This is a genomic window from Mesorhizobium sp. M0802 (assembly GCF_040320115.1).
Lineage (GTDB): Bacteria > Pseudomonadota > Alphaproteobacteria > Rhizobiales > Rhizobiaceae > Mesorhizobium.
Genome location: NZ_JAMYOY010000004.1, coordinates 1 through 57,421, shown reverse-complemented (window position 1 = coordinate 57,421; position 57,421 = coordinate 1). Strand labels below are relative to the sequence as shown.

The window sequence follows — 57,421 nt, the reverse complement described above, 5'->3', positions numbered from 1 at the left end:
CGGATGGTCCGGCTGGAAAGTCTGCAGCAGGCCGAGGCTCTTCTTGCCGGTGCGGCCGGCGCGTCCAGTCACCTGGCTGAGCAATTGGAAGGTCCGTTCGGCGGCGCGCGGATCGCCATTGGCGAGGCCGAGATCGGCATCGACGACACCGACCAGCGTCATGTTGGGAAAGTTATGGCCCTTGGCGACCAGCTGCGTGCCGATGACGATGTCGGCCTCGCCATTGGCAATGGCCTCGAGCTCCAGACGCAGCCGGCGCACTCCACCCATCAAATCGGACGACAGGACGATCGTGCGCGCGTCGGGGAAATGCGCCACGACTTCTTCAGCTATCCGCTCGACGCCAGGCCCGCAGGCGACCAGATGGTCGAGCGTGCCGCATTCCGGACAAGCCTCCGGCCGCTTCTCATTGTGCCCGCAATGATGGCAGACGAGTTGGCCGCGAAAGCGGTGCTCGACCAGCCAGGCCGAACAAACCGGGCAGCCGAAGCGGTGGCCGCAGACACGGCACAGCGTCAGCGGCGCGTAGCCGCGCCGGTTGAGGAACAGCAGCGACTGTTCCTTCTTCTCCAGCGTACGTTGCATCTCACCGATCAGCAGCGGCGACAGAAACCCCCCGCGCGCCGGCGGCGCGCGGCGCATGTCGATCGATTTGAGATGCGGAAGCGCCGCCTCCGCGAAGCGGGCAGAGAGAACCGCTCTATCGTATTTACCTTGGCTCGCATTGACCCGGCTTTCGACCGACGGCGTCGCCGACGCCAGCACCACCGGGAAGCCGCTGATATGGCCGCGCACCACCGCCATGTCGCGGGCATTGTAGAAGACACGGTCCTCCTGCTTGTAGGCGGGGTCGTGTTCCTCGTCGACGACGATCAGCCCGAGCTCGCGGAACGGCAGGAACAGCGCCGAGCGTGCGCCGGCGACGACGCGCACGCCGCCTTCCGCCACCTGTCGCCAGACCTTTTCGCGCATTCGGGGCGGCAGGTCGGAATGCCATTCCGCCGGCTTGGCGCCGAAGCGCTGCTGAAAGCGTTCGAGGAAGGCATGCGTCAGCGCGATCTCCGGCAAAAGGATCAACACCTGCTTGCCCCGGTCGAGGGCTGCCGCCACCGCCTCGAAATAAACTTCCGTCTTGCCCGAGCCGGTGACGCCGTCGAGCAGCGTGACGTTGAAAGCAGCGGCCGCGACATTGGCGCGCAGCATGGCGGCCGCGTCTGCCTGGTCCGGCATCAGCTCCGGCATGGCGTAGGAGGGATCGGGCGCGGCGACCACCGGTCGAGGCGGGATCATCACCGTCTCGAACACGCCTTGCGCCTTGAGCCCCTCGACCACCGTCGACGACACGCCCGCCGCGTGCGCCAGGCCGGATCGCGTCCAGGCAAGCCCCCCTTCCGCCGTCTCCAGCACGCGCGTCCTGGCATCCGTCATCCGGTCGGGCGTGACGAGGGTCCGCTGCAGGCCCTCGATCCATAGTTCGGGATCGAACGCCTCCGGCGCACGCAACAGCATGCGCGCCACCATGCCGGGCGGCGACAGCGTGTACTGCGCCAGCCAGTCGACAAAGCGGCGCATGCCGCGGTCGATCGGCGGGCAGTCGAAGACCTGTTCGATCGGGCGCAGCTTTTTGGCGTCGATATTCTCGACCGCACCATCCCAGACGATGCCGGCAACCTGGCGCGGACCGAGCGGCACGCGCACGATCGAGCCCGGCACCACGCGCACGCCGGCGGGCACAGCGTAGGTGTAGGGCCGTTCGGCGGGCATCGGCACCAGCACCGGCGCGGCTGCGACAAAGGGCGAATCTTCGATCATCGGGCGTGACCTTGCCCCGACTTTGGTCTAGATCAAAGGGCAACCCCGAATGTGCATGGTATGCACATGGAAATCTTTCAGGAGACCCCCATGAAATTTTTTGTCGACACCGCTGACATCAAGGACATCAAGGAACTGAACGACCTGGGGCTGCTCGACGGCGTGACCACCAATCCCTCGCTGATCCTGAAATCCGGCGGCAAGATCGCCGAGGTCACCAAGCAAATCTGCGACATCGTCAAGGGCCCGGTTTCGGCCGAGGTTGTTGCGGTCGAATACAAGGACATGATGGCCGAGGCCAACATCCTGGCCAAGATCGCCGACAATGTCTGCATCAAGGTGCCGCTGACGCTCGACGGCCTGCGCGCCTGCAAGACGATCCGCACCGAGATGAACCGCATGGTCAATGTAACGCTGTGCTTCTCGGCCAACCAGGCGCTGCTGGCGGCCAAGGCCGGCGCCTCGTTCATCTCGCCCTTCGTCGGCCGCGTCGACGATACCGGCGCGGACGGCATGGAACTGATCCAGGAGATCCGGCAGATCTACGACAATTACGATTTCGACACCGAGATCCTCGTCGCTTCGGTTCGCACCGTGAACCACGTCAAGCAGGCAGCCCTGATCGGCGCCGATGTCGTTACCGCGCCGGCCGCGACGCTGAAGGCGCTGGTCAAGCACCCGTTGACCGACAAGGGCCTGGATCAGTTCGCTGCCGACTGGGCCAAGACCGGCCAGAAGATCGGCTGAGATCGGGTTCGATACAAAAAGGCCGGGAAACCGGCCTTTTTATTGCGGACTGCTAAAGTCGAGTTGGCAAGGCTAGGAAACGCTCAGGCTTTCTTGCCGTGCCTGACCAAGTCCTGGGCGACGGACAGGCTCACCATTTCAGCCAGTTCACGCGCGGCGCGGTTCTCAGCGTCGAGCTGCGCCCGGTAGGAAGCGAACTCCTGCGTCGGCTTGTCGAAGGATGATGGGATCGACCGCTTGCCGGTGGCGATCACCACGCCGGTCCTGGCATCGGTCAGCACATAGTTTGCGGTCAGCGTCACCGTGCCTGCCGTCGGTTCGTCTTCGTCGGTCTGGATCTGCACCACCGCGGCCGATTCGACCAGTTCGGTGACACCGAGATCGAGCATGTAGACCGGTGCCGTCGTTTCGCCGGCACCCTGGCCGAAGGCGAAGATCAGATTGTTGCGGACCTGCTGGGCATAGCGGGTCTTGACCGGCTTGACCGCGATCGAGGCGAGCTCCGCCGACGCGCTGACAGTCGAGCCTGCCGTCAGCGGCGCGCTCGAATAGAGCGGCCTGACCGTGCAGGCCGAAATCAGCGTCATCGAGGCCACCAGCCCGCAGAGCGCGGTGCGGCGCAGCAAGCGCGTCGTCTTTTCCAGATCGGGCCCCATCCTTCTGAAGTCAAGCAACGACATTGACGATCCTCTGCGGCACGATGATCACCTTGCGGGGCGCCTTACCTTCCAGCGCTTTCTGCACGAAGTCGAGAGCCAGAACCGCTTTTTCGACCGCACCTTGGTCCGCGTCGCGGGCAATTGTCAAATCGCCGCGCTTCTTGCCGTTGACCTGAACCGGCAGCACGATCTCGTTGTCGACCACCAGTGCCGGATCGTAGACCGGCCAAGGCCGTTCGGCGACCAGATCGGTGCCGCCGAGCGTGTGCCAGCACTCTTCAGCCAGATGCGGCATGACCGGCGCGACCACATGCACAAGGATCTCCACCGCCTCGCGGCAGGCGCCTTTCAGCGCCGCGTCGGCCTTGCCCTCGGCGACGTCGTTGAGCGGCGCGGTCAAGGCATTGGCCAGTTCGTAGATGCGGGCGATGGCCCGGTTGAAGCCGAGCTTCTCGATATCCTCGCCGATAGCCTTCAGGATCTTGTGCGCGGCCTTGGAAACGGCCCCCGCCTCGCCCTCCGGCGCCGCCTGCGGCTTGGCGCCGTCAAGCGTCTCGGCGGCAATGGACACCAGGCGCCAGACACGCTGGATGAAGCGATGTGCGCCGGCGGCGCCATCGTCCGTCCATTCGACGTCGCGCTCGGGCGGCGAATCCGACAGCATGAACCAGCGTGCGGTGTCGGCGCCGTAGCCGTCGGTGATGTCTTCCGGGCTTACCGTATTCTTCTTCGACTTCGACATCTTTTCGAGTGAGCCGATCGCCGCCTCTTCGCCGGTGGCGATCTCGATGGCACGGCGCTTGCCGCCGATATCCTCGACCCTGACCTCAACCGGCGACAGCCAGCGCCCATTGTTCGACGCACCGCCGACGCGGTAGGTTTCATGCACCACCATGCCTTGCGTGAACAGACCCTTGAACGGCTCGGCCAGGTCGAGATGACCGGTCGCGCGCATGGCGCGGGTGAAGAAGCGCGAATAGAGCAGATGCAGGATCGCGTGCTCGATGCCGCCAATGTACTGGTCGACGGCCAGCCAGTCATCGGCAGCCTTCGGCTCCGTCGGGTCATTGGCCCAGGGTGCTGTAAAGCGCGCGAAATACCAGGACGAATCGACGAACGTGTCCATCGTGTCTGTCTCGCGCCGCGCATCCTTGCCGCATTGCGGGCACGTCACATGCCGCCAGGTCGGGTGACGATCGAGCGGATTGCCGGGACGGTCGAACTCGATGTCGTCGGGCAGCTTGACCGGCAGGTCGGCCTTCGGCACCGGCACCACGCCGCAATCCTCGCAATGGATCATCGGGATCGGGCAGCCCCAGTAGCGCTGGCGCGAAATGCCCCAGTCGCGCAGGCGGAAGTTCACCTTGCGCTCGGCCATCGGCCTGCCGCCGATGGTCTTCTGCTCCAGGAGCTTTGCGACCTCGTCGAACGCCTGCTCCGGCTTCATGCCGTCGAGGAAGCGCGAATTGATCATCACGCCATCGTCGACATAGGCCTCTTCCGTGACCTGGAAGGTCTTGGCGTCGCCATCTTCGGGCATCACCACCGGGATGACCGGCAGGCCGTATTTGTTGGCGAAGTCGAGGTCGCGCTGATCGCCCGACGGGCAGCCGAATATGGCGCCGGTGCCGTATTCCATCAGCACGAAATTGGCGACATAGACCGGCAGCGTCCACGAGTCGTCGAACGGATGAACGACGCGGATGCCGGTGTCGAAGCCCTTTTTCTCCGCCGTCTCAAGCGCGGCCACCGAGGTGCCCATATGTCTGATTTCGTCAATGAACTTGGCCAGTTCGACATTGGTCTCGGCGGCCTTCCTGGCCAGCGGATGGTCGGCGGCGACAGCCATGAAGGAGGCGCCGAAAATGGTGTCGGGCCTGGTCGTGTAGACTTCCAGCTCGTGCGTGTCCCCAACCGGAGCAGCCAGCGGCCAGCGGACCAGCAGCCCTTCCGAGCGGCCGATCCAGTTCTGCTGCATCAGCTTGACCTTTTCCGGCCATTCGCCGAGGCCGTCCAGCGAGTCCAGCAGGTCCTGCGCAAAATCGGTGATCTTGAAGAACCACTGCGTCAGCTCACGCTGTTCGACCAGCGCGCCCGAGCGCCAGCCGCGCCCGTCGATGACCTGCTCGTTGGCGAGCACCGTCATGTCCTCCGGGTCCCAATTGACCTTGGAGGATTTGCGCGTCACCAGCCCTTTCTCGACGAAATCGAGAAACAGCATCTGCTGGCGGTGGTAATAGTCGACGTCGCAGGTGGCGAACTCACGCGTCCAGTCCAGCGACAGGCCCATCATCTTGAGCTGTTCGCGCATGGCGGCGATGTTGGCGTAGGTCCATTCCTTGGGATGGACCTTGTTCTGCATCGCCGCATTTTCGGCCGGCATGCCGAAAGCGTCCCAGCCCATAGGGTGCAGCACGTTGAAACCCTTGGCCCGCTTGTAGCGCGCCACCACGTCGCCCATCGTGTAGTTGCGGGTGTGGCCGATATGGATCTTCCCCGAGGGATAGGGGAACATCTCCAGCACGTAGTATTTCGGCTTCGGGTCGTCGTTCTGCGCTTCGAACAGCTTCTTTTCGGCCCAGGCCTTCTGCCATTTGGGCTCTGACGCGCGCGGATTGTATCGTTCGGTTGCCATCGGATGATTTTCACTTAAAAGCAGGCGCAGACCGCCGGACAAGGCCCGGTGGCCAAGGTAAATGTCGTGGCGGTGTTCACCATGGATTGCCGGACCCGTCAACTGCGGTGAGCCGGCGAGGGCTAGAAAGACAGGCAGGATATAGGCATGGCGAGCGCCGTCGAACAGTTTTTCGCCGTCAGGACGAGGATCGCTGCCGCCGAGCGCGAGGCCGGCCGCGACGCCGGCTCCGTGACGCTGGTTGCTGTGTCGAAGACTTTTGAGGCCGACGCCATCCGCCCGGTCATCGAGGCCGGCCAGCGCGTCTTTGGCGAAAACCGGGTGCAGGAGGCGCAAGGCAAATGGCCGGCGCTGAAAACTGAATTCCCCGACATCGAGCTGCATCTGATCGGCCCGCTGCAGTCGAACAAGGCGAAGGAAGCCGTCGCGCTCGCCGACGTCATCGAGACCGTCGACCGCGAGAAGATCGCCGCCGAACTCGCCAAGGAGATCGCTAGGCAAGGCCGTGCACCAAAACTCTATGTCCAGGTCAATACCGGCTCGGAGCCGCAAAAGGCCGGCATCGAGCCGCGCGACGCCGTTGCCTTCGTTGCCCGCTGCCGCGATGTCCACGGCCTCGCCATCGAAGGCCTGATGTGCATCCCGCCGGCGGACGAGAATCCCGGCCCGCATTTCGCCCTGCTGGAAAAGCTCGGCAAGGAGGCCGGCGTCGCCAAACTGTCGATGGGCATGTCCGGCGACTACGAGACCGCGATCGCCTTCGGCGCCACCAGCGTCCGGGTCGGCTCGGCGATTTTTGGGAGCCGGTAGTCGTCGGCTTCGCGAGACACCTGTCGATCCCCGATTTTTCGAGCTAATGTATCGAGCACATCCGGCCGAGTTAGCGAGGACTATTCTTCTTGGACTGGCACCTCAGGGACGCACGAAACAATCTTTCGAAGCTTGTGCGACAGGCGCGCGAAGAAGGGCCGCAAACCATCACCTTGCGCGGAAAGCCAGCTGCCGTCGTGTTGTCTCCTGATGACTATGACCAACTGATCGGCGCAAAGCCTTCGCTTGCGGAATATCTCCTCTCCGGTCCCGCATGGGACGACGATTTCGTCGAGGAGGTCAACCGCCGCTCAGAGACGATGATCCGACCCGTGGAATTCTGATAGATTTTCGACACAAACATCGCCTCGCGCATCTCGCCACGGTTGACGAGTTCTATGGGGCCAGATGCATCCGGTCGATTACGCCACCACTGGAAACGAAACGTACCGTTCCTATTTGCTTTGCGTAATCACCAAATCTTCTGGAGCTGCCACCATGCGCTACAATCAACTCGGAAATACGGGGATGTTCGTCTCCGAACTCTGCCTCGGCACAATGACCTTCGGCGCCGCCGGCGAGAATGCCCAATGGGGTCTGATCGCCAGCCTCGACCAGAAGGGCGTCAACGACATCGTTGGCCGTTCGATCGCCGCCGGCGTCAATTTCTTCGACACCGCCGACGTCTACTCCTTCGGCCAGTCCGAGCGCCTGCTCGGCCAGTCGCTCAGGGATCTCGGCGTCAAGCGCTCGGACGTCGTCATTGCCACCAAGGTGCATGGCGCCATGGGCCAGGGCCCGAACGAGCGCGGCTCTTCGCGAGGCCACATCATGGATTCGGTCGAGGGCAGCCTGGAGCGGCTGCAGCTCGACCATATCGACCTCTATCAGTTGCACGGCACCGATACGGTGACGCCGATCGACGAGACGCTACGGGCACTTGATGACCTGGTTGCCAGCGGCAAGGTTCGCTATGTCGGCGTCTCCAACTGGCAGGCATGGCGCATCGCCAAGGCTCTGGGCATTGCCGAGCGCAAGGGGTTCTCCCGCTTCGAGACCATCCAGTCCTATTACTCGATCGCCGGCCGCGATCTCGAGCGTGAGATCGTGCCGCTCATCAACGAGGAGAAGCTCGGCTTGATGGTGTGGTCGCCGATGGCCGGCGGCCTGCTGTCGGGCAAATACGGTCCCGGCGCGCCCGGCAATGGCGAGGGCCGCCGCGCCGCCTTCAACTTCCCGCCGGTCGATGAGGACCGCGCCTGGGCAGCCGTCGCCGTCATGCGCGACATCGCCAAAAAGCACGATGTCAGCGTCGCTACGGTCGCGCTCGGTTATGTCCTGGCCAAACCTTTCGTCATGAGCGTCATCATCGGCGCCAGCCGCATGGAGCAGCTCGAGCAGAACCTAGCCGCGGCCGAGGTGAAGCTCGACGCCGACGATCTCGCCAAACTGGATGAGGTCAGCGCGCTGCCGGCCGAATATCCCGGCTGGATGCTGGAGCGTCAGGGCGCCGGTCGCCGCCCGGCGCCGTTCACCCCGAAGAAATAGTCATCGCTGTCGCCTGATGCTTGGGGGGTCATCTGGCTCCCCAACGTCTTTTCAGCTCATCCGCACGCTCTCGACCAGAAAGTCGAGAAACGCCCGCACCCGTGCGGGCAAATGCCGGCCCTGGCCGACATAGACGGCGTGGGTAGGCTCCTCGTCGCCCGGATTGAAATCCTCCAGCAGCGCCGTCAGCCGCCCCGCCGCGATGTCATCGGCCACATGCCAGTGTGCCAGCCGGGCGATGCCGGCGCCGCCGACCGCCATCAACCGCATCGACTCGCCATCGCCGACCAGCGTGTTTCCGGTGATCGGCACCATGACGGCGTTCCCGGTTGCATCGACAAACGACCAGCCATCGACATGCCGGACAAAGCCGAAAGCCATGCGATTGTGCCGGTCGAGATCTGCTGGAACCAGCGGCGTGCCATGCGTCTTGAGATAGGACGGTGCGGCAACGACTGTCATCCGGCTTTGCCCGAGCTTGCGCGCCACCAGCCGCGACTCGCCGAGCGGCCCGGCGCGGATGGCGACGTCGGCACGCTCAGCCATCAAATCGATGACGCTGTCGGTCAGCACCAGATCGACCGAAATCCCGGGGTAGCGTTCGAGGAAATCAGGCAGCAGCGGGATCAGCCGATGCACCCCGAAGGGCACATAGGAGTTGACGCGCAGCCGTCCGCGCGACGCGGCACCCACGGCCGCCTCGCGCTCGGCCGCCGCCATATCGGCCAGGATGCGCACCCCGCTGTCATAGAACGCCGTCCCTTCCGGCGTCAGCTGCAGCTTGCGCGTCGAGCGCGTGACCAGCCGCGCGCCGAGCCTTGCCTCCAGTCGCGCGATCAGCTTGCTCACCGCCGACGGTGTCATACGCAGCGAACGAGCCGCAGCCGAGAAACTGCCCGCCTCGACGACGCGGACGAACACTTCGATCTCGCCGGAACGGTTGATATCGGGTCTGGCCATTTGTGAATCTATTTCACAGGAAATATGCCCAAGGCAAGTCTGGTTCACAAGGCATGGCAACACGATCTCTGCGGTCGGGGCGCGGGTCTGGTCGCGTTCATCGAGTTCGAACTGGAAACCGCCATGCCTCTTGCTCTCTACGCCCTCGCTGCCGGCGCCTTCGGCATCGGTGTCACCGAATTCGTCATCATGGGGCTGCTGATCGATGTCAGCAAAGATCTCGGAGTCTCGATCTCGGCCGCCGGCCAGTTGATTTCGGGCTACGCGTTGGGCGTCGTCATCGGCGCGCCGCTTTTGACCATCGCCACCGGCAACTGGCCCCGCAAGACCGTCCTTCTGGCCCTTATGGCGATCTTCACGCTCGGCAACCTCGCCTGTGCGATCGCCCCCGACTACTGGACGCTGATGGGCGCCCGCATCATCACCGCCTTTGCCCATGGCACTTTCTTTGGCGTCGGCTCGGTGGTCGCCACCGGCCTGGTCGCGCCCAACAAGAAAGCCTCGGCGATCGCGCTGATGTTCACCGGCCTGACTATCGCCAACATCCTCGGCGTGCCCTTCGGCACTTGGCTCGGCCAGACCTTCGGCTGGCGCGCCACCTTCTGGGCCGTAACCCTGGTCGGCTTGGCAGCCTTTGCCGTCATCCTGCTTCTGGTGCCGCGCAGCAAGGAAGCGCCCGAGAAGACCAATCTGCGCGCCGACCTCGCAGTGCTGCGCCGCACGCCGGTGCTGCTCGGCCTCGCCACCACCGTGCTCGGCTATGCCGGCGTCTTCGCCGTCTTCACCTACATCGCCCCGCTGCTCACCGAGATCACCGGTTTTGGGGAAGCCGCCGTGTCGCCGATCCTGCTCGTCTTCGGTGGCGGTCTTATCGCCGGCAATCTGCTTGGCGGCAAGGTCGCCGACCGCTGGCTGGTGCCGGCGGTGCTCGGCAGCCTCGTGGTGCTGGCGTTGGTGCTGGCCACAATGACCTTCGCCGTCCACAGCCAAATCCTGGCCGTCATCTATGTCGGCCTGCTTGGTGCCGCCGCCTTCGCCACCGTGGCGCCGCTGCAGATGTGGGTGCTGGAAAAGGCGCAAGGCGCGGGCCAGAGCCTCGCCTCGTCCTTCAACATCGCCGCCTTCAACCTCGGCAATGCCGCCGGCGCTTGGCTTGGCGGCGCGGTGATTGCCCATGACCTCGGCCTCGGCTCACTAACCTGGATCGCCGCTTTGCTGCCGGTCGCGGCTCTTGGCGTCGCTGCCCTGGCGCTGCGCCTCGATCGCGCCCCCACAATCGGGGTGCCGGTCTGCGCCCAGTCATGAGCATCACGCGCAATCCTTCTTCGACATCATCAAGGAGCATAAAATGGATTATCGACGTCTCGGCGCATCGGGCCTGAAAGTGCCCGCACTCTCTTTCGGCGCCGGCACTTTCGGCGGCTCCGGGCCGCTGTTCGGGGCCTGGGGCAACAGCGATGCCAAGGAAGCGCGGCGGCTGATCGACATCTGCCTCGAGGCCGGCGTCAATCTGTTCGACACCGCCGATGTCTATTCGAACGGCGCCTCCGAGGAAGTGCTTGGCGAAGCCATCAAAGGCCGCCGCGACGCGGTGCTGATCTCGACCAAGACTTCGCTGCCGATGGGCGACAGACCGGCCGACTACGGCTCGTCGCGCTCGCGGCTGATCAAAGCCGTCGACGCCGCCCTGAAGCGCATGGGCACCGATTACATCGACCTGTTGCAGCTGCACGCCTTCGATGCCGGCACGCCGATCGAGGAGGTGTTGTCGACGCTGGACGACCTCGTGCGCGCCGGCAAGCTGCGCTATGTCGGCGTCTCCAACTTCTCCGGCTGGCAGGTGATGAAATCGCTGGCGGAAGCCGACAAGCATGGCTACCCGCGCTACGCCGCGCATCAGGTCTACTACTCGCTGGTCGGTCGCGACTATGAATGGGAGCTGATGCCGCTCGGTATCGACCAGGGCATCGGCGCGCTGGTGTGGAGCCCGCTCGGCTGGGGCCGCCTGACCGGCGAGATCCGCCGCGGCCAGCCCCTGCCGGAAAAGAGCCGGCTGCACGACACCGCCGATTTCGGCCCGCCGGTCGCGGACGAACATCTCTACCGGGTCATGGATGCGCTTGATGCGATGGCTGAAGAGACCGGCAAGACCGTGCCGCAGATCGCCATCAACTGGCTGTTGCGGCGCCCGACCGTGTCCTCCGTCATCATCGGCGCCCGCAACGAGGAACAGCTGCGCCAGAACCTCGGCGCCGTCGGCTGGGCGTTGACGCCGGAGCAGGTCAAAAAGCTCGACATGGCAAGCGAAGTGACCGCGCCCTACCCGTACTTCCCCTATCTCCGCCAGGAAGGTTTCGCCCGGCTGAACCCGCCTGCGGTGTGATCACACGACGTTGAAGCTGCCAATCTCCCCCCTTGCGGGGGAGATCAGCTATACTGCCGCTCAGTGCAGCACGAACTCCCCATCCACCTTCCGCCATTCGTTCGGCGCGATCAGCTTCTGGTGCGTGTAGCTGATCGAATGCAGCGGCCCGTCGAGCCTGGCCTTCCAGAACTCGATGAACTTGATCAGCACCGGAAACTTCGGCGCCAGATCGTAATCCTGCCAGATGAAGCTCTGCAGCAGATGCGGGTGGTCGGGAAAATGGTACAGAATCTTGGCCGTGGTCAGGCCATACCCCTTGAGCATCAGGTCCATTTCGGAATGATCGCGCATGACAGCCCCTTGGCCTAGTTGATTCTCCATTCCTCCCAACACCGAATTGTGCGCGCCGTTCCTTAACTGTCTATGATTTTCCTGATCCCAGTCGGGTTTTATGCACGAAAACATGCAGTTAGCAGCGACCGCTGCCGAGTGCTGATGCAACCGAAACGGGAGCTGCGGCATCCCGCCACGCGAATCCAACGTCTAATGTTGCCGTCAGCGCGGAACTGTTAATAATGCCGCCGAATTCGCGGCTGCGTCGCCGTGATCCTGGCTGAGGTCAAGCCGGCGGGCTCGTTTGGGAGGAAAGTGAAGACATGTCCGAGGTGAAGATCCACCGCGTCCAGCCGGCGTGGAAGAAGAATGCGCTGATCGACAACGACACCTACCTCAAATGGTATGCCGACAGCGTGAAGAATCCGGACAAGTTCTGGGGCAAGCACGGCAAGCGCATCGACTGGTTCAAGCCGTTCAGCAAGGTCAAGAACACCTCCTTCGAGGGCAAGGTCTCGATCAAATGGTTTGAGGACGGCGAAACCAACGTCTCCTACAACTGCATCGACCGCCATTTGAAGAAGCGCGGCAACCAGACAGCCATCATCTGGGAAGGCGACAATCCCTACGACGACAAGAAGATCACCTATAACGAGCTCTACGAGCATGTCTGCCGGCTCGCCAATGTGATGAAGAAGCACGGCGTCAGGAAGGGCGACCGCGTCACCATCTACATGCCGATGATCCCGGAAGCGGCCTACGCGATGCTGGCTTGCACCCGCATCGGCGCCATCCACTCGATCGTCTTCGGCGGCTTTTCACCGGACGCGCTGGCCGGCCGCATCGATGACTGCAAGTCGACCTTCGTCATCACGGCCGACGAGGGCCTGCGCGGCGGCAAGCCGATCCCGCTGAAGGAAAACACCGACAGAGCGATCGAAATCGCCGCCAAGGCCGGCACCAAGGTCGATAAGGTGGTCGTCGTGCGCCGCACCGGCGGCAAGACCGGCTGGGTTCAGGGACGCGACATCTGGTACCATGACGAGATCGCCACGGTGAAAGGCGACTGCAAGCCGGAGAAGATGAAGGCCGAGGATCCGCTGTTCATCCTCTATACCTCAGGCTCGACCGGCAAGCCGAAGGGCGTGCTGCACACCACCGCCGGCTATCTCGTCTATGTCTCGATGACCCACCAATATGTCTTCGACTACCATGATGGCGATATCTACTGGTGCACCGCCGATGTCGGTTGGGTCACCGGCCACAGCTACATCGTCTATGGCCCGCTCGCCAACGGCGCCACCACGCTGATGTTCGAGGGCGTGCCGAATTACCCCTCGCAGTCGCGCTTCTGGGAAGTCATCGACAAGCACAAGGTCAACATCTTCTACACTGCGCCGACGGCACTGCGCGCGCTGATGGGCGCCGGCGACGAACCGGTGAAGAAGACCTCGCGCAAGTCGCTGCGCGTGCTGGGCTCAGTCGGCGAACCGATCAATCCGGAAGCCTGGGAGTGGTATTTCAACATCGTCGGCAACGGCAAGGTGCCGATCGTCGACACATGGTGGCAGACCGAGACCGGCGGCATCCTGATCACGCCGCTGCCCGGCGCCACCGACCTCAAGGCTGGTTCGGCGACGCGGCCCTTCTTCGGCATCAGGCCGCAGCTGGTCGACGGCGAAGGTAGGGTGCTGGAAGGGGCGGCCGACGGCAATCTCTGCATCGCCGATTCCTGGCCCGGCCAGATGCGCACCGTCTATGGCGATCATGACCGCTTCGTGCAGACCTATTTCTCCACCTACAAGGGCAAATACTTCACCGGTGACGGCTGTCGCCGCGACGCCGATGGCTATTACTGGATCACCGGCCGCGTCGACGACGTCATCAACGTTTCCGGCCACCGCATGGGAACGGCCGAGGTCGAATCGGCGCTCGTCAGCCATGAGAAGGTGTCGGAAGCAGCTGTCGTCGGCTATCCCCACGACATCAAGGGCCAGGGCATCTACAGCTACGTTACCTTGATGAAAGGCGTGGAGCCGAGCGAGGAACTGCGCAAGGAGCTCGTGGCCCATGTCCGCAAGGAGATCGGCGCCATCGCCTCGCCCGACAAGCTGCAGTTCGCACCCGGACTGCCGAAAACCCGCTCCGGCAAGATCATGCGCCGTATCCTGCGCAAGATCGCCGAGGACGATTTTTCCGCGCTCGGCGATACCTCGACACTGGCCGATCCGGCCGTGGTCGATGATCTGATCGCCAACCGCCAGAACAAGAAGGGCTGAGGGGATTTGATGGCTGCACTGGGCGCAGTCACGGAGCTCTGGCGTTACCCCGCAAGTTCGCTTGCCGGCGAACGCCAGGACGCCATTTCGGTCGGCCTTGAAACCATCGACGGCGACCGGCTGTTCGGCCTTGTCGATGTCTCGGACAATGAGATCGCGCGGCCCGACCGCGACGCCAAGTGGCACAAGGTGCCGCGCATCTGCACCCGGCTCACCAACGATCGCGAGCTGGAGATCGCCGTTCCCGACGGCGACTGGCTGGCAGTGCCGGGTGTGGAATGCGACCAAGCCATCTCGGCCTATCTCGGCTTCGCCGCCTCGATCCGGCCGTTCAGCCAGGACAACGCCCCCGGCTACACCGGCCCGCTCACCGCGGCGCGCTACCGCAAAGCGCCGATCCATCTCTTGACCACCGCATCGCTGGCGCGGCTAAAGGCGCTGCACCCCGAAGGCATTCCCGATCCGCGCCGCTTCCGCCCCAACATTGTCGTCGACATGGCGGCGGTCGAGAGCTCGTTTCCCGAGACCGAATGGATTGGCCGCAAGCTTGCCATCGGCGACCTGCTGGTGACCGTCTCGGAGCCGTGCCGCCGCTGCGGCTTCACCATCATCAGCCAGGACGGCTTCGACCACGATCCCGGCATCCTGCGCAATCTGGTCCGCCACAACGCCCATAATCTCGGCGTCTATTGCACTGTGGACAGGCCTGCCGGCGTCGAGATCGGCGCGCCGATGCGGTTCGTGTAGGCCTCTACCGCGAGGCAGCGAATCGCAGACCTTGGAAAGCGTGGGGTTCGGCCCCGAATCCTATCTCTACCGATACAGATCCGCCCGTGTCGGCGGCAGCCCGCTCAGGCCGCGTGCGCGTTTGGTGACGACGGTCTGAAAAATCTGCGCCGAGGCGCGCTCGAAGGTGATCGAGCAGCCGGTGAGATAAAGCAGCCACAGCCGTGCCTTGGCCTCGCCGACTTCGGCGACCGCCTCGTCGAAGCGAGCCTGTAGCCGCTGGGCCCACAGCCGGCAGGTGCGCGCATAGTGCTCGCGCAGATTCTCGACGTCGTAGACCAGGAAGCCATGCGCCTCCAGATTGCCCAGCGTCATGCCGATCGTGTCGAGTTCCCCGCCGGGGAAAATGTATTTGAGCAGCGCCTTGAACTCCGGCCCCTTGCGCAAGGTTTTCTTCAAGTCGCCCTTGCTTCGCCTGGTGATGGCGTGGTGCAGATAGATGCCGCCGGGCTTCAGCAAGCGATGGATGGTCTTGAAATAGCTGGCGTGGTTGGCGAGGCCGAGATGCTCGAACATGCCGATCGAGGATATCTTGTCGAAGGAGCCTTTGAGTTCCGCATAGGATTTGATCTCGATGGTGATGCGGTCCTGCAGCCCTTCGGCGCGGATGCGCTCGCGGGCGAGATCGGTCTGCGCCTGCGACAGCGACACGCCATGGCCGACGACGCCGTAATTTTTGGCCGCATGGATCAGCATGGCGCCCCAGCCGCAGCCGATGTCGAGCAGCTTTTCGCCCGATTTCAGCCTGAGCTTGCGGCAGATATGGTCGAGCTTGTCGGCCTGCGCCTGGTCGATGCCATCGGCGAAATCCTTGAAGTAGCCGCAGCTGTAGACCATGCGCTCGTCGAGGAAGAGCCGGTAAAAGGCATTCGAAATGTCGTAGTGATGCTGGATCGCCTCCTGGCTCGACCCGCTGACATAGGGGTTGCGACCCGACAGATCGGTGCGTGCACTCATCTGCTTGCGTGACAGGAGCACCGCCGGCAGGTCGCGCAGGATCGCCAGCTTCGGCAGCGACTTGAGCTTGGTCCTGAGCTTGCCTTGCGACGGCAGTGCGTAGAAATCGAAAATCGTCCCATTTTCGATGTCTATCGTCTTGGAGATCCACATCTCGATCAGCGTCGACAACGATGGCCGCTTCACCACCTGCCAGACGATGTCCTGGTCGTTGATGGTGAGCACGGGCCCGGTGGCGGGACCGATTCGCTCGCCGGTCCACAGCTTGACCGCAAAACCCGGCTTCAGCGTTTCGATCACCGTTCGCACGATGCGCGCGGCCTTCTCGGCTGCCTCCATGGCAATCCTCCCGAGTCCTGACAATCCACCTTGCATGGATTTTGCCCGCCCTCGCGGCTCTTCGCAACCCGGCGCAAAAGGCGGCTCGCCAGCTATTTCAAATCGGCATCTTGTTTTTTGCTGCAACGCACCCCATCATCTGTACGTGTTCAACAAATCGAAAGGAGGTGATCCGATGTCGAGTGATTTCGTTTTCCAGAACGTGGCCTCAGCGGATTGCACTTTCGGGAAGCAGTCTTCCCGTTAAGGCGCGATAAGCGCGGCGGGTGACCTCGGTCGCCGCCATTGGCCGCGCCACGGACGGAAACACGGAAGGCCGCCGGCTTCGTCAAGAAGCGGCGGCCTTTTCCATTTCCGGATTGTGTGTCGAAGCGGATCAGAATCCGGTCACGCCAGCATCCGCGCGCTGACCGTCTTGTCGACGCCGTGATAGGGCGGATTGAACAGCTTGCCCTCCTGCTCATAGGTCCAGACCTTGAACAGCGAGAGTTGGTGTGGGCCGAAGCTGTGCAGCAGCGGCACATCCGTGGCATCACGACCGCGCGCGATGACGACGCGGCCTATCCTCGGACGATTATGACGGGGGTCGAACGTGTACCATTTGCCGTCGAGGAACACTTCCATCCAGGCCGAAAAGTCCATCGGCGCCGGGTCGGCCGGTACGCCGATGTCGCCGAGATAACCGTTCACATAGCGGGCCGGGATGTTCATGCAGCGGCAGAGCGTGATCGCCAGATGGGCGAAGTCGCGGCATACACCAACCTGCTCCTCATGCGCTTGGGCTGCGGTGCGCGTCGACCGCGCATAGCCATAGCCGAAGGACAGCCGGTTGTGGACATAGTCGACGATCGCCTGCACCCGCGCCCAGCCGGAGGGAACATGGCCGAAAAGCTGCCAGGCCAGACTGCTCAGATGATCGGTCTCGCAATAGCGGCTGCCGAGGAGGTAGCCGAGCACATCGTCCGGCAGTTCCGCCACCGGCACTTCCCTGGCCAGCGTGTTGACCGCGTCAGGCTCGCCGCTGTCCTCGACGGCTGCGTCATAGAGAATGCGGAAACTGCCGGCGGGTACGGTGAAGCGGCGGCAGGTATTGCCGAACAGATCGTGATAGACCTTGCTCGGCACTGAAGGCGACGTCAGCACGCGCGTCTGCCGTTTGATGTCGGCCTGACGATCCCTGTGGATATCAAGCAGCGAGATGACCGGCGTGGCGCCGACGCATTCAATGGCGATTTCGTAGCCGAGCCGGATCAGCACAATGATTGCCCCTTCGATCCCGTGGAAAACAGTATGCTCAAAACGCCAGAGGCGGGACCATGGTTCCCTGGAACTATCGAAAAGGCTCTCCCGCGGCTTCCCAGGCAGGCGTGGCGACGTTACGGTCGCACGACATGTTTTGACCCTCCCGAAACGATCCCTAACCCCGTGGAAAATCTGATGTTTGCAGGCAGAAAATTCGCCGCGTTCCTGTTCGATATGGATGGTACGGTGCTCAATTCGATCGCCTCGGCCGAGCGCGTCTGGGCGGCGTGGGCGCTTAAGCACGGTCTCGACGTCGAAGCCTTCCTGCCGACGATCCATGGCGTGCGGGCGGTCGAGACCATCACCAGGCTGGCGCTTCCCGGCGTCGACCCTGTTCATGAGGCGTTTGTGCTTTTGCAGGCCGAGTCGGACGATGTCGAAGGCGTGCTGCCGATCGCCGGCGCCGTGCCGTTCCTCAACGCTTTGCCGCCAGAGCGCTGGGCGATCGTCACCTCGGCGCCGCGCCCGTTGGCGCTGCTGCGCATGCGGGCCGCCGGCATCCCGGTTCCCGCCTTGGTGGTCGCGGCCGAGGATGTGTCTCACGGCAAACCGGCGCCAGACTGTTTCCTGCTGGCGGCAAAACGGCTCGGCGTCGACATCGGCGATTGCCTGGTCTTCGAGGATGCGCCGGCCGGCATCGCCGCCGCGGAAGCAGCGGGAGCGTCGGTGATGGTGATCAGCGCCACTCACCAACATCCAATGACGACTCAGCACAACTCGATTGGTGGCTATGAAACCGTCTCCATCGCCATCGATGACAGCGGCTGGATGACGCTGGGGGCACAGCGCAGCGCGGCCTGAGAACTGGAGAACTGGAGAACTGGAGAACTGGAGAACTGGAGAACTGGAGAACTGGAGAACTGGAGAACTGGAGAACTGGAGAACGGCTGTGCGCCTTTTTCTTCAACGCTTCAGTTCACCAGTTCCCCAGTTCTTCCGTTCCTGAACCCCTAGAAATCGCTAGCCAGTCCCTTCACTTCCCAGTCGCCGTAGCGGCCGGGTTCCTTGCCGCCGCGGCCGCCGATTTCCTTCGGCAACGCAGCTTCCTTCTGGCGATACGCTTCACGGCGCGCCTCGGCTTCAGCCAGCGCTCGGCTGGCCGCCGGCGTCAGGTCCTTCTCCCGGTCGGCATCAGCTTTGCTGGGTTGGTCGGTCATGCGATAGTCCGGGCGGATTGAAACCAAGGGCGGCGTTTCCCATCATATAGCCATGAGTTCACCCCGATCGACCTTTTTTTGCCACGGCCGCACAGGGAGCAGATGATGAGCACGCTACGCACCACCATGCTTCTGGCCGCGATGACGGCGCTGTTCATGGGCGTCGGTTTTCTGATCGGCGGCACCGGCGGCATGATGATCGCCTTCCTGGTCGCCGCGGGCACCAATCTGTTCAGCTACTGGAATGCCGACAAGATGGTGCTGTCGATGAACCACGCCGTCGAGGTCGATGCCAGGAACGCGCCCGAATTCCACGCCATCGTCGAGGCGTTGGCCAAGCAGGCCGGCCTGCCGATGCCCAAGACCTATCTGATCGACAATCCGCAGCCGAACGCCTTCGCCACCGGCCGCAATCCCGAGAACGCCGCGGTCGCGGCCTCGACCGGGCTGCTGGAGCGCCTGTCGCATGAGGAGGTGGCGGCAGTCATGGCGCATGAGCTGGCCCACATCCAGCATCGAGACACGCTGACCATGACCATTGTCGCGACACTCGCCGGCGCCATCTCGATGCTCGGCAATTTCGCCTTCTTCTTCGGCGGCAGCCGCGACAACAACAACCCGTTCGGCTTTGTCGGCGTGCTGGTGGCGATGCTGGTCGCGCCCTTCGCCGCCATGATCGTGCAGATGGCGGTCAGCCGCACCCGCGAATACGAGGCCGACCGGCGCGGCGCCGAAATCGTTGGAAATCCGCTTTGGCTGGCATCAGCGCTTGACAAGATCGCCCGCGGCGCCGAACGCATCCGCAACCCGGATGCCGAACGCAATCCCGCGACCGCGCATCTCTTCATCATCAATCCTCTTCACGGCGAGCGAATGGACAGCCTGTTTTCGACCCACCCGAACACCGACAACCGCATCGCCGCGCTGCAGGCGATGGCGCGCGACATGGCAGGCCGCCAGCCGGCGCCGCGCCAGGCGCCGACGCCAGAGCCGATCGAAGAATTGCCGGCCGATGCCGAGCAAGGTCCGTGGGGTAAGGCAGCACGCCCCACGCAGCCGACCAAACCGGCCAAGCCGAAAGCCAATCCGTGGGGCCGCAATCCGACCGGACCCAAAGGTCCGTGGTCGTGAGCGGCGCCAGATCCCGGCCCGCACATTCAGGCGATCGCGAAAACAGCTCGGACGAATTCGTCGCCGGCCTCGCCGCGCGCAAGGCCGCGGCGCGGCTGCTGGCCGCCGTTATCGACGCCAAAACGCCGCTCGACGGGCTGACGGACCACGAGAACGGCCACCCGCAATACAAGGTGCTCGACCTGCGCGACCGCGGCCTGGTGCGCGCCATACTGGTGACCGCGCTGCGCTACCGCATGACCATTGCCGGGCTCCTCGCCCGCCGCCTTGAAAAGCCGCTGCCGCCCAACGCCACAGCGCTGTCGCAAATCCTGCATGTTGCGGCGGCGCAGATCCTGTTCCTCGACATCCCCGACAGCGCCGCCGTCGATTTGGCTGTGACCCACGCCAAGTCGGACCCACGCACGCAGCGCTTTTCCGGCCTCGTCAACGGCGTGCTGCGCACTTTGGTGCGCGCCAAGGAAACCGAACTGCCGGCAGCTCTTGCCGCCACCGATGAGGCGCCAAAATGGTTCTCCGATCGCCTGAAAGCTGCCTATGGCCCTGAGATGACCAGACAGATCCTGGCGGCGCATCGCGTTGAGGCGCCGGTGGATTTCACGGTCAAGGCCGATCCCGAACTGTGGGCCGAAAAGCTCGGCGGCATCGTGCTGCCGACCGGCACGGTGCGAGTGGAAAAGCTCAGCGCCTCCGTCACCGAACTGCCGGGCTTCAGCGAAGGCGCATGGTGGGTCCAGGACGCCGCCGCCAGTTTTCCGGCGCGGCTGTTCGGCGATGTCAAAGGATTACGCGTCGCCGACCTCTGCGCCGCCCCCGGCGGCAAGACCGCTCAGCTTATCCTTGCCGGCGCCAAAGTCACCGCCTTGGACACCTCGAAGAACCGGCTGGCGCGGCTGACGCAGAACCTCGAACGGCTTGGGCTGTCCGCCGAGATCGTGCAGGCCGATCTGCTGAAATACCAGCCGGCGGAGCTTTTCGACGCCGTCCTGCTCGACGCGCCCTGCTCTTCCACCGGCACGGTTCGGCGCCACCCGGACGTGCCATGGACCAAGACGGTAGCCGACGTCGAAAAGCTAGCCGATCTGCAAGCAAAGCTGCTCGCCCGCGCCGTCACTTTGGTCAAACCGGGCGGCCGGATTGTTTTTTCCAACTGTTCGCTGGACCCGATCGAAGGCGAGGATCTGTATCGCGCCTTTCTGGCCGGCAACAAGACCGTCGCCGACGATCCGCTGCAGCCCGGCGAAATCGCTGGCATCGACGCCTTCCTGACCCCGCAAGGCACGCTGCGCACCACACCCGCCGATCTTGACCTTGGTTCGCCAGGGGTTTCCGGCCTGGACGGCTTCTTCGCCGCCCGCATGCGACGTCTGGCCTGACTCCGACGCGACGACATGCCTAAAGCATGTCGTTCAGACTCCAGTGCTTCCCCCACCTCGCATCGATCTCATCATCGACATTCTGGTAGCGGATATCGGTGGAGAGCCGGATACGCCCCTCCGCGCTCTGGTTGGTCGTCGAGGCGTGGATCATATAGGGCGAGTGGAGGACGACATCGCCGGCCTCGAAATCCGCGATCAGCCAGCGTGTATCGAACCGCTCCGCCATGTCGGGCAGGTCCTTCGACACCCAGCCGCCCTCGCTCATGTTCCTGTTGTAGGCGCTGATGCGCTCCTGCGGGCTCAGCCCGGCATTTTCCCTGGCGAACCGGGCCTCCATGTCGAGGCCGATGGCGTGCGATCCCTCGAGATAGACCAGGCCGCCCATGTCGACGGGAACGTCGCCGATCGGGATCCAGGCAGTGACGATGCGGCTGGTGCCGCCGCGCAGATAAACGAGGTCGTAATGCGCCGGCGTCGCCACGGTGGTGCCCGGTTGGGTGAAACGCATGATCTTGCGCTTGTGCAAATAGGACAGCCCGCCGACGAACGCATCCATTAGCCGGGCCATCAGGGGCTGTGCGCAGAACCCTTCATAGGCGGTGGAGCGAACCAGCGCCATCAACCGGCGATCGGCGAGCTGACGGTCGAACGTTCCGGCGGCCGCCGCCAGGCCAAGCGCGGGATCGGACCCGGGCTGCAGCAAGCCGGTGTCGGCCAGATACGAAAACACCCAGCCGCGAAAATCGATGACGTCGCGGCGCGGCAGCATACTTTTCAGCCAGACATAGCCTTGCTCGGCAAGGAGGCCGCGAATGGCATCGATGCCGACCCCGGCGTCGGTTGGCACGAGATGACCCAACCGGTTCGGCGCCATCGATAATGTCTTGCCGTTGGCGTTCAGATCGATTGACGCAACAGGAATCCGTCGTTGCGTGCCACCTGTTGAGCTTGACATTTCAGCCACCTGCGATTTTCCATCCTTAGCTGGAAATGCCATACTGTTCGCACGCTCGCCCATGGACGGAACGAAGCCATGGACTTTTCGCTCATGAACGATCACCCTTACGCGCTCTACAGATCCGCACCGGCCGCGGCCGGCGGCCTGTCGGTTACAGGGATTGGTCGGCATCGCGTCACGCAGGCGATCCAAGCGCGCAAATTGCCGGAATTCGCCGTGGTGCTGATTGAGGATGGTCAAGGCTGGCTTGAAACCAGGACAGCCGGCATGCAGACGATCCGAGCGCCGGCCCTGTTCTGGCTGCTTCCCGGGAGGATGCATTCCTACGGGCCGGATGCATCGGGATGGCTCGAACGCTGGGCGCTCTTCGACGGCGCCTTGATACGCGATTTCACCCGGCTGCGGCTGATCGCCGAGGACGCCCCTGTCGTCCCCTTGCGCGACCTCGGCAAAATGCAGCGGCTGTTCGACAGGCTGCATGGTGAGCTGTCGCTCGATACGATGCTGAGCCAGGCAGAAGCCGCCGCCACGATGCATCGCATCGTCGTGCGTGCTGCCCGCCAGGCAATGGATTGGAACAACCGTCAACGAAATCCCGGCTTCCAGCATGCCGACATGCAGCCCATCATCGACGAATTGCGCCGCTGCGCGTGCGACCCGGTCGATCTCGATGCCTTCGCCGCAAAATTCTCGATGTCGCCGGCAACCTTGCGGCGCAGATTTGCGCGGGCAGCCGGCATGTCGCCCAAGGCCTTCCAACTGCGCACGAGGCTCGACCGCGCCAAACAGATGCTGGCCGCCTCCGATTCGCCCATCGAGTCCATTGCGGCCGCCGTCGGCATCCACGACGCCTTCTATTTCTCCCGTCTGTTTCGCGACCGGGAAAACTGTTCGCCCAGCGAATTTCGGTCTCGCCACAACCGCAAGTGAGTGCCGGATTGCCGGGCTTAAACCCGCGAAGCGCTTGACTTTTTTCGGGGCGGGTCGGTGGCCGGCAGCGTGAGGCGCTTCACGTCGGCGGAATTCGACTTCGCACAAGTTCTTGAATCATATAAGCTTGTGCTGGGGTACCGGAACATGATGCCGAAAAGTGTGACGCGGTTTTCGGGCGACAGCATGCTCTATCTCCAGGCGACGAGGAGGGGTTTTGGCACTGGCTGCCGGCAGCACGACACGTCTGTGGACGCTTGTCGCTAAGGAGTTTTGGCGCAAGACGCGCCGGCGCCTTCGCGCAGGGCCAGTCTATCGCTGGCGCTATTCCGGGCGCACGCCCGAACGCGTCCTGATTGCACCGCCCGACCTCAGGCTCGCCGATCCGCAGATCGCGCTCGAGATTTATTATGGCCGCTATCCGCTGTCGGGACATCTGGTCGAGACCGGCGGCAAATCGCCATTCCAGATCGACGTCGCCAACCGCGGCTGGGTGAAGACGCTGCACGGCTTTCGCTGGCTGCGCCATATGCGCGCCGCCGGCACCGAGCTGGCCGCCGCCAATGCACGCGCGCTTGTCTCCGACTGGATCGCCATGCATGGCAACCAGATTTCCGGCATAGCCTGGGAGCCCGGCACCACCGCCAAGCGAGTCATTGCCTGGTTGCAACACTCCTCGGTTGTCCTACAAGGGGCCGAATTTCCGTTCTATCGCGCCTTCCTGAAATCGCTCGCCGTGCAGATCCGCTATCTCCGCTCGATGGCGCGCGAAATGCCGGACGGCAAGGACAGGCTGCGCGCTCGCATCGCGCTTGCCTTCGCCGCGCTGTCGCTGCCGGCGCCGGCCTCGGCACTGCGCGGCGCCACCCGCAACCTGGCGGAAGAACTCGACCGCCAGATCCTTCCCGATGGCGGCCATATTTCGCGCAACCCGATGGCGGTGCTCGAATTGCTCGCCGATCTCCTGCCGCTGCGCCAGACCTATGCCAATCAGGCAGAAACGCCACCGGCCGCCCTGATGGGCGCCATCGACCGCATGCTGCCGGCGCTGCGCTTCTTCCGCCATCAGGATGGCAGCCTCGCCCGCTTCAATGGCATGGGCGCCACCATCCACGACCGCATTGCCACCATCTTGCGCCACGACGACACCGCCGGCGCGCCGCTGCTGCACGCGCCGCATTCCGGCTATGAGCGGCTGTGTATGGGCGGCGTTACGGTAATTGCCGATACCGGCCCGTCGCCGGCCGTCGATGTGTCCAACGCCGCGCATGCCGGGTGCCTGGCCTTCGAACTCTCGTCCGGTCGCCAGCATTATATCGTCAATGCCGGCATCGACACCTATGGCGCCGCCGAATTCCGGCCGCTGGCCCGTGCCACCGCGGCGCATTCGACCGCCACCATCAACGACACCTCGTCGGCGCGGTTTTCCCATTCGCTGCGCGTCAACGACCTGCTCGGCTCACCCTTGCTCGGCGGCCCGCAGCATGTGCCTTGCAAGCGCATCGACCAGAAGGGCACGCAAGGGTTCATCGCCCGCCATGACGGCTATATGCAGCGCTTTGGCTTCCTCCATGAGCGCGAGCTGAAACTGTCGAGCGAGGGCAATGTGCTCGCCGGCAGGGATCGCTTCCTTCGCCCGGGCGGTGCGGCGATCCGCAACAATGGCCGCGACTTCGTCGTGGTGCGCTTCCACATCCACCCTGATATCAACCTTTTGCAGGACGAGCATGACCGCCTGGTGCTGACCGCCGACCAGGCCGACACCTGGGTGTTCACCTGCACCGAAGTGGTGCCGGAGGTCGAGGAATCGATCTATTTCGCCGGCCTTGGCGGCCCGCGCCGCAGCCGCCAGATCGTGCTCGCCTTCAAGGCCTCGGAGATCGCCGAAGTGCATTGGCAGCTCACGCGCACTGGCATCGCCGGCTATCCCGAGCACAGCTGAGCGTCGTTGCCGGCGCCGGCTTGATCGAGCTTCCGGCTTGATTTCCTGACCTCATGTGCTACGGCCCGGCAACGCTCTCCAATCAGCCCTGAAAGGCCGCCAGCCCATGGCCGTCGCCGCCAAGAACATTCCGGCACCCGACCTCGTTCCGGTCCGCCGCGCCCTGCTTTCCGTCTTCGACAAGACCGGCCTGACCGACTTCGCCAAAGGGCTGGTCGCGGCCGGCGTCGAGCTGGTCTCGACCGGAGGTACGGCAAAGGCGATCGCCGAGGCGGGGCTGGCGGTGCGTGACGTCTCGGAACTGACCGGCTTTCCCGAGATCATGGACGGCCGCGTGAAGACGCTGCACCCGTCGGTGCATGGCGCACTGCTCGGCGTGCGCGACGATCCCGAACACGCCAAGGCGATGCACGATCACCGCATCGAGCCGATCGATCTGCTCGTCTGCAATCTCTACCCGTTCGAGGAGGTCCGCCGTTCCGGCGCCGACTATGCCGCTGTTGTCGAGAACATCGACATTGGCGGCCCGGCGATGATCCGCGCTTCGGCCAAGAATCACGCCTATGTCGCCATCGTCACCGATCCCGGCGACTACGCCTCGGTGCTGAACGCGCTGGAGATGAACATCGGCTCGCTGTCGCTGGATTTCCGCCAGAAGCTGGCGGCCAAGGCCTTTGCCCGCACCGCCAGCTACGATGCGGCGATCTCCGGCTGGTTCGCCGAAACGCTTGAGATCGAGCACCCGACCTGGCGCACCTTCGGCGGCAGGCTGGAAAGCGTCATGCGCTATGGCGAGAACCCGCATCAGAGCGCCGGCTTCTACGTCAATGGCGACAAGCGGCCGGGGGTCGCCACGGCTCGCCAGTTGCAGGGCAAGCAGCTGTCCTACAACAACATCAACGACACCGATGCCGCCTTCGAGCTGGTCGGCGAGTTCGATCCCAACCGCTGCGCCGCCGTTGCCATCATCAAGCACGCCAACCCGTGCGGCGTCGCCGAGGACGCTTCGCTGGCTGCTGCCTATGCGAGAGCGCTGGCCTGCGACCCGGTTTCGGCCTTTGGCGGTATCGTTGCCATGAACCGCATCCTCGATGCCGAAGCGGCGCAGGAGATCGTAAAAACCTTCACCGAGGTGATCATCGCGCCGAACGCTTCGGAGGACGCTGTCCGCATCATCGCCGCCAAAAAGAATTTGCGACTGCTGGTCACCGGCGGTCTGCCCGATCCGCACGCCGGCGGCATCACTGTGAAATCCGTCGCTGGCGGCATGCTCGTCCAAGGCCGCGACAACGCGGTGGTCGACGATTTCGAACTGAAGGTGGTGACCAGGCGCGCGCCGACGGCGGCCGAGATGGCCGACCTCAAATTCGCTTTCCGCATCGCTAAGCACGTCAAGTCGAACGCCATCGTTTACGCCAAGGACGGCGCCACGGTCGGCATCGGCGCCGGGCAGATGAGCCGCGTCGATTCCTCGCGCATCGCCGCCCGCAAGGCGCTCGACGCGGCGGAAGCAGCTGGCCTCGCGGAGCCGTTGACCAAGGGCTCGGTGGTCGCCTCCGACGCTTTCTTCCCTTTCGCCGACGGGCTCATATCCGCGATCGAAGCCGGCGCCACGGCGGTGATCCAGCCCGGCGGCTCGATGCGCGACGACGACGTTATCGCCGCTGCCGACGCGCATGGCATCGCCATGGTGTTTACCGGCGTGAGGCATTTCAGGCATTGAGCGCCTCTGCCTTTTCCCACAAGGGGAGAAGGAAAAGTGCGGCGCTATTCCACTGGCTGATCCGCCGGGTACGGCGTCCAGATCAATATCGCGATCCCAACGCCCAGGAACAGCACGATGGCCGCCATGCCGAGCCGCGCCGAGCCGCTGGCGAGCGTGATCGACGCCACCATGAACGGCGCCAGGAAACTCGTCGCCCTTCCGGCCAGCGCATAGATGCCGAAATAGCGGCCGGATTCGGCCGCGGTCACGCTGCGCGCCATGTAGGAGCGTGACGACGCCTGCACCGGTCCGAACGCCAGCCCGATCAACAGGCCATAGAAAATGTAGGCCTTTTCCGCCGCCGTGCCGAACAGGCCGCCACTATCGGCTCCCGGCATCATCCAGGCGCCGAACAGCGTGTAGCCTGGCCCGGTCGAAACGATGCCGATGGTGGCGATGCTGAGCAGGACGAGCGAAATCATCACGATGGTCTTGGAGCCAAGCGCGGTGTCCAGCCATGCGGCAACCAGGCAGCCGACGATGGCGACGACGTTGAGAATAATGCCGAACATGCCGATCTCGGTGATCGACCAATGGAACATCGCTGCCGCAAAGGTGCCGCCCAAAGCGAGCAGCGCATTGACGCCGTCCTGATAAATCATGCGGGCGACAAGGAAGCGGAAGATGCCTTTGCGCCGGCGCACTTCAGTCAGCGTCGACTTCAGTTCCGACAGCCCCTCGCGCACCGCCGGCCCGATCGGAATGCCTTTGATGGCGTCTGGCGTGAAGAAGAACATCGGCAGGATGAACAGGAAATACCAGCCGGCCGACAGCGGCCCGGTGGCGCGCGCGTCCTCGCCGAGATTCGGGTCGAGCCCAAAGAGCGGGTCGATGCCGATGATCGTCTTGCCGGTCTCCGGCGAACCCGCCAGACAGGCGACGACAAAGATCAGCGCGATCATGCCGCCGAGATAACCAAGTCCCCAGGCAATGTTGGAGACGTGGCCGATCTCGCTCTTCGGCACCAGGCGCGGCATCATCGAATCGTTGAACACGGTCGAGAATTCCGCCGCGACCGAAGCGAGAGAAAAGAACAGCACCACCAGGAAAAGGTTCGAGCCGGGAGCGGCGAACCATAGCAGGCAAAGGCTGATGATCTTGATCGAGGCGAAGAACGCAATCCACGGCTTGCGCGGCCCGGTCTGGTCGGCAATCGAGCCGAGGATGGGCGACAAAACGGCAATGACCAGGCCCGCAACAGCGATGCCGTAGCCCCAGGCCGCCTGGCCCGAAACCGGATCGTTGGCCATGCGCGAGACGAAATAAGGGCCGAAGATGAAAGTGGTGACGACGGTGAAGAACGGCTGCGCCGCCCAGTCGAAGAACATCCACCCCCAGATGCCACGCCCGGATGCCCGCTGCACTGCATCTATCGCCGCCATGATGATTCCCCCGGACACCGCGCTTGTCGGACGCCATGTCTGCATGTTTCGAATGCTCATGCAAACCGCCAAAGATTCGCGCTGCCCCTCACCTGGATGTCGCCGCTGTCTACCTGCATAGAGACGCGAAGAAAGGCGCCGCGCCCCTACCTCCCCCTTGTGGGGAGGTCGGACCGAAGGTCCGGGTGGGGGTCGGTGCCGCCGCCCCCCCCCCCCCCCCCCGCAGCCCCCCACCCCCACACCCGCCGGCGCGGGGCGGCTTCGCCCCGAGGGGGGGGGGGGGCGTCGGTGCCGCACCCCCACCCCGCTGCTTCGCAGCGACCCTCCCCACAAGGGGGAGGGTAAGTCCCGAGCCTCACATCCCCGTCAGATCGCTCATCAGCCCCGAAGCCACCGACAGCCTGGACACGGTGATATCCCCGCCTTCGGTCAGCGCCTGCAGCCGCTCGCGAATGCGCGCCACGCGCTCGCCGCCGGCTTCCAGCCAGGCCGCCACAGGATCCGCCGTCCCGGCATGGCCGGCGAGAGCCGCCACCGCGATGCCGCGCCGCGCCGCGCCGATCGTGTCGGTGGCGCGCGACAGCGCCAGCTGGTCGTAATAGTCCGACGGCGTGATAGAACGCGCCGCCTCTTCGACGCGCGGAATGCGGAAGGCATCGCTGACGGCGAAGAACGCCTTGGCCGAGGCGACGACGTCGGCATTGGCCGTGCGCGCCGTCAGTGCGATGTCGGGGATCAGTCCCGCCACATCGGCCATTGCCAGCTGCCCGGCGAGCTTTTCCGGGGCGCCGGCCTTGAAGAGGCCATACCGCCTCTCCTCGACCCGCTCGCGCGAGAAGGCCGGTAGCAGCGAGAGCAGCTTCGGCTCCAGCGCCATGCGCGCCTCTTGCAGTTCGGCAATGCGCTGGCCGAGCGCTGCGGTGCCGGCATCGTTCTTCAGATACCAGCCGCTGGTCACGAAGATAAGCCGGCTGACGGACTGGTAGAGATCGAGCTGCGCCTGGCCGTCGATGTGGCTGTCCAGCGCATCGATCTCCTGATAGAGCGCCGGCAACGCGAAGCCGTCGCGCACCACGGCGAAGGTGCGCACCACGTCGGCCGCGCTGCGCCCCGTGGCTTCCTGCAGCCGGTTGACGAATGACGGTCCGCCGCGATTGACGAGATCGTTGGCGACGACGCGGGCGATGATTTCGCGGCGCAGCCGGTGGCCATGGATCTCGGCCGCATATTTCTTCGCCATCCGGTCAGGGAAATAGCCCATCAGGTCGCGGTCGAAATGCGCGTCGTCAGGCACGTCGCTGGCGACGATGTCGGAAAACAGCACGATCTTGGCATAGGCGAGCAGCACGCCAAGCTCCGCCCGGGTCAGCGGCTCGCCACGCGCCTCGCGCTCGGCAAGGGCGGCCGGCGACGGCAGCGTCTCGACAGCGCGGTCGAGCAGGCCCCGAGCCTCCAGCGCCGCCATGAACCGGCTCTGGTGCGCGATGTCGGCAAGGCCGCGCTTGCGGGCGATGGAAAGCGCCAGCGTCTGTTCGTAATTGTTGGACAGCACGAGGCCGGCGACCTCGTCGGTCATCTCGGCCAGCAGCTTGTTGCGCGCCGGCCGGGTCAGCGATCCCTTGCGCATGGCGGACGCCAGCGCGATCTTGATGTTGACCTCGACGTCGGAGCAGTTGACGCCGCCGGAATTGTCGATGGCATCGGAGTTGCAGCGACCGCCATTCATGCCGAATTCGATGCGGGCACGCTGCGTGACGCCGAGATTGGCGCCCTCACCGATCACTTTGGCCCGCACATCGAGCGCGGTGATGCGGATGGCGTCATTGGCGCGGTCGCCGACTTCGGCATTGGTTTCGCCCGAGGCCCGTAAATACGTGCCGATGCCGCCGAACCACAGAAGGTCGACGTTCGCCTTGAGGATGGCGGTCATGATCTCGGCCGGTGTCGCGGTGGTCTTGGCGAGGCCAATCGCCGCCGCCGCTGCCGCAGGCAGCGTGATCGACTTCTGGCTGCGCGAGACGATGACGCCGCCTTCCGACAGTTTGGTCTCGTCATAGTCCTGCCAAGACGAACGCGGCAGCGCGAACATGCGCTCGCGCTCGGCCATCGACGCCACTCTGTCTGGATCGGGATCGATGAAGATGTCGCGATGGTCGAAGGCGGCGATCAGCCTGGTCTGCGGCGACAGCAGCATGCCGTTGCCGAACACGTCGCCCGACATGTCGCCGACGCCGACGACGGTGAAGGGGGTGGCCTGGATGTCGCGGTTGATCTCGCGGAAATGCCGCTTGACCGCTTCCCAGGCGCCTTTGGCGGTGATGCCCATCTTCTTGTGGTCGTAACCGGCCGAGCCGCCGCTGGCGAAGGCATCGTCGAGCCAGAAACCGTGTTTCTCCGAAATGGCATTGGCGGTGTCGGAGAAGGTTGCCGTGCCCTTGTCGGCGGCGACGACGAAATAGGGATCGTCGGGGTCGCGCCTGACAACGCCGGCCGGCGGGATGACACCGTCCAGCCCGATATTGTCGGTAATCGACAACAGGCTGGAAACGAAATTCTTGTAGGCCGAGGTGCCGGCCTCGAAGATGGCGTCGCGGCCGGCGCTCATCGGCAGCTTCTTCGGATAGAAGCCGCCCTTGGCGCCGACCGGCACTATGACGGCGTTCTTGACCTGCTGCGCCTTGACCAGGCCGAGCACCTCGGTGCGGTAATCCTGGGCGCGGTCCGACCAGCGCAGGCCGCCGCGCGCAACCGGGCCGAAGCGCAGATGCACGCCCTCGACCTCGGACCCATAGACGAAGATCTCGCGCCACGGCCGCGGCGCCGGCAGGCCATCGACCGCTTGCGAGTCCAGCTTGATCGCCAGTGACTGGCCCCGCGCCTTCGTTCCCGCAACGAAATGATTGGTGCGCAACGAGGCTTCGATCAGGTTGAGATAGCGGCGGATGATGGTGTCGTCATCGATGTTAGGGACTTCCTCCAGCGCGTCCTTGATCTTGGCCTTGAGGTGCTTGGCGGCGACGACGCCTTCCGTCTCGGCGGTCGGGCCGAGACGAGCGACGAACAGTGCATGCAGGCCGCGCGCAATGTCGGGATAGCGGTTGAGCGCGGCCGCGATGAAATCCTGGCTCTGCGGGATACCGGCTTGCTGCAGGTAGCGGCCATAGGCGCGCAGAATGCTGACTTCGCCCGACCACAGGCCGGCGGTCTGGGCAAGCCCGTTATAGCTGTCATTGTCGATGTCGCCGCGCCAGACCGACAGGAACGCGTCCTCGAACAGCGCGCCGCCATCGCTGAGGTCGATCGGCTTGCCGTAGCTGTTCTCCAACTCCATGTCGTGGACGAAGACGGTGTCGCCGCCGTCCTCGCCAACTTCGAAGGTGCGCTCGCTGATGACGCGGAAGCCGATGTTTTCCAGCACCGGCACGCGACGCGACAGCGCTACCGGGCTGCCGTGGTGGTAGATCTTCAGCGCTGCCTGATGCGGTTTCTGCTCGGCATGGCGGTAATAGTCGATGGCGATCGGGTTGGCGGTGCTGATGCCGGCGATGCGCCCCGCATCCTTCAGCGCGACGGCCGCGCTGAAGGAATCGCGATAGCTCTCAGGCAGACGCGCGGCGATCGCCTTCAGCGATGGATCGCCGCCGACGGCTTCCGCAGCTTCGGCCAGCGCGTCGTCCCAGGTTCGCACGATGTCGCGGATCGCCGCTTCGATCACCGCCTGCTCGACCTTCGGCGTCTTGCCGCCGGAGCGGCCGATGATGAAATGCACACGCGCCAGCCCGCCCTCGGGGAAAGCCGGATAGTAAGCCGACAAACGGCCTTCGAAGACGGTCTTGAGATAGGTGCCGATCTTCTCGCGCACGACGCTGTCATAGCGGTCGCGCGGCACGAAGACGAGGATCGAGACGAAGCGGTCGAACTGGTCGGCGCGCACCAGCGCCCGCACCCGCGGCCGCTCGACCAGGCCGAGAATGGCCGCGGCGTGCTTCTTCAGGATCGGCACCGGCACCTGGAACAGTTCGTCGCGCGGATAGCTCTCCAGAACGTTGATCAGTGCCTTGCCGGAATGGTCGTGCCGGTCGAAGCCGGACTTGGCGATGATGGTCTCGGCCTTTGACCTCAGATACGGGATTTTCATCACCGAGCGCGTGTAGGCGGTCGAGGTGAACAGGCCGACCATGCGCAACTCGCCGGCAAGCGTGCCCTTGGCGGTGTAGGTTTTGACGCCGATATAATCGAGATAAATGCGGCGGTGCACCAGCGACTTGGCGTTGGCCTTGGTGACGATCAGCGGCTCCGGCCCATGCAGGAAGGCGCGGATTTCGGGCGTCGTCGTCACCGCCTCGGTGCCGCGCCGGAGCACCAGCACATCCGGGTCGGCGAGGATGCCGAGACCGGGTTTGTCGGCGCGCTCCAGATTGCCGCTCTCCGCGCCGCCGGAATATTTGAACTCGCGCATGCCAAGGAAAGTGAAATTGTCGTCGCGCAGCCATTCAAGGAAGGCGATGGCCTCGGCAACGCTCTTCTTGTCGAGCGGCACGGCGGAATAGCGGAATTCGGAAATCGCCTGGTCGAGACGGGCGAGCATCGGCTTCCAGTCGCTGACGGCGGCGCGCACCTGGTTGAGCATCTTGCGCAGGCGGTCGGCCAGCGCGTCGGCCTGCTCCGCCGTCAGGCGCGGAATATGGACATGGACGACGCTCAGGCGGTCGTGATTGCCATCGTCCTTGAGGGCGCTGCCGTCGCCGAGGATCTCGTCGACGCCGGCCTTGCCGTGACGCACGACGATGACCGGATGGGTGACCAAAGTCGGTTCGCCGGCAGTTTCTGTGATCTCGCCGAGGATCGAATCGAACAGGAACGGCATGTTGTCGTTGACGACGGTGATGATCGTCATCGGGCGGCCCTCGCGGGAGACGCCCGACCCGGCATCGACGGCGACGACACTTTGGCCCTTCTTGTGGGCGGCGACCGCACGTCCTGCCAGGTCGGCGGCGCGCTCCAGGTCGGCGGCGTCATAGGCGGCAATGTCTTCGGCCGGCGCGCGGGCCAGCAGATAGTCGGCGAGCCTGGCCGGCTTCCCGTCGGGTTTCACCCCGGCATTGGCTGTTTTCTTCGGCTTAGCTGCGGATTTCACGCTCGCCATGTTGTCCTCCCGTCACATGCTTTTACGACTATGGTAGCAGATGACCGCTGTTTGGCGACAAAGGTTTGACGGCTCGATAAGAATTACAGGAATTCGACGGTCAGGCGGCGGTGAACGAAGAGGGAGACCCCATGTCCGGCAAAATCAGCGCACTTGACCTCGGTATCGCGGAACTGAGCGAGGCGACAAAAGCCTATTTCGCCAAATGCGAGGAAAAGCTCGGCCTGGTTCCCAACGTGCTTCTTGCCTATGCCTTCGACGAGAAGAAGCTGCGCGCCTTTACCGACACCTACAATGATCTGATGCTGGGTGAATCCGGCCTGTCGAAGCTGGAACGGGAGATGATCGCGGTCGTCGTTTCCTCGATCAATCACTGCTATTATTGCCTGACCGCGCATGGCGCGGCGGTGCGCCAGCTCTCCGGCGATCCGGCTCTCGGCGAGATGATGGTGATGAACTTCCGCGCTGCCAATCTTTCACCGAAACAGACGGCGATGCTCGAATTCGCCGTCAAGCTGACGGAAGAGCCGGCAAAGATCGTCGAGGCGGACAGGGAAGCACTGCGCAACGCCGGCTTCACCAACCGAGACATCTGGGACATCGCCTCGACCGCCGCCTTCTTCAACATGTCGAACCGCGTGGCGGCGGCCATCGACATGCGCCCGAACGACGAATACCACTCAATGGCGAGGTGACCAATGACGATAGATACGTCAGGCAAGTGGTGGGTTGGCAGCGAGCCCACTGACATCGGAGAATACTTGGAAGCCTATGGCGCCGACAACGCCGAGGTTCATGACTTCAGGCTCGCCCGCTGCAAGTGCGGTTCCATCTCGTTTCTCCTCGATGCCGACGATGACGAGGGTGTGGCGCGACGAACGTGCACGGTCTGCGGATCCGAGCATCTTATCTGCGACAGTGCGGAATTTTGGGACGAAGCCCAGCCGGAACGATGGGCGTGCACCGAGTGCGGCTCCGAAGCTGCAAACATCGGCGTCGGGTTTTCCATCTACCCGGAACGTGACGGCGTTCGCTGGCTTTATGTTGGCGTACGATGCGCGGCCTGTGGCGTTTTGGGATGCTTCGCCGGCTGGAAAGTTGGCACGTCTGATAGCATGGGTCTATTGGACAAAGTCTAGCTTTGAGGTTCCCATAGAAAGGCGGTCAGGATCGCGCCGCGATGGCCGCGGCGGCGCCGGCCATCGTCGTGGCGCTGATGCGGTTGGCGATCTTCATCGCACGCTTGCTCTTCAACAGTTTGCGCGCCTGTGAGGCCGCGACGACCCAGGCGAGATCGATGGCGATCAGAACCACCGCCATCGTCGCCGTCAGTTCGACCCAGCCGATGACACTCACCGAAGCGAGGTCGATGATCGTCGGCAGCAGCGCCAGATAGAACATCATGATCTTGGGATTGCCGAGCGTCACCGCCATGCCGGCAAAGAACAGCTTTGTCGCCGAATCCTCGCGCGGCATCTCGCCTTCTTTTGCGTCGACAGGTGCGGTCCACATCTTGAAGGCGAGGTAGGCGAGGTAAGCGACGCCGATCCATTTCACGACGACGAAGGCTAAATGGAAGGTCTGCGCCACGACCGCCAGCCCGAACACCGCCAGCGACAGCCAGATGGCCTCGCCGATCCACATGGCGAGCAGGAAAGGGAACACGTCGCGAAAGCCTTTCGAGATGACGCGGGCAACAAGTGCGGCGATCGACGGGCCGGGCGAACCGGCAGCGACGAACAAGGCGGCGGCGAAGATCAGGAGCGAGGTGAGGTGCATGACGGAGCCTTCGAGCGTTGGATGGCGAAGAATATCCGATCGGCGTCAATTTGGCACCCTCTGCCTGAGGGCCAACGAACGCGACACATTTCGGAGATCGGACTTGCCCGTGCCAGCGGTTTGAGAAAGGATCGCGGCCGTGAAATCAATCGTCATCCACGCCGCAAAAGACCTGCGCATCGAAGAGACCGATTCGGGCGCGCCTGGCGCCGGACAGGTCGAAATATCGGTCGAGGCCGGCGGCATCTGCGGCTCGGACCTGCACTACTACAATCATGGCGGCTTCGGCGTGGTGCGCCTGCGCGAGCCGATGATCCTCGGACATGAGGTCGCTGGCACGGTGAAGGCACTTGGCGCCGGCGTCTCCAGCCTCGCCGTCGGCGACCGCGTCGCTATTTCGCCCAGCCGGCCCTGCAATGCGTGCCGGTACTGCCTGCAGGGCGTGCAGAACCAATGCCTCGACATGCGATTCTACGGCAGCGCCATGCCCATGCCACATATACAGGGCGCCTTCCGCCAGTGCCTCGTCGCCGAGGCCTGGCAGTGCCACAAGATCGCCGACCATGTCTCCATCAACGAAGCCGCCTTTGCCGAGCCGTTCGCGGTAACGCTGCATGCCGTCAACCGCGCCGGCTCGCTGCTCGGCAAGCGGGTCTTGGTCACAGGCAGCGGGCCGATCGGTGCGCTCAGCATCCTTGCCGCACGTGTCCACGGTGCGCGTGAGATCGTCGTCACCGATGTCATGGACGCGGTTCTGGCCAAGGCCAACGAGATCGGCGCCGACCGCACCATCAATGTCGCCACAGATGCCGACAAGCTCGCTGGTTACAATGTCGAGAAGGGCAGTTTCGACGTCATGTTCGAATGCTCCGGCGATGAGCGCGCGGTGCGAGCCGGGCTCGACGTGCTGAAGCCGCGCGGGGTGCTCGTGCAGCTCGGCCTTGGTGGCGACATGTCGCTGCCTCAGAATCTCATCGTCGCCAAGGAGATCGAGATGCGCGGCTCATTCCGTTTCCACGACGAGTTCGCGCTGGCCGTCGATTTGATCAACAACCGTCGCGTCGACGTCAAGCCGCTGCTGACCGGCATCTATCCGATGGACGAGGCGGTTGCGGCCTTCGAGACCGCCGGCGACCGCAACAAATCGATGAAGGTACAGATCGCCTTCGCCTGAGCATGGCGAGACACCCGCTATGAACCTTGCCCGCTCGGCATCTTATCGCTAGAAGAGCCGTCCCGACATCCATTTCGAGCTTCATTTTGCCTCAGTAACCGCCGGTCTCGCCAACTCCCCTGATCACGCTTGGCAGGGCGCCGCATTAAGCGGTGCCTGCTCAATTTCACGTGTTCCTCAGGCGGCGGTTCGAGACCGGTTTGGCACTGCTGAACCGTTGTCGCGCGCTTTGCCGCCCGTGACAGCTGATTTCCGACGTAGCTAGCTCTCGCCACGCCGTGCCCGCATGGGCATCTCGCCATTGCCGACCTGAAGAACTTCCACACTGGAAGGTCTTCCGGCTTGTCCCAACATCTCGCTATCCACTGGGCAATCGCGCCCGAAATCGCACCTCGACCCCTGATCCACTGCAACCGCTGCGGCGCCGTGAAAGCCTATCGCTGCAGCGACAAATTCCGCGTCAACGCCAATGGCAAACGCATTGATGTCTGGCTGATCTATCGCTGCATCGACTGCGACAATTCGTGGAATTTCGGCATTTTCGAACGCTGCAACCGCCGCGACATCGAACCCGCGCTGCTGGCAGCGCTCGAAAGCAACGATCCGGCCCTCGCCCGCCGCCATGCCTTCGATGTCGCGGCTTTGCGAAACCGAGTCGGCCGCGTCGAGGAGTTTCCCGATTTCGCCGTTCACAAACACCGGCTCGGCGGCGAAGGCGAACCCGCAGCCGCGCTTGAAATCAGGCTTGGGCTGGAAATGCCGACATCGCTGCGGCTAGACCGTCTGCTCGCCGGCGAACTCGGCATCTCGCGATCAAGGCTTCAGGCGCTGGAGGAGAAACGATTGCTGTTTGTCGTTTCCGAAGGCGCCAGGGCTTTGCGCAAGCCGGCTCGCGATGGCACGGCGATTCGCATTGACCTGGCCGACGAGCCGGATCGTGAAGCCATCATTTCGGCTGCCGTGGGTGAATGACAAGAGGGGCGAAGCACCGGTGCTTCGCCCCTCTTGAATCTAGACAATCAGACGATTACGCCGCGCCCACAACCTTGGCCGACTTCTCGAAGCGCTTGCGCTCGTTCGGGTCGAGATAGAGCTTGCGCAGGCGGATGGTCTTAGGCGTCACCTCGACCAGCTCGTCGTCCTGGATCCAGGCCAGCGCGCGCTCCAGCGTCATGCGGATCGGCGGCGTCAGCTTCACCGCCTCGTCCTTGCCGGCGGCGCGGATGTTGGTCAGCTTCTTGCCCTTCAGCACGTTCACTTCGAGGTCGTTGTCACGGCTATGGATGCCGATGATCATGCCCTGATAGACCTTGACGCCCGGGTCGATGACCATCGGGCCGCGGTCTTCGAGGTTCCACATGGCATAGGCCACTGCCTCGCCCTGTTCGTTGGAGATCAGCACGCCGTTGGTGCGGCCCGGCAGTTCGCCCTTGTAGGGCTGGTAGGCGTGGAACAGCCGGTTCATCACGGCGGTGCCGCGCGTGTCGGTCAACAGTTCCGACTGGTAGCCGATCAGTCCGCGCGTCGGCGCGTGGAAGACGATGCGCTGACGGTTGCCGCCCGAAGGCCGCAGCTCGACCATCTCGGCCTTGCGCTCCGACATCTTCTGCACGACGATGCCGGCGTGCTCCTCGTCGACGTCGATGACGACTTCCTCGACCGGCTCCAGCAATTCACCGTTCTCGCCCTTCTGCATGACGACGCGCGGACGCGACACGGCGATTTCAAAGCCTTCGCGGCGCATCGTCTCGATCAGCACGGCCAGCTGCAATTCGCCGCGGCCGGAAACGAAGAACGAATCCTTGTCGGGCGATTCCTCGATCTTGAGCGCGACATTGCCTTCGGCTTCTCGCAGCAGGCGGTCGCGGATGACGCGGCTGGTCACCTTGTCGCCTTCGGTGCCGGCGAGCGGCGAGTCATTGACCAGGAAAGACATGGTCACGGTCGGCGGATCGATCGGTTGCGCATGCAACGCCTCGGTCACCGCCAGGTCGCAGAACGTGTCGGCGACAGTGCCCTTCGACAGGCCGGCAATTGCCACGATGTCACCCGCCTGCGCCTCTTCGATCGGCTGGCGCTCGAGGCCACGGAACGCGAGGATCTTGGAGATGCGCCCGGTTTCGATCTGCGTGCCGTCATGGTGCAGCACCTTGACCGCCTGGTTGGACTTCAGCGTGCCGCTCTCGATACGGCCGGTAATGATGCGGCCGAGGAACGGATTGGCTTCCAGGATGGTGCCGATCATGCGGAACGGGCCGGGATGAACGGTCGGCTCCGGCACATGCTTGATGACGAGGTCGAACAGCGGCGCCAGGCCCTGGTCCTTCGGGCCTTCCGGATTTTCCGAGACCCAGCCATCGCGGCCAGAACCGTAGAGGATCGGGAAGTCGAGCTGCTCGTCGGTGGCGTCGAGGGCGGCAAACAGGTCGAACACCTCGTTGACCACTTCGACGTGGCGGGCGTCCGGACGGTCGATCTTGTTGATGACGACGATCGGCTTCAGGCCGACCTTGAGCGCCTTGCCGACGACGAACTTGGTCTGCGGCATCGGGCCTTCGGCGGCATCGACCAGCACAATGGCCGAATCCACCATCGACAGGATGCGCTCGACTTCACCGCCGAAATCGGCGTGGCCGGGGGTGTCGACGATGTTGATGCGGGTGTCCTTCCAGTCGACCGAGGTCGCCTTGGCCAGGATGGTGATGCCGCGTTCCTTTTCGAGGTCGTTGGAATCCATGGCGCGCTCGGCGACGCGCTGATTGTCGCGGAAGGAGCCGGATTGCCGAAGCAATTGGTCGACGAGGGTGGTTTTTCCATGGTCGACGTGCGCGATGATCGCGATATTACGAATTTTCATTTTGTGGTCTCGGGAGCGTTGCAGGCAGCAGGCCAGAAGGCGCCGCCTCTTTCGGTTGCGCGGCTCATACAGGGTTTTTCGCAATTGCGAAAGAGGAGGCGCACCACCAAATACTCATCAAATCTTAAGCATCTCGGTGTGAGATGGTTTTGTTAACCAAGGCGGGAACCTTTCTGGGCCCGGGTAGTTCGAAATTCATGACCGACAAACTCAACCGATTTTGGCCCCTCATCGCTTCGGTCGCATTCGCTGCCGTGCTGGCGGCGAATGCCGCTCAATCGGCCGCCACGGTGAAGGAAGCCAATCCGGCCTCGTCGTCCGACCGGACGGCCGAGCAGATGTTTGCCGACGCCCCTGATGGCGTCGACCCCGTGGTCACCGGCCCGGTCAGCGCCTCTTTCAAGCAGAGGCAGCAGGTTGCCGGCTGCGACAGCGCGGTGTGGCCGAAGATTCCGACGGTTTGCTACCCGGACTGACGGCTGCCCATTCCAGGCGTAGCGATCCTTCGCACCGACCCAAAGGCTTACGCCGACCGCACCGGATCGAGCGTCACCAGGGGGAGATTAGTACCGCGCCTTACGCCGCTTGCGGCTCCGGATCGAAAGCCGGCCTGCTCGTATTGATCAGCAGCGACAGACACGCAGCCACGATCGCCGTCATGCCGGCGATCAGGAAGGCCAGTTCGTAATTGCCCTGCAATTCGCGCATGGTGCCGCCGAAGGCAGCGGCGGTGGCGGCGCCGACCTGGTGGCCGGCTACGATCCAGCCGAACACGATCGGGCCGCTGCGGTCGCCGAAGGCCTCGTTGGCGAGCCTGAGCGTCGGCGGCACGGTGGCGATCCAGTCCAGACCGTAGAGCACGGCGAAGATGATCAGGCTGGTCGCCGAGAAGCCGGAATAGGGCAGATAGATCAGCGCCAGACCGCGAATGCCGTAGTAGACGCCGAGCAGCTTGCGCGGGTCGAAACGGTCGGTGAGCCAACCCGACAAAGTCGTGCCGATCAGGTCGAAAATGCCCATCAGCGACAACAGGCCCGCGGCCTGCACCTCGGGGATGCCCATATCGCCGCAGAAGGAGATCAGATGCGTGCCGACCAGCCCGTTGGTGGTGAAGCCGCAGATGAAGAAGGTGGCGAACAGATACCAGAAGACGCGGGTGCCGGCAGCGCGGCGCAGCGTGTTCAGCGTATGCGCCAGGAAATTGCCTTGCGATGCCGGCGATACCGGCGGCACGTCATCGGTCCCGGCGCCATAGCGCACCATGCCGATCGAAGCGGGACGCTCCGGAACCAACAGCCAGACCAGCGGCAGAAGACAGGCGGTGGCGATCGAGACGGCGGTAGCGACGGGCTGCCAGCCGCCCGACTGGGCGAGCGATGCCAGCAGCGGCAGGAACACCAAGAGGCCGGTGGCGCTGGAGGCCGACATCAGCCCCATCACCAAGCCGCGATTGGTCTTGAACCAGCGGTTGACGATGGTGGCGCCGAGCACGGTGGCGACCGCGCCGGAGCCGACACCTGAAAACACGCCCCAGGTGAGGAACAGATGCCATGGCTCGGTCATCAGCAGGCTGAGCGCGGTCGAGCCCGACATGATCACAAGCGAGGCAAGCAGCGTGCGGCGCAAGCCGATACGCTCCATCAATGCGGCGGCAAACGGCCCGGTCAGGCCGTAAAGGAAGATGCCGATCGCGGCGGCAATCGAAACCGTATCGCGCCCCCAGCCGAAGCTTTTATCCAACGGCAGCATCATCACCGAGGGTGCGGAACGAAGCCCGGCCGCGATCAACAAGCAGAGGAAGATGACGCCAACCACGACGAAAGCGTAGCGCTGGCCAAAGGGACGGGATTGAGCTATCATGTTACTGACCGGTACGTTGCAGGGTGAGGACATGTATACGTACCGATCGGTAACACGTCAATCGAGTCATACCATGCCAACGGACAAAAATATTGAACTGACCATCAAAGACGGTCATGCAGCCGCACCGCCCAAGGCTGCCAAGAAAATCCTCGACGTGGCCTACGACCTGTTCTACCGCCGCGGCATCCGGGCGATCGGCGTCGACGAGATCGTCAAGCGCGCCGGCGTCACCAAGCCCAGCCTCTACCGCAGCTTTCCCTCCAAGGACGAGCTCGCCGCTTCCTATCTCAGGCAATATGACCGTGAGTATTGGGAGCGTTTCGACGAAGCCGTGGCTGCCCATCCCGGCGACCCGCGGGCACAGCTCAGGGCTTTCCTGACTCGCGTCGGCAAGCGCACGCAAAGGCCGGACTATCGCGGCTGCGGCATGACCAACGCGGCGGTGGAATATCCCGAACATGGCCATCCGGCGCGCGTCGTCAGCGAGGCCAACAAGCAGGAGTTGCGCCACCGCCTGCGCGCGATGGCCGCAGCGATGGGCGCTAAAGACCCTGACACGCTCGGCGACGGCCTGCTGCTGTTGATCGAAGGCGCCTATATCAGTGGCCAGCTCTTCGGCCTCGGCGGCCCGGCGGCAGCGGTCGCCCGCAACGCCGACCTGCTGATCGAGGCGAGCTTGAAGAAATAGACCTCTTGCGATCCATTCCAACCGCAAGCAATATCGCTGTCATGTCAGCGATCAAAACAGAATCGCAGGTAACGACTTGAACATTGCTCAGACGATTTTGGACGATCTCAAAAAAATGTTCGGGATCAATTACATGAAGCGGGGCGACCTGGCGTTGATCTCGCACGAGGAAAAGAGGGATATTGCCACGGTCTTCGACCTGAACGAGCACAGGGTCAAGGAGGCCGTTCTGCGCAGAGTGCTTTTTCTGTTTTTGGTCGCATCGGTTGCGATGTATGTTGGGATGTATTTCGACGGCAAGGCACACGGCATTACCCAAACGGCGCGCATTCTGATCGCGTCGATAAGCGCAGTCGCTTTGGTATTTTTATACCTGGATGTTTTTGTTCCCGTCGTCCTGCTTGCCGCCTGCGCGTCCCTCCTCGCAATCTGCTGGATGGACTACCAGGCGATCGTTGCAGCCGCTTCGTTTTCCGCTTTGTACGCGCTATATTTTTTTGCGAGGCTCAGAGCCCGATAGCGAAATAACCACAGGGATTATTCGCCATGCGCGCTCTTCTGCTCTCGCTTGCCCTTGCCGGCCTCTGCCAGGTCGCCCATGCCGACGGAATATCCAGCGTCTACACCGACCTCGACTCGCAAAAGGATTGCGTCACCTATGCGCAGGCCGAGGAAGGTGACGGCGACTGGGCCGAACTCGCCTGCTCCGGCTATCGCGGCTATCCCGTGCTGATCGCCTATGACGATGCGCGTGAATCGCTGTTCTACGGGTTTCCGCCCGGCGGCGAGATGACCTCGGTCTGGGAGAGCTTTTCCGGCTTCAACTCGTCCGGCGCCAGGGTCGAATGGCGCATCGAGACCAAGGGCGACGTTGCCGTTCCCTTTGCCGTCATCCACCGCCGCTCGATCAGCAATCCCGAGGACGAGAACAAGCCGACCGAAGTGCTGCTCGTCGCCAAGGTCGCCCAGATGGAAGCCCGCGACGGCTGCACCATCGGCCTCGTGCTGGCCACCGGCAACCCGCAGGCCAACGACCAGGCGCGCAAGCTGGCGGACGAAAAGGCGAAGAGTTTCGCCTGTGGCAAGGACAAGCACACCGTCATCGGCAACGTCCCGGCTTTTGGCAGGGTGGATAACTAGCCACGTGGGTGCAAGGCACCCCCCTCTGCCCTGCCGGGCATCTCCCCCTCAAGGGGGGAGATTGGCAGCTTCGCTGGCGGCGCTTTTTCTTTCGGCGCTGAAAATTGACGAAAGCCGTTGCGACATCCGATCTCCCCCCTTGAGGGGGAGATGGCCGGCAGGCCAGAGGGGGGTGCCTCGCTGGCGTTTGCCGCTTACTTGAACGAGACGCAGGCCTCTCTCGGCGCTACTTTGCCGCCTTCGCCCGTGCGATCGCGTCGACGATCATCTTCTTGGCGTATTTGGAATCGTGCCAGCCTTCGATCTTGACCCATTTGCCGGGCTCGAGATCCTTGTAGTGCTCGAAAAAGTGCTGGACCTGGTCGCGGGTGATCTCGGGCAGCTGCGTGTATTCGGTGACGTTTTCGTAGCGCAGCGTCAGCTTCGGCGACGGCACGGCAATGACCTTCTCGTCCTGGCCGGCATTGTCTTCCATCACCAGCACGCCGATCGGTCGCACATTGATGACGCAGCCCGGCACCAGCGCGCGCGTGTTGCAGACCAGCACGTCGATCGGGTCGCCGTCGCCCGACAGCGTGTGCGGCACGAAACCGTAATTGCCGGGGTAGCGCATCGACGTATGTAGGAAACGGTCGACGAACAGCGTGCCGGCCTCCTTGTCCATCTCGTACTTGATCGGCTCGCCGCCGATCGGCACCTCGATGATGACGTTGATGTCCTCGGGCGGGTTCTTTCCGATGGCTATGGCTTCGATTCGCATGGCTTAAATCCCTCTCTCGATGTCCAAGATCGATAGCGGGCGGCGCGGCATGGTGCAATGCGGCGATTGGTGCGAAGCGCTAACGGAAGCGCACGGTTTATGATGATTTGTAACCGAGGCCGGTCATTCCCAGACGAAGGCGACCTTCTTGAGCGCCCTCTGCTCGAAAATCTCGACGCCTTCGGCGACGTCACGGCCACCCGCGCCGGCATAGAAGGAAAGTGCGTTCTGGTTGTCTTCCAGCGCCCACACCACCATTCCCTTCAGCCCGTGGTCGGCAAGCCGCGCCCGCGCCGCCTTGAACAGCCGGCTGCCGAGCCCGATGCCTTGATATTCCGGACGCAGGTAAAGTTCGTAGATTTCGCCCTGTTGCTTCAGCTCGCGGGCGCGGTTCTTGCCGATCGTGGCATAGCCGGCGATGGTGCCGCCGATCTCGACCACCAGAACGGTGGCGGCGCGGCGGATGGCGTTGGCCCACCAGTCGGCGCCGCGGCGGTTGATCATGGAGGTCAGCGAGCGATGCGGGATGATGCCGGAATAGGCGCCCTCCCAAGCCTGCTGGTGCACGTCCGCAATGGCGCCAGCGTCGCGCGGTTCGGCTTTCCTGATGTCGATGCTCAGCGTATTCATGATTTGTTAACCATAAACCCGGATCGGCCATTTGCAAGAGTCGAGGTCAGCCCGCCGACCGCTTTCTCACAGCCGATCGCGACACTGCTGACAATGGGCAAAGCCTGCCTGATAACGCGCTCAGCCGAGGCGAATGGCGTGGGTTTTCGAGAACCGGAGCGGAGCGTACTTTTTGTACGTGAGCACCGGAAGCGCAGAAAACCCGCGTCAGGCGTCCGGCTGAGTAGCTTTGCAGGCAGGCTTTTCAGATCTCGACGAGATGATCGTCCAGTTCATTGGCGTCGCCCGACGTCACCGGGAAATGCTCGGCCAGCACCGCGCCGACCTGCCCGATCGCCTTGACGAAGCCGTCGGCGAGTTGGTCGTCGCCGGCATGCTGCAGGAGATCGCGCACCACGCCGTCCCAGACATGCTGGCCGACCTTGCTGTCGATGCCCGAATCGGCGACCACTTCGGCATAACGCTCGGCGATCGACACGAAGACCAACACGCCGGTGCGCGCCGTGGTGCGGTGGACATTGCGGGCGAGGAACTGCCTGAGCGCATTGTCATGTGCCGCCTGGTAACGCTGCCGGCGCGGCACCAGATGGATGCGCAAGCCGGGCAGCGCCCACAAAAGCACCAACACCGAGGCCAGTGCCAGCAGTTGGACAATGACGAGATGCGGCAGCCGGATCGACAGCCACCAGGCTTCCAGCCCATAGGCGACGGCGAGGCTGGCAATCAGCATGCCTGATGTCGCCATGAAGGCGGCGGGAAAGAAATAGCCGTCGCTGGCATGCGCAACGACGCAGTAGATCTCGCCGTCGGTTTTGGCCTCGGCCGCGCGGATCGCGGTGGCGATGCGCTCATGGTCCTGTGGGCTGATCGGTCGTGTTGCCATCTTCTCTCACCAGCTCCCTGAAGACCCGCCACCGCCGGACGAACCGCCGCCGCCAGAAAACCCGCCGCCGCTGCTTGAGCCCGAAGCCCAGCTGCTGCCCGAACTTCCCGATGACCATCCGCTGCCCGGCGACGAACTTGTTGTCCAACTGCTGGAGCCCGAGGACGATCCGCTCGGCCCCTGGCCGTAGCGAAAGGTCATGCCCAGCCATTTATACACGCCCGGCGACAGCTTGGTGCCGAAGATCGGCGGCAGGAAGGCCATCGCCAGGCCGCCGAAGAACATCGCCGCCCACAGGATCAGGAAGACCGCGACTATAGGATCGACGGGCGTGCTGTGGTCGGCCGGGTTGCGCTTGCCGCGCGCCTCCAGCTCTTCCGGGTTGCCTTCCAGCACCATGACCATGTCGTCGACGGCCTTGGAAATGCCGCCGGAGAAATCACCGGCGCGGAACGCCGGCACCATGTCATTTTCGATGATCAGTTTGGTGTGCAGGTCGGTCAGCGTGCCTTCCAGCCCGTAGCCGACCTCGATGCGCATCTTGTGGTCGTTCTTGGCCACCAGCAGAAGCACGCCGTTGTTTTCGCCGGCCTGGCCGAGTTTCCAGAAGCGGAACAGCCGGTTGGCGTAGGGTTCGATCTCCTCGCCGTCCAGGCTGGGGATGGTGGCGACGACGATCTGGTCGGAGCCTTTGGTCTCGAAATCCGCGAGCTTCTGCGTTAGTGCCGCCTTGGTCGCGGCGTCGATAATACCGGCATTGTCGACCACCCGCCCGGTGAGTGCCGGCAGGTCTGCCGCCAAGGCTACGAACAGCATGGCGAGCATCGTCAACAAGGCGATGCCGATCGTCGCGGCTGCGCGGCCAGGTTTTGGCGGATTGAAGACGCGTACTGTCATGCCGTCACCAGCTCCCCTCAACCACCATGACCGTCCTCGATCACCATGATCATGTCGTCGACCGCTTTGGAAATACCGCCGGAGAAATCCCCGGCGCGGAAGGCCGGCACCATGCCTTCAATGATCCGTGTGGCGTGCTGGTTGGTGAGCGTGGCTTCCAGCCCGTAGCCGACCTCGATGCGCATCTTGCGGTCGTTCACGGCCACCAGCAGAAGCACGCCATTGTTCTTGGCCTTCTGGCCGAGCTTCCAGGCGTTGAACAGCCGGGTGGCGTAAGGCTCGATCTCCTCGCCGTCGAGGCTGGGAACCGTCGCGACGACGATCTGGTCGGAGCCTTTGGTCTCGAAATCGGCCAGCTTCTGCGTCAGCGCCGCCTCGGTCGCAGCGTCGATGATGCCTGCATTGTCGACGACACCACCGGTGAGGGCGGGCAGTTCCGCCGCCAGCGCCGCGAAGCTGACGAGCAAGACCAGCAAGGCAGCGCCGGTCATCGTGGCGAAGCGGCCATGCCAGGGATTGGCGATGCGTGTTGTCATCTCGTCACCAGCTTCCCGAGGAGCCGCCGCCGCCGGACGAACCGCCGCCGCCGGAAAAGCCGCCACCACCGCTTGAACCCGACGACCAGCCGCCCCCGCCCGAAGACCAGCCGCCGCTGGACGACCGCCGGCCCGGCTCGAATGTCATGCCGAGCCAGCGATAGCGGCCGGGACCGAGTTTTTGGCCGAAGATCGGCGGCAGGATGGAGGCGGCCATGCTGCCGAAGAAGATGATTGCCCAGATGCTGATGAAGACGCCGAAGAACAGATTGTCGGTATTGATGGGCGGCTTCTGGTTGCGCTCGCCGCGCGCCTCCAATTCCTCCGGATTGCCTTCCAGCACCATCACCATGTCGTCGACGGCCTTGGAAATGCCCCCGGAGAAATCGCCGGCGCGGAACGCCGGCACCATGTCGTTTTCGATGATCAGCTTGGTGTGCAAATCGGTCAGCGTGCCTTCCAGCCCATAGCCGACCTCGATGCGCATCTTGCGGTCGTTCGGCGCCACCAGCAGCAGCACGCCGTTGTTTTCCTTGGCCTGGCCGAGCTTCCAGAAGCGGAACAGCCGGTTGGCGTAAGGCTCAATCTCCTCGCCGTCGAGGCTGGGGATGGTTGCGACGACGATCTGGTCGGAGCCTCTGGTCTCGAAGTCGGCGAGTTTCTGGGTGAGCGCGGCTTTGGTGCCTGCATCGATGATCCCGGCATTGTCGACGACGCGGCCGGTCAGCGCGGGGAGGTCGGCGGCGAAGGCGGTGAGGGGCAGGAAGACGGCCAGAAAGGCGAGAAGAACACCAAGGTTGGCGTTCCTTCGCGTCCCCCTCTGTCCTGCCGGACATCTCCCCCTCGAGGGGGGAGATTGGCAATCTCGCTGCCGACGCTCAGCCGGCAACGCTGATATTTGGCGCAAGGACAGAAGACAGCTGATCTCCCCCCTTGAGGGGGAGATGTCCGGCAGGACAGAGGGGGGTGTGAAGGAACGCAAGGCTGGCAAAGGCCAAGCTCACCCAGACGTCATCACCCGCCCTGCTTCGTGCCGAAATCGACCTTCGGCGGCTGCATCTTGTCTTCTTCGACGGTGAAGTTGGCGAAGGGCTCGTTGCTGCGGAACCAGAAGGTTGCCCATAGCACCGACGGAAAGGTCCTCAGCGTCAGATTGTAATCCTTGACCGCCAGGATGTAGTCGCGCCGCGCCACGGCGATACGGTTCTCGGTGCCTTCGAGTTGCGCCTGCAGCGCCAGGAAATTCTGGTTGGCCTTGAGGTCGGGATAGGCCTCCGACACCGCGATCAGCCGCGACAGCGCGCTGGTCAGCCCTGATTGCGCATCCTGGAACTTCTTGAGCGCTTCGGGGTCCTTCAGCGTTTCCGGCGTCACCGTGATCTGCGTCGCCTTGGCGCGCGCTTCGACCACCGCATCGAGCGTGTCCTTTTCATGCGAGGCATAGCCCTTCACCGTCTCGACCAAATTGGGAATGAGGTCGGACCGACGCTGATACTGGTTCAGCACCTCGCTCCATGCCGCCTTGGCGTTTTCCTCCGCCGTCGGGATGGTGTTGAAGCCGCAGCCGGCGAGCAGAGGCAGCACGACGGCCATCATCAGCACGGCCGGCAGACTGCGGAAAGGGAAGGCAAGGCGCTGGGCAAACATGGTGAGGTCCCTCGACAGAAGTTGCATGCGAAGCATTAGCACAATCCGCGCTCAAGAAAATGTCTGCCGCTGGCGCGCATTCCTGGCGCGCATTCATGCGCCGGCGAGGCCCTGTGATTGATCGCGCGAACACGGTATGGTTGCCGGCAAACAGGACAGGATCATGGCGGAACGCCACGACGATGACAGCGAATCGCGCCGCATTATCGAGCGCGTGGCGAACGAGGGCGGCCTTGGCGGCGCATCGCTGGTGTCACGGGCAGCGAAAGGCGCGCGCGATCATGTTACCGCAGCGGAGGCCGACCGATCCGATCCGATCGAGGTCTGGGGCACCCGCATCGGTCGCGCACTTGGGCTCATCGTCGCCCTCGGCCTTTTGATCTGGCTCGTGTACTACGTCTCCCGGGGCAGCTAGAGCATGATCCTGAAAAGTGGGAACCGGTTTTCTCGGACAAACGGGAACCGTTTTGTCCGGAGATCATCCTCCAACCAAAGAGATAGATCAGGATGACGATTCAACGAAAAATTATCCGTATCTAGGATTTTCCATGAACCGCGAAAAAGCCGACGCGCCGCGCGCGGTCATCGTCATTTCCAGCCATGTCGCCCGCGGCTCGGTCGGCAACCGCGCCGCCGTGTTTGCGCTGGAGACGCTGGGCTTTCCCGTGTGGGCGGTACCGACGGTCATCTTGCCCTGGCATCCGGGCCATGGCCGCGCCACGCGCATCGTGCCGCCGCTCGACCAGTTCAAGGCGCTGATGGCCGATCTCGAGCGCGCGCCCTGGCTGGGTGAGGTCGGCGCGGTGCTGTCGGGCTATCTTGGCGAGGCCGGCCAGGCCGAGGCCGTCGCCTCGCTGGTTGCGGCGGTCAAGGCCAAGACGCCGGACGCGATTTATATATGCGATCCGGTGATGGGCGATTCCGGCGGGCTCTATGTGCCCGAGCCGACGGCCGCCGCGATGCGCGACCGGCTGATGCCGATCGCCGACATCGCCACCCCCAACCGCTATGAGCTGGAGTGGATGGCCGGCGCGCCTTTGCCCGATCTGAAATCGGTGATCTCGGCCGCCCTCCATGCCGGACCGTCAACAATGCTGGTGACGTCGGCACAGTCGATGATGACCGGCGGCACCGGCAATCTGCTGCTTGACGGCACCCAGGCGCTGCTGGCCGAACACCGCCTCATCGACAAGCCGCCGAATGGCCTCGGTGACCTGACTGCGGCCGTCTACCTCGCCCGCATCCTGTCGGGGCAGCCGCCGATCAAGGCGCTGCAATCGACCACCGCCGCCGTCTACGAAATCCTGGCGCGAACCGCCAAGCGTGGCGGCGACGAGTTGCAGCTTGAAACCGATGCCCAGAGCCTGTCGCATCCGATGGCGATGGTGCAACTGCGCCACCTCACGCATCCGGGGCGGGACCGCCGGGCGTGACCTCGACCGTGGTCGTCGGCGTCGACGGCTGCAAGGCCGGCTGGATCGCCGTCCGCCGCGATCTGGATGCCGCGCCGTCAGTCCGCGTCTTTCCCAGCTTTGCGACCCTGCTCGACGCCTTGCCCGCCGATGCGACAGTGGTCGTCGACATGCCGATCGGCCTGCCGGACGTCTCGAAAAGAGGCGGGCGCGGGCCGGAGACCTTGGTACGGCCAATGCTCGGAGCACGGCAATCCAGCGTCTTCTCTATCCCGTCCCGCCCGGCCCTCTACGCCGACACCAGCGGCTTCACCACGGTCGAGGCCTGGTATGAGGCACATCGGCGCGCCAGCGAGGTGGCCAAGGCGACCTCCGATCCGCCACGCGGCGTCTCGATCCAGGCCTTCGGCATCTTTGCCAAGATACGCGAGATCGACGCGCTGCTGATCGCACGTCCGCAACTGCGCCGCCGCGTCTTCGAATCGCATCCCGAAGTGGCCTTCTGCCGGCTGAACGGCGAAAAACCGATGACACTGCCGAAGAAGATCAAGGGCGCCGTCAATCCGGCCGGGATGGAAGAACGCAAGGCACTGCTCTGCCGGCACGGCTATACCAGAGCTTTCCTTGACCAGCCGCCGCAACGCGGTGCTGCCGCCGACGATTTCCTCGACGCCGCAGCGATGATGCTGATTGCCGGACGCATTGCCGGCGGGGAGGCAACGCCGTTTCCCGACCCGCCGCTTGCCGACCGTTTCGGCATTCCCCTGGCGATCTGGGCGTGAGGCAAGCGGCGCCATGCGTGCGGCATGGCGATTTGCGACGAAGCCATCCGCAATTCGGCATTGCCCGCGACGGGCATTTGCCGTTAGAGCCTTTCTAACTTGAAATGAGCTGCCGTCGCTAACCCCGAAAGGCTTCATCCCTAGCCCATGCCCCATCTCCCCGAACATCTTTGGACCGGCTACCGCAACTTCATGAATGGCCGCTATCTCACCGAGAGCGGACGCTATCGCGAGCTTGCCCGCGAGGGGCAGGCGCCCGAAACCATGATCGTTGCCTGCTGCGATTCCCGCTCTGCCCCCGAGGCGATCTTCGACGCCGGTCCGGGCGAACTGTTCGTCCTGCGCAATGTCGGCAATCTGGTGCCGCCCTATGCGCCGGACGGCGAGTTCCACTCGACCTCGGCCGCGCTCGAATTCGCCGTGCAGAGCCTGAAGGTGAAAAACATCGTGGTGATGGGCCATGGCCGCTGCGGCGGCATCCGCGCCGCGCTCGACACCAATTCGGCGCCGCTGTCGCCCGGCGACTTCATCGGCAAATGGATGAGCCTGATCGCGCCGGCGGCCGAAACCGTTTCGTCCAGCACGTTCATGACGACAACCGAACGGCAGACGGCGCTGGAGCGGATTTCCATCCGCTATTCGATCGCCAATCTCAGGACCTTCCCTTGCGTCTCCATCCTCGAAGGCAAGGGGCGGCTGTCGCTGCATGGCGCCTGGTTCGACATCTCGACCGGCGAGCTCTGGGTGATGAACAAGGACACCGGCGACTTCGAGCGGCCGGATTTGACGTAGACCCATGATCCCGAAAAGTGGGAACCGGTTTTCGGATAAGGGCATGGTCAAATAAGAGGAGGCAAGAATGCGGGTTTGGCCTGCGATCGCTTTCGCCGTAGCGGCACTGCTGATTTCGCTCGTCCCTGCCCGCTCCGATGACGGCGCCATTATCGACCGCTGGTATTCGGCGCTGCTGGTCGCCGATCGCACCGAATTGTCGGACCTGCTCGCCGACGATGTCCGCATCAAGCTCGACGATCTCGGCGTCGTGCAGTCGAAGCAGGAGTTCATCGCGTCGATCGACGAATGGAAGGGCGCGGTCGCCGGCGCCGCAATCCGGCATCGCGTCGAAAAGAGCGAGGCCGGCGTCACAACTGTCATCGCCTGCTATGATTTCCCCAACAATGACATGCTGATGCAGGAGACGTTCGCCGTCACCGGCAACCGCATCACCGCCAGTTCGCAAGCGGCGATCGCGGAAAATTGCGACGGCTTCTGACGCGGGCTTGAACGGCCGCGCTGTTGCGCCGCGCCAGTCATCGCCCTACATCGGTCAGCAAGCTCCGCCAATCATCGAAAGATCCCCCATGCCGTCCACGAAAACCGTCGATCTCGCCGCCCATCCGCTGACCAAATGGCAAGGGCCGCTCGGCCTGCCGGATTTTGGCAGCATCGGCGACGACGATTTCTCCTCGGTGTTCGACGCGGCGCTGAAGGCACATGAGGCCGAAATCGACGCGATCGCCGGCAACAAGGATGCGCCGACCATCGAGAATACGCTGGCAGCCCTCGAGCTCGCCGGTGAGCCGCTCGACCATGTCTCGTCGATCTTCTGGTGCCGGGCCGGCGCCCACACCAACGATGCGATCCAGGCGCTGGAGCGCGATATCTCGCCAAAAATGTCGAGGCATTTCTCGGCGATCTCGATGAACGAGAAATTGTTTGCCCGCGTCGACGATCTCTACCAGCGCCGTGAGACGCTCAAACTCGACGCCGAGACGCTGCGGGTGCTGGAGAAGACCTGGAAAGGCTTTGTGCGATCGGGCGCAAAACTCGACGCCGACGGCAAGAAGCGGCTGGCCAACATCAGCGAGGAGCTGTCCTCGCTCGGCACGACCTTCGGCCAGAACGTGCTGGCCGACGAGCGCGACTGGGCGCTTTTCCTCGACGAGGCTGATCTTGCGGGCCTGCCGGACTTCGTGAAGAGTTCGATGGCCGAAGCCGCCGAGACGCGCGGCCAGAAAGGCCGCTACGCAGTCACCTTGTCGCGCTCTATCTATGAGCCGTTCACGACCTTCTCCGAACGCCGCGATCTGCGCGAGACCGCTTTCCGCGCCTTCACCATGCGCGGCCAGAATGGCGGCGCCAGCGACAACACCGCAGTGGTGCGCGACATGCTGAAACTGCGCGCCGAAAAGGCCAGGCTGCTCGGCTATGCCTCGTTCGCCGCGCTGAAGCTCGACGACACCATGGCCAAGACGCCGAAGGCGGTGCACGACCTCCTCGACCCGGTCTGGGAGAAAGCGCTGGAGAAGGCCGCCGCCGACCAGAAGGAGCTGGAGCGGCTGGCGACCAAGGCAGGCAGCAACGAAAAATTCGCCGCCTGGGACTGGCGCTTCTACCAGGAGAAATTGCGCGCCGAAAAATTCGCCTTCGACGAGGCGGAACTGAAACCCTATCTGCAACTCGACCGCATCATCGACGCCTGCTTCGACGTCGCCACAAAACTGTTCGGCATCACTTTCGAGGAGAAGAAGGGCATCGCCGCCTGGCATCCCGACGCGCGCGTCTTCGTGGTGAAGAACGCCGATGGCAGCGAGCGCGGCCTGTTCCTCGCCGACTATTTCGCCCGGTCCTCGAAGCGCTCCGGCGCGTGGATGAGCGCGCTGAAGTCGGGCTACAAGCTTGGCGATGGCTCCAAGCCGGTGATCTACAATATCATGAACTTCGCCAAGCCGCCGGCCGGGGAAGCAGCGCTGTTGTCGGTCGATGAGGCCAAGACCCTGTTCCACGAGTTCGGCCATGCTTTGCACGGCATGCTGACCGACGTCACCTGGCCGTCGGTGGCGGGCACCTCGGTTTCCCGCGATTTCGTCGAACTGCCTTCGCAGCTCTACGAGCACTGGCTGACGGTGCCCGCAGTGCTGGAAAAGCATGCGCTGCATGTTAAGACCGGCAAGCCGATGCCGAAGTCGCTGCTCGACAAGATGCTGGCCGCCCGCACGTTCGGCGCCGGTTTCGCCACGGTCGAGTTCACAGCGTCGGCGCTGATCGACATGGCGTATCACGCGCGGCCGGATGCGCCGGCGGAACCGCTGCGTTTCGAAGCCGAAACGCTGGAAAAGCTTGATATGCCCGACACCATCGCCATGCGTCATCGCACCCCGCATTTCGGCCATATCTTCTCCGGCGACGGTTATTCAGCCGGCTACTATTCCTACATGTGGTCGGAAGTGCTCGACGCCGACGCCTTCGCCGCCTTCGAGGAGACCGGCGATCCCTTCAACCCGGCGCTGGCGGAACGGCTTCGGAAGAATATCTATGCCGCTGGCGGGTCGAAGGATCCGGAGGAGCTGTACACGGCGTTCCGCGGCAAGATGCCTTCGCCGGAAGCGATGATGGTGAAGCGGGGATTGCTATAGCGCCGCCTTATCTCCCCCCTCGAGGGGGAGATGGCCGCAAAGCGGCCAGAGGGGGTCGGTCCGACTGGGCTCGACCTCCTGCGGCAGATGAAGGTCGGCGCTTCACGCGCGAGGACCCCCTCTGTCGCCTTTGGCGACATCTCCCCCTCAAGTGGGGAGATCACCAGCGCCAGGGATCCGCCACCCTTGGCCAAACCGGCCGCGTCAGCTTCCTGTAATCCGTCACCGCCGGATTGCTCGGATACGAACTCGGCGCCGAGACATAGATGATCTCCGCCGCGATCGGTTCAAAGCCGGCGTAGAAATGGTTGGTCGACTTGATCAGCAATATGTCCTTCGACAACGGATCGACGCCGATGTTGGAGAAGACATCCGGCTCGAAGGTCTGCGTGCGGTTGGTGTTGAGGATGATGTCGATTTCGGTGCCTTCGAGCCGCACCAGCGCCGTCGGTCCGAGCGTCACCCGGCTCGGCCCGAAGCTCTGCCAGCCCTCGGGGACGGCTTTCAACACCTTGACGCGCGCATCGATCGGTTCGCCGGCCAGCGGCCCGGCCTTGCCGCCGAAGCGCAGGTCGATGACGGCGCCTTCGCCTGCCGCCTGGCAAAAGGTGACAGCGATCGGGTCCCAGATCGTCGCCACGCCAAAATTGTCCACGCCCTGTTCCAGCATGGCGCGCAGCACGACCGTACCGTCGCCGGCGACGCCACCGCCGGGATTGTCCCAGATGTCGGCAATCACAACCGGCCTGCCGGGGTTTTCCTTGCGCACGGCCAGTGCCCGCGCGATGCCATCCTCGGTGTTCAGCATCGTCATCGCCGTCCTTTCGCGCATGGCGTAAAGCTCGCGCCCGAGCCTCTCCGCCAGCGCATCGCCCTTGGCCTTGTCATTGTCGGTCACGACCAGGATGCGCGTGCCCATTTCGGGCACGTCCGCGGCCATGAAGCCGTGGATGACCGAGACCGACAGCACGCCGTCCTTGCCGTGCAGCGCCTTGATGCGGTCGACGAAGGAGCGCATCGGCTCGCGGCTGGTCGGCAGCACCTGGATCATGCGGCAGTCGAAGGTCGAGATCACCGGCTTGATCTCGCCGCGCGCAGCCGCCAGTCCAAGCTCGACGACATGTTCGCCGCGCTCATAGAAGTCGGTGTGCGGGAATTCGAGGAAATAGGCCATGACATTGCATGCCGCGACGCGCTTCGGCGTCAGGTGGCTGTGCGGATCGAGCTCCACGGCGACCACCACATCCGGCCCGACGATTGCGCGAACCCGTTCCAGCAGATCGCCTTCGCAATCGTCATAGCCTTGCGCCACCATGGCGCCATGCAGGCCGAGGATGACGGCGTCGACCGGCAAGGCTGCCTTCAACTGGCCGAGAATCTCGTCGCGCAACGCCTCATAGGTCTGCCGCTGCACCAGCCCGCCCGGCTCCGCCCAGGTGGCGGTGCCTTCGATGACGGTCAGCCCTTCGGCAGCCGCACGCCGGCGCAGCGCGACCATCGGCGAGGAGCACAAGGTCGGCGTGTCTGGATGCTTGCTCGGCCCGGCATAGAACGCCATCTCGAACGACGCCCGGTCGGTCGGCACCGGCGAGAAGGTGTTGGTTTCGGTCGCCAGCGAGGCGGTGAAGATGCGCATGAAAGCTCCGTTGTGAATGGCGCGGTTATTTGACCGCCCCGAGCGCCAGCCCGCGGACGAGATAGCGCTGCAGCCAGATGAACAGAATCGCCACCGGCAGCGTCGCCAGCAGCGTCGCCGCCATTACATGGTGCCATTCGATCGTGTAGCGGCCGGCGACCAGCGAGAACACCTGGATCGGCAGCGTGTAACTTTCCTGGCTGCGCAGCATTGTGAGCGCAACGACGAACTCATTCCATGCGTTGATGAAGGTGAAGATGGCTGTGACCGCGATTGCCGGCAGGCAAAGCGGCAGAAACACTTTTCGCAAGGTCAGCCAGCGGCCGGCGCCCTCCATCCACGCTGCTTCCTCGAGATCGCGCGGGATGGTGTCGAAATAACTCTGCAGCATCCACACGGTGAAGGCGACGTTGAAAGCCATGTAGATGACGCCGAGCGCGGTCGTGGATTCGATCAGACCCCAGGCCGCCATCAGCCGGAACAGGCCGAGCACCAGCACGATCGGCGAGATCATCTGCGAGATCAGCAGGAACTGGCGGAAGGCGCCATAGCCGGCAAAGCGAAACCGCGACATGGCATAGGCGGCCGGCACCGAGATCAGGATGGCGCCGACGGTGGCGATAACAGAGACATAGAGCGAATTGGCCAGCGCCTGGCCAAAGCCGGTCGCCACCCACATGTCGGCAAAATTCGACCAGTGGAATTCGCTTGGCCACCAGGTCGGCGACAGCACCTCCTGCCGCGGCTTGACCGCGGTCAAAAACATCACAGCGAAGGGGAAGATCGTCACCACGAGCAGCGGCGAAAGCAGCAGCCAGGCAATGATCGTGCGCTTCAGCTTGGGGGTCATGCGCGTTGCTCCCGCATGGCGAGGCGCACATAGATCATGGTGAAGATCAAAAGGATGGCGAACATCAGCAGCGATACCGCCGAGGCCTCTCCAAGCTTGCCGATGCGGAAGGCCAGTTTGTAGAGATGGGTGACCAATATGTCGGTCGAGTTGGCCGGCCCGCCCTGCGTCATCACCCAGATGATCGGGAAGGAATTGAAGACGTAGATGGTGTTGAGCACGATGGCGATGTTGATGAACGGCTTCAGCAGCGGAAAGGTGATCTCGCGAAACTGCTGCAGTGGCGTCGCCCCCTCCAGGGCCGCCGCCTCGTAGAGGTCGTCGGGGATCGACGACAGGCCGCCGAGGAAGATGGTCGTGGTGAACGGTACCGTCACCAATATGCCGATCAGCACCTGCATCGGGAATGCCGTCTCGGCGCGCGCCAGCCACTGGATGTTCTCATGGATCAGGCCAAGCCCGATCAGCGCCGAGTTCAGCATCCCGCTTTCGCCGTTGAGCGCCCAGCGCCAGACCACCGCCGTCATCGTCAGCGACACCGCCCAGGGCAGCATGATGATGACGCGGGCAATGCCGCGGCCGTAGAAATCGGTGTTGAGGATCATCGCCACCGGCACCGACAACAGCAGCGCGCCGCCGACCACCAGCACGGTCCACAGGCCGGTGCGCCAGAGTGCCGCCAGGAAATCGGGATCGGCGAGGAAGGCGGAATAATTGGCGAAATCGTTGAAGTCGCGCAGCTGCCCAAAACGGCTGACATCATGCGTCGATATCTGGATCAGGTCCCAGACCGGCCAGAAGATGACGACCGCGGCCAGAAACAGGCTGGGCAAGGTCAATAAATAGGGCAGGTAACGATTTTGCATCGGCCGGATTCGTACCGTGTTGGACATAAGTGGCGCTGGCGCGCCAGCTCGGATCAATCTCGCATATCGGTCTAAGGCAGCGCTTCAGGGTTTGAATCTCCTGCGGACGTTTGCGCTGCCCCTCACCTGCCTGCCCATCCTCCGCAACGGTTGCGGAAGGGAGCCCTTCCTCTCCCCCGTCGATCGGGGGAGAGGTGTGGGGCGAAGCGCGGCGGAGTGGGGGGGGGGGGAGTGGTGGTGGCCGCCTGGGGGGGGAGGCGCGGGGGTGTTTGGCCCAAAATAC

At 63.8% G+C, this 57,421-nt stretch carries 51 protein-coding genes and 1 pseudogene (1 of these 52 cut by a window edge); 28 read left to right on the top strand and 24 right to left on the bottom strand.

The window, feature by feature from the left end:
• Positions 1-1,812, bottom strand: the 5' portion of a protein-coding gene (locus tag NKI10_RS08350; protein ID WP_352859480.1) for a primosomal protein N'. Its footprint begins 372 nt before the window's first position; 1,812 of the gene's 2,184 nt are visible here — the first part of the coding sequence; the start codon lies at positions 1,810-1,812; the stop codon falls past the left edge of the window.
• Between the two features lie 90 nt (positions 1,813-1,902).
• On the opposite strand from NKI10_RS08350, the gene fsa reads away from it, so the two are divergent.
• A complete protein-coding gene (gene fsa, locus NKI10_RS08345; RefSeq protein ID WP_023688874.1) occupies positions 1,903-2,559 on the top strand; it encodes a fructose-6-phosphate aldolase in 657 nt (218 codons plus the stop codon).
• 83 nt (positions 2,560-2,642) lie between these two features.
• Here fsa and NKI10_RS08340 read toward each other — a convergent pair whose 3' ends face one another.
• Both NKI10_RS08340 and leuS read right to left on the bottom strand, forming a co-directional pair.
• A complete protein-coding gene (locus NKI10_RS08340) occupies positions 2,643-3,239 on the bottom strand; it encodes an LPS assembly lipoprotein LptE (RefSeq protein ID WP_023815277.1) in 597 nt (198 codons plus the stop codon).
• On the bottom strand, positions 3,226-5,853 hold the full coding sequence (gene leuS, locus NKI10_RS08335; RefSeq protein WP_023824302.1) for a leucine--tRNA ligase: 2,628 nt from the start codon (positions 5,851-5,853) through the stop codon (positions 3,226-3,228). Before leuS ends, NKI10_RS08340 begins: the two co-directional genes overlap by 14 nt.
• Before the next feature lie 147 nt (positions 5,854-6,000).
• Here leuS and NKI10_RS08330 point away from each other — a divergent pair, with 147 nt between their 5' ends.
• The 3 genes from NKI10_RS08330 to NKI10_RS08320 all read left to right on the top strand — a co-directional run bounded on the left by NKI10_RS08330 (position 6,001) and on the right by NKI10_RS08320 (position 8,211).
• Positions 6,001-6,663, top strand: coding sequence for a YggS family pyridoxal phosphate-dependent enzyme (locus NKI10_RS08330; protein ID WP_023700210.1), 663 nt, complete (start codon positions 6,001-6,003; stop codon positions 6,661-6,663).
• A gap of 89 nt (positions 6,664-6,752) precedes the next feature.
• Positions 6,753-7,007, top strand: coding sequence for a type II toxin-antitoxin system Phd/YefM family antitoxin (locus NKI10_RS08325; protein WP_023700209.1), 255 nt, complete (start codon positions 6,753-6,755; stop codon positions 7,005-7,007).
• A gap of 154 nt (positions 7,008-7,161) precedes the next feature.
• The gene (locus NKI10_RS08320; RefSeq protein WP_023700208.1) at positions 7,162-8,211 is read left to right on the top strand and encodes an aldo/keto reductase; all 1,050 of its coding nucleotides are present in this window, start codon (positions 7,162-7,164) and stop codon (positions 8,209-8,211) included.
• A gap of 51 nt (positions 8,212-8,262) precedes the next feature.
• Here NKI10_RS08320 and NKI10_RS08315 read toward each other — a convergent pair whose 3' ends face one another.
• A complete protein-coding gene (locus NKI10_RS08315) occupies positions 8,263-9,171 on the bottom strand; it encodes a LysR family transcriptional regulator (protein WP_352859476.1) in 909 nt (302 codons plus the stop codon).
• Between the two features lie 123 nt (positions 9,172-9,294).
• Between NKI10_RS08315 and NKI10_RS08310 the strand changes: the two genes are divergently transcribed.
• Both NKI10_RS08310 and NKI10_RS08305 read left to right on the top strand, forming a co-directional pair.
• Positions 9,295-10,476, top strand: a complete 1,182-nt coding sequence (locus NKI10_RS08310; RefSeq protein ID WP_286458483.1) for an MFS transporter — start codon at positions 9,295-9,297, stop codon at positions 10,474-10,476.
• 43 nt (positions 10,477-10,519) lie between these two features.
• Positions 10,520-11,554 carry an aldo/keto reductase gene (locus NKI10_RS08305; protein WP_023736831.1) on the top strand — a complete coding sequence of 345 codons (1,035 nt, stop codon included), beginning with the start codon at positions 10,520-10,522 and terminating at the stop codon, positions 11,552-11,554.
• A 60-nt stretch (positions 11,555-11,614) separates the two neighbouring features.
• On the opposite strand, the gene NKI10_RS08300 is transcribed toward NKI10_RS08305, so the two are convergent.
• Positions 11,615-11,887 (bottom strand): usg protein, encoded by a 273-nt coding sequence (locus NKI10_RS08300; RefSeq protein WP_023668649.1) that lies wholly within the window; start codon positions 11,885-11,887, stop codon positions 11,615-11,617.
• A 305-nt stretch (positions 11,888-12,192) separates the two neighbouring features.
• On the opposite strand from NKI10_RS08300, the gene acs reads away from it, so the two are divergent.
• Together acs and NKI10_RS08290 are read left to right on the top strand one after the other, a co-directional pair.
• Complete coding sequence (gene acs / locus NKI10_RS08295) at positions 12,193-14,148, top strand: acetate--CoA ligase (RefSeq protein WP_023693191.1); 1,956 nt, start codon at positions 12,193-12,195, stop codon at positions 14,146-14,148.
• A gap of 9 nt (positions 14,149-14,157) precedes the next feature.
• Positions 14,158-14,895 (top strand): MOSC domain-containing protein, encoded by a 738-nt coding sequence (locus NKI10_RS08290; protein ID WP_023693192.1) that lies wholly within the window; start codon positions 14,158-14,160, stop codon positions 14,893-14,895.
• A gap of 66 nt (positions 14,896-14,961) precedes the next feature.
• Here NKI10_RS08290 and NKI10_RS08285 read toward each other — a convergent pair whose 3' ends face one another.
• On the bottom strand, positions 14,962-16,230 hold the full coding sequence (locus NKI10_RS08285) for a class I SAM-dependent methyltransferase (protein ID WP_023815282.1): 1,269 nt from the start codon (positions 16,228-16,230) through the stop codon (positions 14,962-14,964).
• A 387-nt stretch (positions 16,231-16,617) separates the two neighbouring features.
• On the bottom strand, positions 16,618-17,487 hold the full coding sequence (locus NKI10_RS08280) for a transglutaminase-like domain-containing protein (protein WP_023726116.1): 870 nt from the start codon (positions 17,485-17,487) through the stop codon (positions 16,618-16,620).
• Positions 17,488-17,667: 180 nt separating this feature from the next.
• Between NKI10_RS08280 and NKI10_RS08275 the strand changes: the two genes are divergently transcribed.
• Entirely contained in the window at positions 17,668-18,333 is a 666-nt protein-coding gene (locus NKI10_RS08275; RefSeq protein WP_023684076.1) for an HAD-IA family hydrolase, read from the top strand.
• 149 nt (positions 18,334-18,482) lie between these two features.
• Here NKI10_RS08275 and NKI10_RS08270 read toward each other — a convergent pair whose 3' ends face one another.
• A complete protein-coding gene (locus NKI10_RS08270) occupies positions 18,483-18,689 on the bottom strand; it encodes a DUF1674 domain-containing protein (protein WP_023688862.1) in 207 nt (68 codons plus the stop codon).
• 105 nt (positions 18,690-18,794) lie between these two features.
• Here NKI10_RS08270 and htpX point away from each other — a divergent pair, with 105 nt between their 5' ends.
• Both htpX and NKI10_RS08260 read left to right on the top strand, forming a co-directional pair.
• Positions 18,795-19,820 (top strand): zinc metalloprotease HtpX, encoded by a 1,026-nt coding sequence (htpX, locus tag NKI10_RS08265; protein ID WP_023726115.1) that lies wholly within the window; start codon positions 18,795-18,797, stop codon positions 19,818-19,820.
• Positions 19,811-21,196 (top strand): RsmB/NOP family class I SAM-dependent RNA methyltransferase, encoded by a 1,386-nt coding sequence (locus NKI10_RS08260; protein ID WP_023726114.1) that lies wholly within the window; start codon positions 19,811-19,813, stop codon positions 21,194-21,196. The genes htpX and NKI10_RS08260 overlap by 10 nt, the downstream gene beginning before the upstream one ends.
• A 19-nt stretch (positions 21,197-21,215) precedes the next feature.
• Here the strand turns inward: NKI10_RS08260 and NKI10_RS08255 are convergent, their stop codons facing one another.
• Positions 21,216-22,154, bottom strand: coding sequence for a phytanoyl-CoA dioxygenase family protein (locus NKI10_RS08255; protein ID WP_023668640.1), 939 nt, complete (start codon positions 22,152-22,154; stop codon positions 21,216-21,218).
• Between the two features lie 78 nt (positions 22,155-22,232).
• On the opposite strand from NKI10_RS08255, the gene NKI10_RS08250 reads away from it, so the two are divergent.
• From NKI10_RS08250 to purH, 3 genes are all read left to right on the top strand, one after another.
• Entirely contained in the window at positions 22,233-23,087 is an 855-nt protein-coding gene (locus tag NKI10_RS08250; RefSeq protein ID WP_373432832.1) for a helix-turn-helix transcriptional regulator, read from the top strand.
• Positions 23,088-23,304: 217 nt separating this feature from the next.
• Positions 23,305-25,029: a heparinase II/III family protein gene (locus NKI10_RS08245; RefSeq protein WP_023668638.1), complete on the top strand. Its 1,725-nt coding sequence runs from the start codon at positions 23,305-23,307 to the stop codon at positions 25,027-25,029.
• A gap of 106 nt (positions 25,030-25,135) precedes the next feature.
• A complete protein-coding gene (purH, locus tag NKI10_RS08240; protein ID WP_023700194.1) occupies positions 25,136-26,752 on the top strand; it encodes a bifunctional phosphoribosylaminoimidazolecarboxamide formyltransferase/IMP cyclohydrolase in 1,617 nt (538 codons plus the stop codon).
• Positions 26,753-26,796: 44 nt separating this feature from the next.
• Here the strand turns inward: purH and NKI10_RS08235 are convergent, their stop codons facing one another.
• A complete protein-coding gene (locus NKI10_RS08235) occupies positions 26,797-28,176 on the bottom strand; it encodes an MFS transporter (RefSeq protein ID WP_023668636.1) in 1,380 nt (459 codons plus the stop codon).
• A gap of 355 nt (positions 28,177-28,531) precedes the next feature.
• Positions 28,532-33,322: an NAD-glutamate dehydrogenase gene (locus NKI10_RS08230; protein WP_023700193.1), complete on the bottom strand. Its 4,791-nt coding sequence runs from the start codon at positions 33,320-33,322 to the stop codon at positions 28,532-28,534.
• Between the two features lie 131 nt (positions 33,323-33,453).
• Here NKI10_RS08230 and NKI10_RS08225 point away from each other — a divergent pair, with 131 nt between their 5' ends.
• Positions 33,454-34,017 (top strand): peroxidase-related enzyme, encoded by a 564-nt coding sequence (locus tag NKI10_RS08225; RefSeq protein WP_023668634.1) that lies wholly within the window; start codon positions 33,454-33,456, stop codon positions 34,015-34,017.
• A 3-nt stretch (positions 34,018-34,020) separates the two neighbouring features.
• Entirely contained in the window at positions 34,021-34,461 is a 441-nt protein-coding gene (locus NKI10_RS08220; protein WP_023700192.1) for a hypothetical protein, read from the top strand.
• A gap of 25 nt (positions 34,462-34,486) precedes the next feature.
• Here the strand turns inward: NKI10_RS08220 and NKI10_RS08215 are convergent, their stop codons facing one another.
• Positions 34,487-35,101 (bottom strand): LysE family translocator, encoded by a 615-nt coding sequence (locus NKI10_RS08215; RefSeq protein ID WP_023668632.1) that lies wholly within the window; start codon positions 35,099-35,101, stop codon positions 34,487-34,489.
• 139 nt (positions 35,102-35,240) lie between these two features.
• Between NKI10_RS08215 and NKI10_RS08210 the strand changes: the two genes are divergently transcribed.
• Positions 35,241-36,275 carry an L-idonate 5-dehydrogenase gene (locus tag NKI10_RS08210; RefSeq protein ID WP_023698748.1) on the top strand — a complete coding sequence of 345 codons (1,035 nt, stop codon included), beginning with the start codon at positions 35,241-35,243 and terminating at the stop codon, positions 36,273-36,275.
• Between the two features lie 342 nt (positions 36,276-36,617).
• The gene (locus NKI10_RS08205) at positions 36,618-37,247 is read left to right on the top strand and encodes a DUF1062 domain-containing protein (protein WP_023698747.1); all 630 of its coding nucleotides are present in this window, start codon (positions 36,618-36,620) and stop codon (positions 37,245-37,247) included.
• Between the two features lie 55 nt (positions 37,248-37,302).
• Here NKI10_RS08205 and typA read toward each other — a convergent pair whose 3' ends face one another.
• Complete coding sequence (gene typA / locus NKI10_RS08200) at positions 37,303-39,132, bottom strand: translational GTPase TypA (protein ID WP_023681424.1); 1,830 nt, start codon at positions 39,130-39,132, stop codon at positions 37,303-37,305.
• Positions 39,133-39,329: 197 nt separating this feature from the next.
• On the opposite strand from typA, the gene NKI10_RS08195 reads away from it, so the two are divergent.
• Positions 39,330-39,608 (top strand): hypothetical protein, encoded by a 279-nt coding sequence (locus tag NKI10_RS08195; RefSeq protein WP_023753187.1) that lies wholly within the window; start codon positions 39,330-39,332, stop codon positions 39,606-39,608.
• Positions 39,609-39,708: 100 nt separating this feature from the next.
• Here NKI10_RS08195 and NKI10_RS08190 read toward each other — a convergent pair whose 3' ends face one another.
• Positions 39,709-40,992, bottom strand: coding sequence for an MFS transporter (locus tag NKI10_RS08190; protein ID WP_031244297.1), 1,284 nt, complete (start codon positions 40,990-40,992; stop codon positions 39,709-39,711).
• Positions 40,993-41,065: 73 nt separating this feature from the next.
• Between NKI10_RS08190 and NKI10_RS08185 the strand changes: the two genes are divergently transcribed.
• The 3 genes from NKI10_RS08185 to NKI10_RS08175 all read left to right on the top strand — a co-directional run bounded on the left by NKI10_RS08185 (position 41,066) and on the right by NKI10_RS08175 (position 42,823).
• Complete coding sequence (locus NKI10_RS08185; protein WP_023698744.1) at positions 41,066-41,683, top strand: TetR/AcrR family transcriptional regulator; 618 nt, start codon at positions 41,066-41,068, stop codon at positions 41,681-41,683.
• Positions 41,684-41,759: 76 nt separating this feature from the next.
• On the top strand, positions 41,760-42,203 hold the full coding sequence (locus NKI10_RS08180) for a hypothetical protein (RefSeq protein ID WP_031244296.1): 444 nt from the start codon (positions 41,760-41,762) through the stop codon (positions 42,201-42,203).
• Between the two features lie 26 nt (positions 42,204-42,229).
• Positions 42,230-42,823, top strand: coding sequence for a hypothetical protein (locus NKI10_RS08175; RefSeq protein ID WP_023681429.1), 594 nt, complete (start codon positions 42,230-42,232; stop codon positions 42,821-42,823).
• 226 nt (positions 42,824-43,049) lie between these two features.
• Here NKI10_RS08175 and ppa read toward each other — a convergent pair whose 3' ends face one another.
• The 7 genes and pseudogenes from ppa to NKI10_RS08140 all read right to left on the bottom strand — a co-directional run bounded on the left by ppa (position 43,050) and on the right by NKI10_RS08140 (position 48,176).
• A complete protein-coding gene (ppa, locus tag NKI10_RS08170) occupies positions 43,050-43,583 on the bottom strand; it encodes an inorganic diphosphatase (RefSeq protein WP_023668623.1) in 534 nt (177 codons plus the stop codon).
• Positions 43,584-43,706: 123 nt separating this feature from the next.
• Positions 43,707-44,213 (bottom strand): GNAT family N-acetyltransferase, encoded by a 507-nt coding sequence (locus tag NKI10_RS08165; RefSeq protein ID WP_023668622.1) that lies wholly within the window; start codon positions 44,211-44,213, stop codon positions 43,707-43,709.
• A 244-nt stretch (positions 44,214-44,457) separates the two neighbouring features.
• The gene (locus NKI10_RS08160) at positions 44,458-45,096 is read right to left on the bottom strand and encodes a TPM domain-containing protein (protein ID WP_023693213.1); all 639 of its coding nucleotides are present in this window, start codon (positions 45,094-45,096) and stop codon (positions 44,458-44,460) included.
• A 6-nt stretch (positions 45,097-45,102) separates the two neighbouring features.
• Positions 45,103-45,993 carry a TPM domain-containing protein gene (locus NKI10_RS08155; protein WP_023693214.1) on the bottom strand — a complete coding sequence of 297 codons (891 nt, stop codon included), beginning with the start codon at positions 45,991-45,993 and terminating at the stop codon, positions 45,103-45,105.
• A gap of 35 nt (positions 45,994-46,028) precedes the next feature.
• Positions 46,029-46,484: pseudogene (locus NKI10_RS08150) on the bottom strand (TPM domain-containing protein); the annotation flags it as partial.
• Between the two features lie 49 nt (positions 46,485-46,533).
• Positions 46,534-47,304 (bottom strand): TPM domain-containing protein, encoded by a 771-nt coding sequence (locus NKI10_RS08145; RefSeq protein WP_198020358.1) that lies wholly within the window; start codon positions 47,302-47,304, stop codon positions 46,534-46,536.
• A 239-nt stretch (positions 47,305-47,543) separates the two neighbouring features.
• On the bottom strand, positions 47,544-48,176 hold the full coding sequence (locus tag NKI10_RS08140; protein WP_023681434.1) for a LemA family protein: 633 nt from the start codon (positions 48,174-48,176) through the stop codon (positions 47,544-47,546).
• A 163-nt stretch (positions 48,177-48,339) separates the two neighbouring features.
• Between NKI10_RS08140 and NKI10_RS08135 the strand changes: the two genes are divergently transcribed.
• The 6 genes from NKI10_RS08135 (at position 48,340) to NKI10_RS08110 (ending at position 53,786) form a co-directional block, all read left to right on the top strand.
• Positions 48,340-48,591 carry a hypothetical protein gene (locus tag NKI10_RS08135; protein WP_023693217.1) on the top strand — a complete coding sequence of 84 codons (252 nt, stop codon included), beginning with the start codon at positions 48,340-48,342 and terminating at the stop codon, positions 48,589-48,591.
• A gap of 133 nt (positions 48,592-48,724) precedes the next feature.
• Positions 48,725-49,609, top strand: coding sequence for a pyridoxal kinase PdxY (gene pdxY / locus NKI10_RS08130; protein ID WP_023688841.1), 885 nt, complete (start codon positions 48,725-48,727; stop codon positions 49,607-49,609).
• Positions 49,606-50,370, top strand: coding sequence for a DUF429 domain-containing protein (locus NKI10_RS08125; RefSeq protein WP_023693218.1), 765 nt, complete (start codon positions 49,606-49,608; stop codon positions 50,368-50,370). The genes pdxY and NKI10_RS08125 overlap by 4 nt, the downstream gene beginning before the upstream one ends.
• 147 nt (positions 50,371-50,517) lie before the next feature.
• Positions 50,518-51,162: a carbonic anhydrase gene (locus tag NKI10_RS08120; RefSeq protein WP_023668613.1), complete on the top strand. Its 645-nt coding sequence runs from the start codon at positions 50,518-50,520 to the stop codon at positions 51,160-51,162.
• 67 nt (positions 51,163-51,229) lie between these two features.
• Complete coding sequence (locus NKI10_RS08115; protein WP_023688839.1) at positions 51,230-51,643, top strand: hypothetical protein; 414 nt, start codon at positions 51,230-51,232, stop codon at positions 51,641-51,643.
• An 88-nt stretch (positions 51,644-51,731) separates the two neighbouring features.
• Positions 51,732-53,786 carry a M3 family metallopeptidase gene (locus NKI10_RS08110; protein ID WP_352859466.1) on the top strand — a complete coding sequence of 685 codons (2,055 nt, stop codon included), beginning with the start codon at positions 51,732-51,734 and terminating at the stop codon, positions 53,784-53,786.
• A 160-nt stretch (positions 53,787-53,946) separates the two neighbouring features.
• Here NKI10_RS08110 and NKI10_RS08105 read toward each other — a convergent pair whose 3' ends face one another.
• Genes NKI10_RS08105 through NKI10_RS08095 form a run of 3 tightly spaced genes read right to left on the bottom strand, consistent with a single transcriptional unit; the run spans position 53,947 to position 57,138 of the window.
• The gene (locus NKI10_RS08105; protein ID WP_352859464.1) at positions 53,947-55,422 is read right to left on the bottom strand and encodes a M81 family metallopeptidase; all 1,476 of its coding nucleotides are present in this window, start codon (positions 55,420-55,422) and stop codon (positions 53,947-53,949) included.
• A 25-nt stretch (positions 55,423-55,447) separates the two neighbouring features.
• The gene (locus NKI10_RS08100; protein WP_023668609.1) at positions 55,448-56,272 is read right to left on the bottom strand and encodes a carbohydrate ABC transporter permease; all 825 of its coding nucleotides are present in this window, start codon (positions 56,270-56,272) and stop codon (positions 55,448-55,450) included.
• Positions 56,269-57,138, bottom strand: coding sequence for a carbohydrate ABC transporter permease (locus NKI10_RS08095; RefSeq protein ID WP_023726098.1), 870 nt, complete (start codon positions 57,136-57,138; stop codon positions 56,269-56,271). The genes NKI10_RS08100 and NKI10_RS08095 overlap by 4 nt, the downstream gene beginning before the upstream one ends.
• Positions 57,139-57,421: the final 283 nt, after the last annotated feature.

Coding starts and splice junctions, on each gene's coding strand:
- fsa (WP_023688874.1), top strand. CDS start 1,903: ATGAAATTTTTTGTCGACACCGCTGACATCAAGGACATCAAGGAACTG.
- NKI10_RS08340 (WP_023815277.1), bottom strand. CDS start 3,239: ATGTCGTTGCTTGACTTCAGAAGGATGGGGCCCGATCTGGAAAAGACG.
- leuS (WP_023824302.1), bottom strand. CDS start 5,853: ATGGCAACCGAACGATACAATCCGCGCGCGTCAGAGCCCAAATGGCAG.
- NKI10_RS08330 (WP_023700210.1), top strand. CDS start 6,001: ATGGCGAGCGCCGTCGAACAGTTTTTCGCCGTCAGGACGAGGATCGCT.
- NKI10_RS08320 (WP_023700208.1), top strand. CDS start 7,162: ATGCGCTACAATCAACTCGGAAATACGGGGATGTTCGTCTCCGAACTC.
- NKI10_RS08315 (WP_352859476.1), bottom strand. CDS start 9,171: ATGGCCAGACCCGATATCAACCGTTCCGGCGAGATCGAAGTGTTCGTC.
- NKI10_RS08310 (WP_286458483.1), top strand. CDS start 9,295: ATGCCTCTTGCTCTCTACGCCCTCGCTGCCGGCGCCTTCGGCATCGGT.
- NKI10_RS08305 (WP_023736831.1), top strand. CDS start 10,520: ATGGATTATCGACGTCTCGGCGCATCGGGCCTGAAAGTGCCCGCACTC.
- NKI10_RS08300 (WP_023668649.1), bottom strand. CDS start 11,887: ATGCGCGATCATTCCGAAATGGACCTGATGCTCAAGGGGTATGGCCTG.
- acs (WP_023693191.1), top strand. CDS start 12,193: ATGTCCGAGGTGAAGATCCACCGCGTCCAGCCGGCGTGGAAGAAGAAT.
- NKI10_RS08290 (WP_023693192.1), top strand. CDS start 14,158: ATGGCTGCACTGGGCGCAGTCACGGAGCTCTGGCGTTACCCCGCAAGT.
- NKI10_RS08285 (WP_023815282.1), bottom strand. CDS start 16,230: ATGGAGGCAGCCGAGAAGGCCGCGCGCATCGTGCGAACGGTGATCGAA.
- NKI10_RS08275 (WP_023684076.1), top strand. CDS start 17,668: ATGTTTGCAGGCAGAAAATTCGCCGCGTTCCTGTTCGATATGGATGGT.
- NKI10_RS08270 (WP_023688862.1), bottom strand. CDS start 18,689: ATGACCGACCAACCCAGCAAAGCTGATGCCGACCGGGAGAAGGACCTG.
- htpX (WP_023726115.1), top strand. CDS start 18,795: ATGAGCACGCTACGCACCACCATGCTTCTGGCCGCGATGACGGCGCTG.
- NKI10_RS08255 (WP_023668640.1), bottom strand. CDS start 22,154: ATGTCAAGCTCAACAGGTGGCACGCAACGACGGATTCCTGTTGCGTCA.
- NKI10_RS08250 (WP_373432832.1), top strand. CDS start 22,233: ATGGACTTTTCGCTCATGAACGATCACCCTTACGCGCTCTACAGATCC.
- purH (WP_023700194.1), top strand. CDS start 25,136: ATGGCCGTCGCCGCCAAGAACATTCCGGCACCCGACCTCGTTCCGGTC.
- NKI10_RS08235 (WP_023668636.1), bottom strand. CDS start 28,176: ATGGCGGCGATAGATGCAGTGCAGCGGGCATCCGGGCGTGGCATCTGG.
- NKI10_RS08230 (WP_023700193.1), bottom strand. CDS start 33,322: ATGGCGAGCGTGAAATCCGCAGCTAAGCCGAAGAAAACAGCCAATGCC.
- NKI10_RS08225 (WP_023668634.1), top strand. CDS start 33,454: ATGTCCGGCAAAATCAGCGCACTTGACCTCGGTATCGCGGAACTGAGC.
- NKI10_RS08220 (WP_023700192.1), top strand. CDS start 34,021: ATGACGATAGATACGTCAGGCAAGTGGTGGGTTGGCAGCGAGCCCACT.
- NKI10_RS08215 (WP_023668632.1), bottom strand. CDS start 35,101: ATGCACCTCACCTCGCTCCTGATCTTCGCCGCCGCCTTGTTCGTCGCT.
- typA (WP_023681424.1), bottom strand. CDS start 39,132: ATGAAAATTCGTAATATCGCGATCATCGCGCACGTCGACCATGGAAAA.
- NKI10_RS08195 (WP_023753187.1), top strand. CDS start 39,330: ATGACCGACAAACTCAACCGATTTTGGCCCCTCATCGCTTCGGTCGCA.
- NKI10_RS08190 (WP_031244297.1), bottom strand. CDS start 40,992: ATGATAGCTCAATCCCGTCCCTTTGGCCAGCGCTACGCTTTCGTCGTG.
- NKI10_RS08185 (WP_023698744.1), top strand. CDS start 41,066: ATGCCAACGGACAAAAATATTGAACTGACCATCAAAGACGGTCATGCA.
- NKI10_RS08175 (WP_023681429.1), top strand. CDS start 42,230: ATGCGCGCTCTTCTGCTCTCGCTTGCCCTTGCCGGCCTCTGCCAGGTC.
- ppa (WP_023668623.1), bottom strand. CDS start 43,583: ATGCGAATCGAAGCCATAGCCATCGGAAAGAACCCGCCCGAGGACATC.
- NKI10_RS08165 (WP_023668622.1), bottom strand. CDS start 44,213: ATGAATACGCTGAGCATCGACATCAGGAAAGCCGAACCGCGCGACGCT.
- NKI10_RS08160 (WP_023693213.1), bottom strand. CDS start 45,096: ATGGCAACACGACCGATCAGCCCACAGGACCATGAGCGCATCGCCACC.
- NKI10_RS08155 (WP_023693214.1), bottom strand. CDS start 45,993: ATGACAGTACGCGTCTTCAATCCGCCAAAACCTGGCCGCGCAGCCGCG.
- NKI10_RS08140 (WP_023681434.1), bottom strand. CDS start 48,176: ATGTTTGCCCAGCGCCTTGCCTTCCCTTTCCGCAGTCTGCCGGCCGTG.
- NKI10_RS08135 (WP_023693217.1), top strand. CDS start 48,340: ATGGCGGAACGCCACGACGATGACAGCGAATCGCGCCGCATTATCGAG.
- pdxY (WP_023688841.1), top strand. CDS start 48,725: ATGAACCGCGAAAAAGCCGACGCGCCGCGCGCGGTCATCGTCATTTCC.
- NKI10_RS08120 (WP_023668613.1), top strand. CDS start 50,518: ATGCCCCATCTCCCCGAACATCTTTGGACCGGCTACCGCAACTTCATG.
- NKI10_RS08115 (WP_023688839.1), top strand. CDS start 51,230: ATGCGGGTTTGGCCTGCGATCGCTTTCGCCGTAGCGGCACTGCTGATT.
- NKI10_RS08110 (WP_352859466.1), top strand. CDS start 51,732: ATGCCGTCCACGAAAACCGTCGATCTCGCCGCCCATCCGCTGACCAAA.
- NKI10_RS08105 (WP_352859464.1), bottom strand. CDS start 55,422: ATGCGCATCTTCACCGCCTCGCTGGCGACCGAAACCAACACCTTCTCG.
- NKI10_RS08100 (WP_023668609.1), bottom strand. CDS start 56,272: ATGACCCCCAAGCTGAAGCGCACGATCATTGCCTGGCTGCTGCTTTCG.
- NKI10_RS08095 (WP_023726098.1), bottom strand. CDS start 57,138: ATGCAAAATCGTTACCTGCCCTATTTATTGACCTTGCCCAGCCTGTTT.